This window comes from Flagellimonas beolgyonensis (assembly GCF_003992615.1).
In the GTDB taxonomy this organism is placed as follows: Bacteria; Bacteroidota; Bacteroidia; order Flavobacteriales; family Flavobacteriaceae; genus Flagellimonas; species Flagellimonas beolgyonensis.
Genome location: NZ_RZMY01000015.1, coordinates 1 through 57,671 on the forward strand (window position 1 = coordinate 1; position 57,671 = coordinate 57,671).

Annotated in this window: 59 protein-coding genes and 1 tRNA gene (1 of these 60 running past the window's edge); 31 read left to right on the forward strand and 29 right to left on the reverse strand. The window is 44.1% G+C overall.

The features are described from left to right. From EO131_RS17145 to EO131_RS17150, 5 genes are all read left to right on the forward strand, one after another. The coding region (locus EO131_RS17145; protein ID WP_164731666.1) for a hypothetical protein at positions 1 to 415 on the forward strand (415 nt) is incomplete at its 5' end. Between the two features lie 3 nt (positions 416 to 418). After that, positions 419 to 1,579, forward strand: a complete 1,161-nt coding sequence (locus EO131_RS10055; RefSeq protein WP_127021465.1) for a gliding motility-associated C-terminal domain-containing protein — start codon at positions 419 to 421, stop codon at positions 1,577 to 1,579. 65 nt (positions 1,580 to 1,644) lie between these two features. Continuing rightward, positions 1,645 to 2,376: a M15 family metallopeptidase gene (locus EO131_RS10060; protein WP_127021467.1), complete on the forward strand. Its 732-nt coding sequence runs from the start codon at positions 1,645 to 1,647 to the stop codon at positions 2,374 to 2,376. 41 nt (positions 2,377 to 2,417) lie between these two features. Further along, a complete protein-coding gene (locus EO131_RS10065; RefSeq protein WP_127021469.1) occupies positions 2,418 to 3,182 on the forward strand; it encodes a M48 family metalloprotease in 765 nt (254 codons plus the stop codon). Positions 3,183 to 3,298: 116 nt separating this feature from the next. Further along, the gene (locus tag EO131_RS17150) at positions 3,299 to 3,466 is read left to right on the forward strand and encodes a DUF6747 family protein (RefSeq protein WP_164731667.1); all 168 of its coding nucleotides are present in this window, start codon (positions 3,299 to 3,301) and stop codon (positions 3,464 to 3,466) included. A gap of 101 nt (positions 3,467 to 3,567) precedes the next feature. On the opposite strand, the gene EO131_RS10070 is transcribed toward EO131_RS17150, so the two are convergent. Further along, positions 3,568 to 3,957 carry an ankyrin repeat domain-containing protein gene (locus EO131_RS10070; RefSeq protein ID WP_127021471.1) on the reverse strand — a complete coding sequence of 130 codons (390 nt, stop codon included), beginning with the start codon at positions 3,955 to 3,957 and terminating at the stop codon, positions 3,568 to 3,570. 208 nt (positions 3,958 to 4,165) lie between these two features. On the opposite strand from EO131_RS10070, the gene gpmI reads away from it, so the two are divergent. From gpmI to EO131_RS10090, 4 genes are read left to right on the forward strand one after another with little or no spacing between them, the layout of a single operon-like run. Next, positions 4,166 to 5,683: a 2,3-bisphosphoglycerate-independent phosphoglycerate mutase gene (gpmI, locus tag EO131_RS10075; RefSeq protein ID WP_127021473.1), complete on the forward strand. Its 1,518-nt coding sequence runs from the start codon at positions 4,166 to 4,168 to the stop codon at positions 5,681 to 5,683. Positions 5,684 to 5,727: 44 nt separating this feature from the next. Continuing rightward, positions 5,728 to 6,546 carry a type I methionyl aminopeptidase gene (gene map, locus EO131_RS10080; RefSeq protein WP_127021475.1) on the forward strand — a complete coding sequence of 273 codons (819 nt, stop codon included), beginning with the start codon at positions 5,728 to 5,730 and terminating at the stop codon, positions 6,544 to 6,546. A 46-nt stretch (positions 6,547 to 6,592) separates the two neighbouring features. Next, positions 6,593 to 6,967, forward strand: a complete 375-nt coding sequence (locus EO131_RS10085; RefSeq protein ID WP_127021477.1) for a GxxExxY protein — start codon at positions 6,593 to 6,595, stop codon at positions 6,965 to 6,967. 27 nt (positions 6,968 to 6,994) lie between these two features. Further along, positions 6,995 to 7,759: a class I SAM-dependent methyltransferase gene (locus EO131_RS10090; protein WP_127021479.1), complete on the forward strand. Its 765-nt coding sequence runs from the start codon at positions 6,995 to 6,997 to the stop codon at positions 7,757 to 7,759. Here EO131_RS10090 and EO131_RS10095 read toward each other — a convergent pair whose 3' ends face one another. The 8 genes from EO131_RS10095 to EO131_RS10130 all read right to left on the reverse strand — a co-directional run bounded on the left by EO131_RS10095 (position 7,760) and on the right by EO131_RS10130 (position 15,295). After that, positions 7,760 to 8,761 (reverse strand): FAD:protein FMN transferase, encoded by a 1,002-nt coding sequence (locus EO131_RS10095; protein ID WP_127021481.1) that lies wholly within the window; start codon positions 8,759 to 8,761, stop codon positions 7,760 to 7,762. After that, positions 8,761 to 9,123, reverse strand: coding sequence for a Na(+)-translocating NADH-quinone reductase subunit F (locus EO131_RS10100; RefSeq protein WP_127021483.1), 363 nt, complete (start codon positions 9,121 to 9,123; stop codon positions 8,761 to 8,763). Before EO131_RS10100 ends, EO131_RS10095 begins: the two co-directional genes overlap by 1 nt. Positions 9,124 to 9,212: 89 nt before the next feature. Then, positions 9,213 to 10,523, reverse strand: coding sequence for an NADH:ubiquinone reductase (Na(+)-transporting) subunit F (gene nqrF, locus EO131_RS10105; RefSeq protein WP_127021485.1), 1,311 nt, complete (start codon positions 10,521 to 10,523; stop codon positions 9,213 to 9,215). 2 nt (positions 10,524 to 10,525) lie between these two features. After that, positions 10,526 to 11,275 (reverse strand): NADH:ubiquinone reductase (Na(+)-transporting) subunit E, encoded by a 750-nt coding sequence (gene nqrE, locus EO131_RS10110; protein ID WP_127021487.1) that lies wholly within the window; start codon positions 11,273 to 11,275, stop codon positions 10,526 to 10,528. An 11-nt stretch (positions 11,276 to 11,286) separates the two neighbouring features. Continuing rightward, on the reverse strand, positions 11,287 to 11,934 hold the full coding sequence (locus EO131_RS10115) for an NADH:ubiquinone reductase (Na(+)-transporting) subunit D (protein ID WP_127021489.1): 648 nt from the start codon (positions 11,932 to 11,934) through the stop codon (positions 11,287 to 11,289). A 1-nt stretch (position 11,935) separates the two neighbouring features. Then, positions 11,936 to 12,685, reverse strand: coding sequence for a Na(+)-translocating NADH-quinone reductase subunit C (locus EO131_RS10120; RefSeq protein WP_127021491.1), 750 nt, complete (start codon positions 12,683 to 12,685; stop codon positions 11,936 to 11,938). A 5-nt stretch (positions 12,686 to 12,690) separates the two neighbouring features. Next, complete coding sequence (locus EO131_RS10125; RefSeq protein WP_127021493.1) at positions 12,691 to 13,941, reverse strand: NADH:ubiquinone reductase (Na(+)-transporting) subunit B; 1,251 nt, start codon at positions 13,939 to 13,941, stop codon at positions 12,691 to 12,693. A gap of 1 nt (position 13,942) precedes the next feature. Beyond that, the gene (locus tag EO131_RS10130) at positions 13,943 to 15,295 is read right to left on the reverse strand and encodes a Na(+)-translocating NADH-quinone reductase subunit A (protein WP_127021495.1); all 1,353 of its coding nucleotides are present in this window, start codon (positions 15,293 to 15,295) and stop codon (positions 13,943 to 13,945) included. 151 nt (positions 15,296 to 15,446) lie between these two features. On the opposite strand from EO131_RS10130, the gene EO131_RS10135 reads away from it, so the two are divergent. The 6 genes from EO131_RS10135 (at position 15,447) to EO131_RS17400 (ending at position 21,177) form a co-directional block, all read left to right on the forward strand. After that, positions 15,447 to 16,691, forward strand: a complete 1,245-nt coding sequence (locus EO131_RS10135; protein ID WP_127021497.1) for a type IX secretion system plug protein — start codon at positions 15,447 to 15,449, stop codon at positions 16,689 to 16,691. Positions 16,692 to 16,719: 28 nt separating this feature from the next. Then, positions 16,720 to 17,970, forward strand: coding sequence for a DUF3667 domain-containing protein (locus tag EO131_RS10140; RefSeq protein WP_127021499.1), 1,251 nt, complete (start codon positions 16,720 to 16,722; stop codon positions 17,968 to 17,970). A 3-nt stretch (positions 17,971 to 17,973) separates the two neighbouring features. Next, positions 17,974 to 18,360 (forward strand): Co2+/Mg2+ efflux protein ApaG, encoded by a 387-nt coding sequence (gene apaG / locus EO131_RS10145; RefSeq protein WP_127021502.1) that lies wholly within the window; start codon positions 17,974 to 17,976, stop codon positions 18,358 to 18,360. Positions 18,361 to 18,433: 73 nt separating this feature from the next. Beyond that, positions 18,434 to 20,062 carry an L-glutamate gamma-semialdehyde dehydrogenase gene (gene pruA, locus EO131_RS10150; RefSeq protein ID WP_127021504.1) on the forward strand — a complete coding sequence of 543 codons (1,629 nt, stop codon included), beginning with the start codon at positions 18,434 to 18,436 and terminating at the stop codon, positions 20,060 to 20,062. A gap of 73 nt (positions 20,063 to 20,135) precedes the next feature. Next, on the forward strand, positions 20,136 to 20,900 hold the full coding sequence (locus EO131_RS10155) for a creatininase family protein (protein ID WP_127021506.1): 765 nt from the start codon (positions 20,136 to 20,138) through the stop codon (positions 20,898 to 20,900). 154 nt (positions 20,901 to 21,054) lie between these two features. Then, the gene (locus EO131_RS17400; protein WP_262707786.1) at positions 21,055 to 21,177 is read left to right on the forward strand and encodes a hypothetical protein; all 123 of its coding nucleotides are present in this window, start codon (positions 21,055 to 21,057) and stop codon (positions 21,175 to 21,177) included. Here EO131_RS17400 and rsmG read toward each other — a convergent pair. Next, the gene (gene rsmG, locus EO131_RS10160) at positions 21,174 to 21,815 is read right to left on the reverse strand and encodes a 16S rRNA (guanine(527)-N(7))-methyltransferase RsmG (protein WP_127021508.1); all 642 of its coding nucleotides are present in this window, start codon (positions 21,813 to 21,815) and stop codon (positions 21,174 to 21,176) included. The genes EO131_RS17400 and rsmG overlap by 4 nt on opposite strands. Before the next feature lie 116 nt (positions 21,816 to 21,931). Between rsmG and EO131_RS10165 the strand changes: the two genes are divergently transcribed. Continuing rightward, positions 21,932 to 23,035, forward strand: coding sequence for a fatty acid desaturase family protein (locus tag EO131_RS10165; RefSeq protein WP_127021510.1), 1,104 nt, complete (start codon positions 21,932 to 21,934; stop codon positions 23,033 to 23,035). Between the two features lie 13 nt (positions 23,036 to 23,048). After that, on the forward strand, positions 23,049 to 24,233 hold the full coding sequence (locus tag EO131_RS10170; RefSeq protein ID WP_127021512.1) for a pyridoxal phosphate-dependent aminotransferase: 1,185 nt from the start codon (positions 23,049 to 23,051) through the stop codon (positions 24,231 to 24,233). Between the two features lie 153 nt (positions 24,234 to 24,386). Here EO131_RS10170 and EO131_RS10175 read toward each other — a convergent pair whose 3' ends face one another. Continuing rightward, entirely contained in the window at positions 24,387 to 25,877 is a 1,491-nt protein-coding gene (locus EO131_RS10175; RefSeq protein WP_127021514.1) for a TrkH family potassium uptake protein, read from the reverse strand. Then, the gene (gene trkA, locus EO131_RS10180; protein WP_127021516.1) at positions 25,877 to 27,226 is read right to left on the reverse strand and encodes a Trk system potassium transporter TrkA; all 1,350 of its coding nucleotides are present in this window, start codon (positions 27,224 to 27,226) and stop codon (positions 25,877 to 25,879) included. Before trkA ends, EO131_RS10175 begins: the two co-directional genes overlap by 1 nt. 197 nt (positions 27,227 to 27,423) lie before the next feature. Between trkA and ubiE the strand changes: the two genes are divergently transcribed. Further along, entirely contained in the window at positions 27,424 to 28,152 is a 729-nt protein-coding gene (ubiE, locus tag EO131_RS10185; RefSeq protein WP_127021518.1) for a bifunctional demethylmenaquinone methyltransferase/2-methoxy-6-polyprenyl-1,4-benzoquinol methylase UbiE, read from the forward strand. Positions 28,153 to 28,156: 4 nt separating this feature from the next. Beyond that, positions 28,157 to 28,855 (forward strand): type IX secretion/gliding motility protein PorT/SprT, encoded by a 699-nt coding sequence (gene porT, locus EO131_RS10190; protein WP_127021520.1) that lies wholly within the window; start codon positions 28,157 to 28,159, stop codon positions 28,853 to 28,855. 76 nt (positions 28,856 to 28,931) lie between these two features. Here porT and EO131_RS10195 read toward each other — a convergent pair whose 3' ends face one another. Further along, positions 28,932 to 29,648 carry a TrmH family RNA methyltransferase gene (locus tag EO131_RS10195; protein WP_127021522.1) on the reverse strand — a complete coding sequence of 239 codons (717 nt, stop codon included), beginning with the start codon at positions 29,646 to 29,648 and terminating at the stop codon, positions 28,932 to 28,934. A 24-nt stretch (positions 29,649 to 29,672) separates the two neighbouring features. Between EO131_RS10195 and tamL the strand changes: the two genes are divergently transcribed. The 3 genes from tamL to accD are packed head-to-tail and all read left to right on the forward strand — an operon-like array spanning position 29,673 to position 34,268. Next, entirely contained in the window at positions 29,673 to 32,258 is a 2,586-nt protein-coding gene (gene tamL, locus EO131_RS10200) for a translocation and assembly module lipoprotein TamL (protein WP_127021811.1), read from the forward strand. A gap of 53 nt (positions 32,259 to 32,311) precedes the next feature. Further along, on the forward strand, positions 32,312 to 33,379 hold the full coding sequence (gene fbaA, locus EO131_RS10205; protein ID WP_127021524.1) for a class II fructose-bisphosphate aldolase: 1,068 nt from the start codon (positions 32,312 to 32,314) through the stop codon (positions 33,377 to 33,379). A 28-nt stretch (positions 33,380 to 33,407) separates the two neighbouring features. After that, positions 33,408 to 34,268 (forward strand): acetyl-CoA carboxylase, carboxyltransferase subunit beta, encoded by an 861-nt coding sequence (gene accD, locus EO131_RS10210; protein ID WP_127021526.1) that lies wholly within the window; start codon positions 33,408 to 33,410, stop codon positions 34,266 to 34,268. 43 nt (positions 34,269 to 34,311) lie between these two features. Here accD and EO131_RS10215 read toward each other — a convergent pair whose 3' ends face one another. Then, a complete protein-coding gene (locus EO131_RS10215; RefSeq protein WP_127021528.1) occupies positions 34,312 to 35,190 on the reverse strand; it encodes a hypothetical protein in 879 nt (292 codons plus the stop codon). 152 nt (positions 35,191 to 35,342) lie between these two features. On the opposite strand from EO131_RS10215, the gene rpsO reads away from it, so the two are divergent. The 8 genes from rpsO to EO131_RS10255 all read left to right on the forward strand — a co-directional run bounded on the left by rpsO (position 35,343) and on the right by EO131_RS10255 (position 42,601). Next, positions 35,343 to 35,612 carry a 30S ribosomal protein S15 gene (gene rpsO, locus EO131_RS10220; RefSeq protein WP_119641935.1) on the forward strand — a complete coding sequence of 90 codons (270 nt, stop codon included), beginning with the start codon at positions 35,343 to 35,345 and terminating at the stop codon, positions 35,610 to 35,612. Positions 35,613 to 35,830: 218 nt separating this feature from the next. After that, complete coding sequence (locus tag EO131_RS10225; protein ID WP_127021530.1) at positions 35,831 to 38,068, forward strand: polyribonucleotide nucleotidyltransferase; 2,238 nt, start codon at positions 35,831 to 35,833, stop codon at positions 38,066 to 38,068. Positions 38,069 to 38,218: 150 nt separating this feature from the next. After that, positions 38,219 to 39,082 carry a sigma-70 family RNA polymerase sigma factor gene (locus EO131_RS10230; RefSeq protein ID WP_072878578.1) on the forward strand — a complete coding sequence of 288 codons (864 nt, stop codon included), beginning with the start codon at positions 38,219 to 38,221 and terminating at the stop codon, positions 39,080 to 39,082. Positions 39,083 to 39,269: 187 nt separating this feature from the next. Further along, entirely contained in the window at positions 39,270 to 39,929 is a 660-nt protein-coding gene (gene rpe, locus EO131_RS10235) for a ribulose-phosphate 3-epimerase (RefSeq protein ID WP_127021532.1), read from the forward strand. Continuing rightward, positions 39,929 to 40,912, forward strand: a complete 984-nt coding sequence (locus tag EO131_RS10240) for a YpdA family putative bacillithiol disulfide reductase (protein ID WP_127021534.1) — start codon at positions 39,929 to 39,931, stop codon at positions 40,910 to 40,912. Before rpe ends, EO131_RS10240 begins: the two co-directional genes overlap by 1 nt. A 16-nt stretch (positions 40,913 to 40,928) precedes the next feature. Beyond that, complete coding sequence (locus tag EO131_RS10245) at positions 40,929 to 41,723, forward strand: cation efflux transmembrane domain-containing protein (protein WP_127021536.1); 795 nt, start codon at positions 40,929 to 40,931, stop codon at positions 41,721 to 41,723. 42 nt (positions 41,724 to 41,765) lie between these two features. Then, positions 41,766 to 42,110, forward strand: coding sequence for a hypothetical protein (locus tag EO131_RS10250; protein ID WP_241243826.1), 345 nt, complete (start codon positions 41,766 to 41,768; stop codon positions 42,108 to 42,110). A 17-nt stretch (positions 42,111 to 42,127) separates the two neighbouring features. Then, entirely contained in the window at positions 42,128 to 42,601 is a 474-nt protein-coding gene (locus EO131_RS10255) for a glutathione peroxidase (RefSeq protein ID WP_127021538.1), read from the forward strand. A gap of 8 nt (positions 42,602 to 42,609) precedes the next feature. On the opposite strand, the gene EO131_RS10260 is transcribed toward EO131_RS10255, so the two are convergent. The 5 genes from EO131_RS10260 to EO131_RS10280 all read right to left on the reverse strand — a co-directional run bounded on the left by EO131_RS10260 (position 42,610) and on the right by EO131_RS10280 (position 46,036). After that, positions 42,610 to 43,653: an ATP-grasp domain-containing protein gene (locus EO131_RS10260; RefSeq protein ID WP_127021540.1), complete on the reverse strand. Its 1,044-nt coding sequence runs from the start codon at positions 43,651 to 43,653 to the stop codon at positions 42,610 to 42,612. A 5-nt stretch (positions 43,654 to 43,658) separates the two neighbouring features. Then, the gene (locus tag EO131_RS10265; protein WP_127021542.1) at positions 43,659 to 44,375 is read right to left on the reverse strand and encodes an NRDE family protein; all 717 of its coding nucleotides are present in this window, start codon (positions 44,373 to 44,375) and stop codon (positions 43,659 to 43,661) included. Further along, positions 44,363 to 44,854, reverse strand: coding sequence for a DinB family protein (locus EO131_RS10270; protein WP_127021544.1), 492 nt, complete (start codon positions 44,852 to 44,854; stop codon positions 44,363 to 44,365). The genes EO131_RS10265 and EO131_RS10270 overlap by 13 nt, the downstream gene beginning before the upstream one ends. Beyond that, a complete protein-coding gene (locus EO131_RS10275) occupies positions 44,851 to 45,501 on the reverse strand; it encodes a LysE family transporter (RefSeq protein ID WP_164731668.1) in 651 nt (216 codons plus the stop codon). The genes EO131_RS10270 and EO131_RS10275 overlap by 4 nt, the downstream gene beginning before the upstream one ends. A gap of 91 nt (positions 45,502 to 45,592) precedes the next feature. Then, positions 45,593 to 46,036 carry a YHS domain-containing (seleno)protein gene (locus EO131_RS10280; RefSeq protein WP_127021547.1) on the reverse strand — a complete coding sequence of 148 codons (444 nt, stop codon included), beginning with the start codon at positions 46,034 to 46,036 and terminating at the stop codon, positions 45,593 to 45,595. A 342-nt stretch (positions 46,037 to 46,378) separates the two neighbouring features. Between EO131_RS10280 and EO131_RS10285 the strand changes: the two genes are divergently transcribed. Further along, a complete protein-coding gene (locus EO131_RS10285) occupies positions 46,379 to 48,769 on the forward strand; it encodes a 7TM diverse intracellular signaling domain-containing protein (protein WP_127021550.1) in 2,391 nt (796 codons plus the stop codon). A gap of 73 nt (positions 48,770 to 48,842) precedes the next feature. Here EO131_RS10285 and EO131_RS10290 read toward each other — a convergent pair. The 10 genes from EO131_RS10290 to murD form a co-directional block, all read right to left on the reverse strand. Then, positions 48,843 to 48,916: transfer RNA gene (locus EO131_RS10290), tRNA-Arg, on the reverse strand. Next, positions 48,917 to 49,243, reverse strand: coding sequence for a GIY-YIG nuclease family protein (locus tag EO131_RS10295; protein ID WP_313790034.1), 327 nt, complete (start codon positions 49,241 to 49,243; stop codon positions 48,917 to 48,919). Positions 49,244 to 49,251: 8 nt separating this feature from the next. Further along, positions 49,252 to 49,704, reverse strand: coding sequence for a GatB/YqeY domain-containing protein (locus EO131_RS10300; RefSeq protein WP_127021552.1), 453 nt, complete (start codon positions 49,702 to 49,704; stop codon positions 49,252 to 49,254). Between the two features lie 100 nt (positions 49,705 to 49,804). After that, complete coding sequence (gene ftsZ / locus EO131_RS10305; protein WP_127021554.1) at positions 49,805 to 51,769, reverse strand: cell division protein FtsZ; 1,965 nt, start codon at positions 51,767 to 51,769, stop codon at positions 49,805 to 49,807. A gap of 26 nt (positions 51,770 to 51,795) precedes the next feature. Further along, on the reverse strand, positions 51,796 to 53,124 hold the full coding sequence (gene ftsA / locus EO131_RS10310; RefSeq protein ID WP_127021556.1) for a cell division protein FtsA: 1,329 nt from the start codon (positions 53,122 to 53,124) through the stop codon (positions 51,796 to 51,798). Positions 53,125 to 53,127: 3 nt separating this feature from the next. Then, entirely contained in the window at positions 53,128 to 53,847 is a 720-nt protein-coding gene (locus EO131_RS10315; protein WP_127021558.1) for a cell division protein FtsQ/DivIB, read from the reverse strand. Beyond that, positions 53,837 to 55,186 carry a UDP-N-acetylmuramate--L-alanine ligase gene (gene murC, locus EO131_RS10320; RefSeq protein WP_127021560.1) on the reverse strand — a complete coding sequence of 450 codons (1,350 nt, stop codon included), beginning with the start codon at positions 55,184 to 55,186 and terminating at the stop codon, positions 53,837 to 53,839. Before murC ends, EO131_RS10315 begins: the two co-directional genes overlap by 11 nt. Beyond that, the gene (gene murG, locus EO131_RS10325) at positions 55,183 to 56,271 is read right to left on the reverse strand and encodes an undecaprenyldiphospho-muramoylpentapeptide beta-N-acetylglucosaminyltransferase (protein ID WP_127021562.1); all 1,089 of its coding nucleotides are present in this window, start codon (positions 56,269 to 56,271) and stop codon (positions 55,183 to 55,185) included. Before murG ends, murC begins: the two co-directional genes overlap by 4 nt. Then, complete coding sequence (locus tag EO131_RS10330) at positions 56,258 to 57,463, reverse strand: FtsW/RodA/SpoVE family cell cycle protein (protein WP_127021564.1); 1,206 nt, start codon at positions 57,461 to 57,463, stop codon at positions 56,258 to 56,260. The genes murG and EO131_RS10330 overlap by 14 nt, the downstream gene beginning before the upstream one ends. A gap of 2 nt (positions 57,464 to 57,465) precedes the next feature. Beyond that, positions 57,466 to 57,671, reverse strand: partial view of a UDP-N-acetylmuramoyl-L-alanine--D-glutamate ligase gene (gene murD, locus EO131_RS10335; protein ID WP_127021566.1) — the end only. The gene runs 1,129 nt beyond the window's last position; 206 of the gene's 1,335 nt are visible here — the last part of the coding sequence; the start codon falls outside the window, past its right edge — the gene reads right to left on this strand; it ends in the stop codon at positions 57,466 to 57,468.

Consider the following 57,671-nt stretch of genomic DNA (forward strand, 5'->3'; position numbering starts at 1 on the left):
ATTCACCCTTGACGTGGCAGCCAGCGGCATCACAACAAACGAACTGGCCGACAACGCGGTGACACCTACTAAAATCCAGCCTTCAGGAATTCCTGGTCAGGTTCTAACAACGGTTGGAGGCAATTCAATTTGGCAAAGCCCCTATCACGCAATTGGTAAAATGAATTCAAATATAATTACAAATGGAAATGGCATATTATCTGTTAACTATCTAGGTATTGGTAATTATCAAGTGTTATTTTCCAGTAATGCCAATTCCGCAAACTATGTCATACAATTAACGCTATTAGGTGCTGGCAGTGGTTCAACCATTGAAGTAACTGCTCAAAGTGTTACCGATTTTACAATTCAAATATCAGATTCGACTAGTTCACCCATTGATGCCGAATGGTATTTCACTGTAATTGATTTTTAGAGTTTGAAAAATCTACTGAACATACCCATCCTCCTCCTCTCCTGTTTTGCCACAGCCCAAACTGGGTTGTACAACAGTGGCAACTTGCAGGTGTATGGCAACCTTGGCCTGCATACCAATTTGATCAACGATGGTAATTTTGATCAGACCCAAGGCTTGGTCGGTTTTTACGGCAATGGAGTGATCCAGGTGAGCGGGAGCATTCCGGCCACTTTGTGGGATAGTGAAATTTTGATGGGTTCCAACCTGTTCCTTCAAAATGTGATGTACGTTCGGAATAATTTTAATTTTATTATTGGCAACGTAGCCACGGCCAAGAACAACCAAGCCATTTATCTCAGTTTCATGGACCAAGGCTTTTTTACAGGGGAAAGCAATGCTTCCAAGATTACTGGTTTTGCCGCAGCGACCAATCGGGATGTTTTTTCCTTCCCGGTAGGCGACCAACAGCAATTACGACCTTTGATTCTCAATTCTCAAAGTGTCAGTCCCTTCGCCATTTGCGCCTATTTCTTTGAGAGCCCCTCCAATCCGTCGTCCATAACCGATACGTTCGATGTGGATGCCAAGGTACAGGATATCGGCACCGTTTCTGACAAAGAATTTTGGATCGTTCAAAGCGATGTGCCTGCCCAAGTCACCATCAGTTGGAACCCCCGCAGTGCGCTTGGACTCATTCCCAACGCTACCCCAGAGTCCATCATCATAGTCGGTTGGAGCAAGGCTTCCAATCAATGGGTGATTTTGGGCAATTCCGCCTTTAGTGGCGACATTAATCAGGGTTTTGTTACCTCGGAAGTCTTTGTACCCAGCGAATTTGCGGCCATAACTTTCGGCACAACACCCCTACCTACAGATACCTTCGCGGTGAACAATCCCAGTTTGGGCAACTATTTTTTGAGTCCCAACGGCGACGGCACCAACGATGCCCTAATCATTGAGGGCTTGGAGGAGTCTCCCAACAACATTGTGACCATCTACAACCGACTCGGTCAAAAGGTGTTTGAGAAAACCAATTATGTGGATGATTTTAGGGGTGTTTCCAATACGGGTTCCCTTATCCTCAACCAAGAAAAAGGCTTGCCCGAAGGGGTCTATTACTACATTGCCACCCTTTTGGACCTCGAGTTGGAGTATACCGGTTTTCTGTTTTTAGATCGATAACAGCATCGCCCTACCCTTCCAATGAGTGAAAAATACTTCTTACCTTGGAGACCAAAATAGTTTCCATGAAAAGAAGGACATTCATTAAAACAGCTTCAACCTCCTCTTTAGCCTTTGCCGTTCCAACGATTTTCCCCCTTACCGACCCTTCACCTTATAGCACTGAGGAATTGATGGGCAAGGCCGATGTTGATTTGTTCGGGGAGGGCATCAATCTGCGGAAAGAAGCCTATGAATCCTTTTTGGACATGAAAAAGGCGGCGCAGGCCGATGGCATTGACATTAAAATCGTGTCCAGTTTTCGGGACTTTTACCGACAGGAAAGTATTTGGGAACGCAAATACCTCCAATTTACCGAAGACGGAATGTCTCCTTTGGACGCCATTGACAAAATCATTGAATATTCTACCATACCCGGCACCAGCAGGCACCATTGGGGCACCGATATCGACATTATTGATGGCCGACCTAAATCATCGGGCGACGTTTTGGTTACAGAAAAATTCGAAAACAATGGTCCGTACGTGGGGCTAAAGCAATGGATGGACAAAAACTCGGAAACCTTTGGTTTTTATTTGGTGTACACCGACAATCCGAGACGCAGGGGCTTTAAGTACGAACCCTGGCATTACAGTTACGCACCCATTTCCATTCCCATGCTTACGGCCTACCGCAAACTGAACGTGCTGAAATTGTTGCAACAAGAAGAGTTTTTGGGCAGTGAACACTTTACCACTGGCTTTGTAAAAACCTATGTACAGGACAACATTCTGGATATAAATCCAGCCTTGTTATGACCCATTTTTTTGTATCTTCCATTAGCTAAGAACACTACACCATGAGAAGAGGAAGTTGGAGAATTCGTATCCTGATCGGGCTTGCCATTGTGGCCTTTGCCTTTATCCGTCGATGCAGCAACCAGGAAGAAAACCCCTATACCGGTCGAGTTCAGAACATCGACATGACCACTGAGCAGGAAATTGCCATTGGGTTGCAAAGTGCTCCCGAAATGGCCCAACAACATGGGGGTCTTTACCCCGACCAACGTATGCAGGCACTGGTGGACGCGGTGGGCGACAAATTGGTTCAGCAAAGTATCGCCAGGGAAACACCATACCAATATGAATTTCATTTGTTGGCCGATGATCGGACCATCAATGCCTTTGCGCTCCCCGGCGGACAGATTTTTATCACCTATGCCCTATTTTCCCAATTGAACGAAGCCCAGCTTGCAGGGGTTTTGGGCCACGAGATTGGGCATGTGATCGGCAGACATTCGGCCGAACGTATTGCGGAAAGCGGTTTTTGGCAGACCTTGGCCACCGGTGCTTCCGTAGGGGGCGATATGGGAAATTTGGTGGCTGGAATAGGCCAGAACACCCTGTTGAAAAATGGCAGGGGCGATGAATTGGAGAGTGACGAGCTCGGGGTGCTGTTCATGATTCAATCGGGGTATGACCCAAACGAAATGATCAAGGTCATGCAAATTTTGAAAGCGGCGGCCGGGCCCAACCGTGTTCCCGAATTCCAAAGTACGCATCCCGATCCCGAAAACCGGATTGAAAAAATCAAGGAAGCCATTCGAAAATATTCAGGTCGATAGAATCGCTCTGTTCATCGATTAAACAATGTAAGTCATCAGAATTGGTTACCTTTGGAAATACCCAATCTTCATAACCTTTCTTACCCCATTTGTGCTATCCAAAACGAGAGAACACTATGGGAACACTATTACACTTTAAGCACCTCTATTTTGAGGCTTTTGACGATTTGAAACCAAGTTATGTAGTCCTTTTTTTGAAAGGATACTCGATTTTTTGTGCTGTAATGCTGGCCATGGCCGTATATGCATTTTTGTACAGGGCCTTTACCGGTTTTGAATTCTGATTGGAAAATTTTACTCTTTTGCAAGGACACTACATAGGTAAATGAGACAAAAAAACCCACCAAATGGTGGGCTTTTTGTTTTTGGACGAATAAACTCCTTTCTATTTTTTCATAGCAGCTTCCAAAACGGCCAGAGCATCATCGGCATGCGACCTTTTTGCATACCAAACAGCGTTCATGCCCTTATCACATCGAATTTTCAAGTCAGCTCCGTTGTCAATAAGCACTTGTAAAACTTCAGCCTTATTGTAACGTGCAGCATAGTGGATAGGTGCCCGACCCAAAGATTTTTGGTTGACATCCTCTCCTAGTTCAATTAATTTTTTCACGGTATCCACATCGCCCTGCATTACGGCCTTGCAAAAGGCACTGAGTTCTGGGGCAACGGTTATTGGGTTCAGGTTGTTGGAATGGGATTCCAGTTCGTTGGCAGAAATACCGCCAGTGGCCAGAAGACAAACTGCGGCCACGGTAAAAATTGCTTTTTTCATGATGATTTGTTTTTGATTAATGAATGATAGTCTTATAAAGGTAGACTCCATCTAAACCAAAATGTTACGGAATTAACAGTTATATAACTAAAGTTTAACAACATCTCAATATTAACATAAAATTATTAACAGATTCACAATAAGAAATCCAATCAATTGCTAGGGTGTACGCCAAGATCAAATTATTTTTGCAGTAGAATTTTATGTCATGAACAAAAAGGTAATCCTAATGATTTTGGACGGGTGGGGAAAGTCCCCAGACCCTAAAGTTTCTGCCATTGCACAGGCCGATACGCCCTTTGTAGACTCCCTATACAAGAAATACCCCAATGCCGACTTGCACACGGACGGCATGAATGTGGGGCTACCGGAAGGGCAAATGGGAAACAGTGAAGTAGGCCACATGAATTTGGGTGCAGGACGCATCGTTTATCAAGATTTGGCCAAGATCAACAAAGCGGTAAAGGAAGACACGTTAAAAAACGAACCTGTTTTAAAGGAAGCCCTTGACTTTGCAAAAGCAAACAACAAACCTGTTCATTTCTTGGGATTGGTCAGTGATGGAGGGGTACACAGTCATATCGACCATCTAAAGGCCTTGATCAAAGTAGCCGATGAAGCTGGAGTGGAAAAATCTTATGTTCATGCCTTTACCGACGGTCGGGATGTGGACCCCAAAAGTGGCAAAGGATTTTTGGTGGATCTAACCAATTACTGTGCTGATAGGAATACGAAATTGGCAACCGTTGTCGGTCGCTATTATGCCATGGACCGCGATAAACGCTGGGAACGGGTAAAACTGGCCTATGATGTGATGGTGAACTCAGAAGGAACCAAATCCCAGGATATTGGAGCGGCCATGCAACAAAGCTATGATGATGGGGTCACTGACGAATTTATAAAGCCATTGGTGATGACCGATGCCAATAACGAACCATTGGCCAAAATCCAGGAAGGCGATGTGGTGATTTTCTTCAACTTCAGGACCGACAGGGGCCGCGAGCTCACCCAAGCTTTGAGCCAACAGGATTTCCATGAGCAGAACATGCACAAAATGAATCTGTATTACGTGACCATGACCAATTATGATGAGTCTTTCAAAGGCATCAAGGTCATTTATGATAAAGACAACATTAAGGACACGCTGGGGGAAACCTTGGCCAAAAATGGCAAGAAACAGATTCGTATTGCCGAAACTGAAAAATATCCGCACGTCACTTTCTTTTTCAATGGAGGGCGCGAGGAACCCTTCGAGGGAGAACAACGCATTCTATGTCCATCTCCAAAAGTGGCCACCTATGACCTGCAACCGGAGATGAGTGCCTACGATATTCGTGATGCTATTGTTCCTGAGCTTCAAAAGGGAGAAACCGATTTTGTATGTCTTAACTTCGCCAACCCAGATATGGTAGGGCATACCGGAGTTATGGAAGCGGCCATCAAAGCGTGTGAAACTGTGGATGAATGCGCCAAGGATGTAATTACCGCGGGGCTGGCCAATGGGTATTCCACCATTGTTATCGCCGACCACGGCAATTGCGATACCATGGTGAACCCGGATGGCAGTCCGAATACAGCACATACCACCAATCCGGTCCCGTTGATCATCGTAGACAACGATATCAAGGAAGTCAAAAGCGGTGTGCTGGGCGATATAGCTCCTACCATTCTGAAAATGATGGGCGTGCCACAACCTGATTTGATGACCCAAAAACCGTTGGTATAACAATCATTCCTTAAAATCCATAGAATCAATTTATCTTTGCGCCTATGATTCACGTAAAGACAGCAGAGGAAATTGAATTGATGCGCGAAAGTGCGTTGGTAGTATCTCGAACTTTGGGTATGTTGGCCAAGGAAATCAAGCCCGGTGCCAACCCCTTGAAATTGGATAAAATGGCCGAAGAGTTCATCAGGGAACAAGGAGCCGTTCCTGGTTTCCTGGGTATGTACGATTTTCCAAACACCTTGAACTGGAGCCCCAATGCACAAGTGGTGCACGGTATTCCCAACAATGAACCCTTAAAGGAAGGAGACGTTGTTTCCGTGGATTGTGGAGCCATTAAAAATGGGTTCCATGGCGACCATGCGTATACTTTTCAAGTGGGCGAAGTAGCCGAAGAGACCAAAAAATTGCTTCGCGTAACCAAAGAGTCCCTGTATATCGGTATCCGTGAATTTAAGGAAGGGAACCGTGTGGGCGATGTGGGCTACGCCATCCAAAAATATTGTGAGGACCATGGTTATGGCGTGGTACGCGAATTGGTGGGCCACGGGTTGGGCAGGGAACTGCATGAAGATCCCCAAATGCCCAATTATGGCAAACGCGGGCGTGGTAAAAAATTCGTAAATGGCATGGTGGTGGCCATCGAGCCCATGATCAACATGGGTACCCGTCGCATCAAACAATTGAAGGACGGCTGGACCATTTTGACCGCAGATGGAAAACCAAGTGCCCATTTTGAGCACGACGTGGCCCTTGTGGACGGCAAGCCGGAATTACTTTCCACTTTCCAATACATTTACGAAGCGTTGGGCATCGAAAGCAACGAGGAAGATGAATTCCGCGCCCAGAAATTGGTATTGTAAAATACCTTAACTTGTCCGACACGGATTTCTCAAATTACTCGAATAAATGTCCCAAATCATTTATAAAAACGAGTCCTACTTTGTCATTGGATTATGTATGGATATCCACAATGAACTCGGTAAAGGATTCAGCGAAGCAGTTCGTAGCGATGCCCTTGAAATGGAACTAAAATCCAATGGTGTTCCTTTCCAAAGAGAAGTGAGATTCGATATCATCTATAAAGGAGAGAAATTAAAACACTATTATTATGCCGATTATTTAGTGGACGACAAATTCATTTTGGAACTCAAAGCCGTTGAAAAAATCAGCAACAGTCACATAAAACAAACCTTGAACTACTTGGCGGCTTCTAAAATGCAATTGGGATTAATTATAAACTTTGGTGAAGATAGTTTATCCTATAAAAGAGTAATATTGTAATCCAATTAGAGCAAATTCGGGTAATTCGTGTCAAAATTATTCAAGTACATTCTCAATTTAATCCCAAGACCCTTACTGATCAGATTAAGTTATTGGGTGCGCCCATTGATTGCGTGGTCATTGAAGGGAAAAAACTTTACCGACCCCATCGATGGAAAAAGTTTTCGAACGTTTTTACCCTACGGTTATGAAAATCCACGGGAAAATGTACTCTCCCCTTCTACCCTATCCTTGGAGCGGCATCGCTTGTTGTGGCTCTATCTGAAAAACGAGACCAATTTCTTCACCCAACCCCATATACTTTTACATTTTGCCCCAGAACAGGCTTTTTACAAACGATTTAAAAAGCTAAAGAACATCGATTACGCCACCACGGATTTGAACTCGCCGTTGGCCGATGTAAAAGCAGATATTTGCAACCTGCCGTTTGCAGACAATTCCTTTGATGTGATTCTTTGCAACCATGTTTTGGAACACATCCCTGATGACACCAAGGCCATGCAAGAACTCTACCGTATACTGAAACCTGGCGGATGGGGCATTTTTCAAATTCCGCAGGACCTAAAGAGGGAGAAAACCTTCGAGGACAATTCCATTACCGACAAAAGGGAACGCGCCCGAATTTTTGGCCAATATGACCATGTGCGTATTTATGGCAGGGACTATTTTGACAAGTTACGTTCCGTTGGCTTTACTGTGGAAGAAGTGGATTACACCCGTACGCTTCCAAAGGAAGATGTGGAAAGATATCGCTTGGCACAAGGGGAAATCATTCCCTTGGTTCGAAAATGATCATTGCTTCACCAAAGCGGCAAACCCATCCGTAAAAAATTCCTGTGTGTTTCCGTTTTCATCCAAATAGATGATGTAGGCTTCCAATTCATCATGTTTATTGAGCACTTCCTTGGATGCATCCAAATCCATCGCCATGAACGAGGTCGCAAAGGCATCGGCGACCGCACAAGTTTTTGCCACCACACTGGTCGCCATAATGGATGAATTTTTGGTATACCCCGTTTTGGGATTTATGGTATGCACGTACTTTTCACCGGTTTCGGGATCTACCCTAAACTTTCGGTAATTTCCGGATGAGGCCATGGCCCTATCCTTCAAAGTGACAATACGTTTCAATTGACGGCCTGTCTCCACTTGGGGGTCATCGATACCTACAGTCCATTCGTTTCCGGAGATCCGATTAGTGCCCTTGGCCAGCACCTCACCACCCACTTCCACCAGGTAGTTGGTTATTCCCTTTTGATCCAATAGGGCGCCCAATCGATCAATGGCATATCCTTTGGCCACCGCATTAAAATCGAATCGAATGGATGGACTGGTTCTGCTGATGGTATTATCAGCATTCATTTTAACCTTTTCCCACCCCACGTATTGCAATAGACTGTCAACCCTTAGGCTATCGAGCTCCAACTGTTCTCCTGGACCAAAGCCCCAAGCATTGGCCAAAACCCCCACAGTGGGGTCAAAATAGCCATTGGAAGCCTCATGCACCTTGGTGGAAACAGTAAACACTTCACGGAACATGTCATCCACCACAATGGTGGTATCCCCTTCATTGATCTTGGATATATCCGATGTTGGAATGTACGTGGACATGGATTGGTTCAATACCTGGAACACCGAATCGATTTCCTGTTGATAATCCAACGTCTCATCTGCAATATAGATGATGGAATAGGTAGTTCCGAGGGCATTGCCCCAATTTTGATTTTTAACCAAATCCCGGGGACCGCAGCCCAAAACCAAGACCAAAAACGCAATTGATACTATCTTTTTCATTAGGAAATCTCTATTAATCCTTGATAATCCACGATATATTCCTCATCCAAAAACACGGGTAATTTTTGATTGGCCGCATTGGACAATCCGACGCCTGCAAAAAAGGTACGTGCCTCGAACTTTTCGGCATGGTTCTTTACTTTCTCCATCAATTCGATGTCAAACTCCCTTGGATCTTGAGGGAATTCGATATTGCGAACCACAATAAAATGCAATGTTTTTTCCTTCAAACATACGTATTGCGGGTTTTTCTTGAGCTTGCTGTTGATGGCCATAAATTCAAAGCCATTCGCCTCCAGTTCCCGGCCCACGATGTTCATGGCCAAATTGTGCAGTTCCTGTTCCGTTAGTGGTCGTCCCATAAAATTTGAACAAAAAAACCGATGACTAGGCATCGGTTGGTTGTTATGTGTACCTCTCGGCAATGCCCGAGGTGAAAAATCAATACAAATTATCCTCCAAAGTCATCGAATCGGATATTCTCATCCGGAATACCAAAATCCTCACCCATTTTTTGAACCGCTTTGTTCATCAATGGGGGACCACAAAAATACAATTCGATATCTTCAGGGGTTTCGTGGTGGTTCAAATAGTTATCGATCACACAATTGTGGATGAACCCAACAAAACCGTCACCCTCTTTGTCATCAATGTCCTTTTTCACCTTCCAGTTGTCCTCTTCCAAAGGCTCAGACAATGCCATGAAGAATCGGAAGTTTGGAAACTCCTTCTCCAATTGCTTGAAGTGGTCGATGTAGAACAACTCCCTTTTGGAACGTCCACCGTACCAGTAGGTTACTTTTCGGTTGGTCTTCAAGGTTTTGAACAAGTGGTACAAATGCGAACGCATCGGTGCCATACCTGCTCCACCACCCACATACAGCATTTCCGCTTCCGATTCGTTGATGAAGAATTCACCGAATGGACCGGAAATGGTCACAGGATCCCCCTCTTTAAGGCTGAAAATGTAGGATGACGCCACACCTGGGTTCACATCCATCCATCCATTTTTAGATCGGTCCCATGGTGGTGTTGCAATTCGTACGTTCAACATGATCTCACGCCCTTCTGCAGGGTAAGAGGCCATGGAATAGGCACGCTCCACGGTTTCTGGATTCTTCATCACCAACGGCCACAAATTGAACTTGTCCCATTCCGCTTGGAATTTATCCGGCGTCTCATGCTCTTCTGGGTGTGCGGTAATATCTATGTCCGAATACTTGATTTCGCAAGGTGGAATCTCGATTTGGATGTACCCACCGGCTTTGTAGTTCATGTCTTCAGGAATCTCCACCACAAACTCCTTAATGAAAGAAGCCACGTTGTAGTTACGCACCACCTTGGCGTTCCATTTTTTGATACCGAACACCTCTTCGGGAATGGTGATCTCCATATCCTGCTTTACCTTCACCTGACAGGCCAAACGGGCTCCTTCTTCCAATTCCTTTTTGGAAAAGTGTGGTGTTTCGGTCGGTAGGGCCTCCCCACCTCCTGAAAGCACGTGACACTCGCATTGGATGCAGGTTCCACCTCCACCACAGGCAGATGGTAAAAATATTTTTTGGTTACCCAAGGTCGACAACAAGGATCCTCCCGATGCCACCTCTACTTTTTTCTCACCGTTGATCGTAATGGTCACCGGACCAGATGGGGATAGCTTTTCTTTGGTGAACAGCAATAGGGCCACCAACATCAACAATAGAACAAGAAATGCTACTACGGTAATTAAGATAGTACCTCCGGTACTTGCGGCTAATATCATCTTTATTTGTTTATGGCTTCGTTATAAGAGACTGCTTTTTCCTCGTCCTCAATCTCCTTCTTTATTTCCTTTTCCTTCTCAACCTTTTCGGTCTTCACAGTGGTTATGTTGGCATCCTCTGGTGGCTCATTGTCACCGGTCAACATACCTCCAAAACTTTGGAAACCGATTCCCATCAATCCAGTGATGATGAAGGTGATTCCCAAACCACGCAATGGCGCGGGCACATTGGAATATCTGATTTTCTCTCGAATGGCAGCAATGGCCAAAATGGCCAAGAACCAACCAATTCCAGAGCTAATACCGTAATTGAAAGCTAGACCGATATTGGGAATCTCACGGGTCTGCATAAATAGCGACCCACCCAAAATGGCACAGTTTACAGCAATCAAGGGCAAAAAGATACCCAATGAGTTATATAGGGATGGGGAAAACTTCTCTACCACTATCTCTACCAATTGCACCATGGTTGCAATGGTTGCAATAAACAGAATGAACGAAAGGAACCCAAGGTCATAATCGGCATACTCTGGGCCTAACCAAACCAAGGCACCGTCTTGCAACAGGTATTTGTCCAACAACCAGTTCAAAGGAACGGTAACCCCCAATACGAAGATTACGGCAGCCCCCAGTCCGACGGCGGTGGAAACTTTTTTGGATACGGCCAAATAGGAACACATCCCCAAAAAGACCGCAAACACCATATTGTCTACGAAGATCGACTTAAAAAACAGTTCTAAATGCTCTAACATATTGCCTCAGTTTATGCTTCTTCAATTAATACCCTATTTCTGGAGCGTTGTACCCAAATAATGATGCCCACAACAATCAATGCTGCTGGTGGAATAATCATGAACCCGTTGTTTTCATATCCCAGGGAATACAAACCGGTCTTGGTAACGGGATCACCCAATACCTTGAAACCGAACAGGGTTCCTGAACCCAACAATTCCCTGAAGAATCCAACAATGACCAAAATGATACCATATCCCAATGCATTCCCGATACCATCGAAAAATGCTTTTTTGGGACCGTTACCCAGGGCAAATGCCTCAAAACGTCCCATGATGATACAGTTGGTGATGATCAATCCCACGAAAACCGATAGGGTCTTGCTCAACTCGTAGGCAAATGCCTTCAACACCTGATCCACGATGATTACCAAAGCGGCCACTACCACCAATTGTACGATGATTCGGATTTTGGATGGGATGATGTTACGTAGCAAAGAAATAACCACGTTACCCACACTTAGTACGAACAATACTGAAAGGGCCATTACCACAGATGCCTTTAGCTCTGCAGTGATCGCTAAGGCAGAACAGATACCCAATACCTGAATGGTGATGGGGTTGTTGTCCGCCAAAGGGTCCAATATCAGTTTGGAATCCTTTTTGTTTAGTAGTGCCATATTAATTTTTTCTTATGGTTTGTAAATACGGTTTGTACAACTTGACGCTTTCCTTGATCATGGCAGACACCCCATTTCCTGTAATGGTTGCCCCTGCCAAGGCATCAACTTCATTATCTTCCTTGTCGTTGTTCAACGGATCGTTGTTTCCTTTGGCCACGGAGATACCCACATAATTGTTGCCATCCATAATGGATTCCCCTTTAAAGTCGTCCATAAAGAAGCGTTGCTTGATGTTGGCCCCTAGACCTGGCGTTTCACCCCTGTGATCAAAATATACCCCTTGTACCACCATTTGGTCGTCCAAAGAGATGTAGCCCCAGATGGCATCCCACAATCCTTTTCCGAACATGGGGATAATATAAAAGGTCTTTCCATCCTTCTCACCGATCAACAATGGAAGTTCGGCGTCTTCTCCACTTTTGGCCTTGGCCAATGCTTTTTGCACATCGATCAAATAGGCGTTGTCCTTTTCGGTGGCCGTGGAACCCGTTACTACCATTTGTTTGGTAATGTACTGGGAGAACTCGCCTTCCACTTGGGTGGTTGGAATGAAGGTTACATCACCTTCGCCCGTATTTTCGTCCACACCCATTGCATAAAGGATGTTCTGTTGCTTTTCGAAGCGTTCGTTTTCCACAATCTTTGGTTTGAGTCCCGATGCCACAAAGGCCAACAAGGAACCCACCACAATCACCATTAGGACTGCAAAGATTACGGTATAGCTATTTTTCTCTGTATTGATTGCCATAATTACTAAGCTGTTTCCGTTTTTAATGAATCAACCTCATCCGAAGCTTTGGGATAAATAGTGGCTGTCTTCAATCGTTTCAATCTCTTTTTGATATTGCCACGCACCACGTAGTGATCGATGGTCGGTGCAAATACGTTCATCAACAAAATGGCCAAGAAAACGCCTTCGGGATAACCTGGGTTGAACACCCTGATCATTACGGAAAGGAATCCGATCAAGAAACCGTAGATCCATTTTCCTTTGTTGGTCTGTGAACCTGTAACCGGATCGGTGGCCATAAATACAATACCAAAGGCCAAACCACCCACCAACAGATGCTGCCAGTAAGGAAAGCTCATCAAGGTATGGAACTTGCTATATTCGGGAAGCCAACCAGCATCCACAATGCCATTGAAGATCAATCCCATCGCCATGGAACCGATTACGGCACTTACCATAATTCGCCAAGAAGCGATTTTGGAGAATATCAGGAACAATCCGCCCAACAAAATCAAAAAGGTTGATGTTTCCCCCACTGAACCTGGAATAAACCCATAGAACATATCGGAAAGGGAATAGCTATAATCGGAGCCTTGTGCCAAGGACCCCAAAATGGTTTCCCCAGAAATGGCATCTGCCGTTCCCGCACGCTCCACTGCGCCGTGTACCCAAACCTTATCGCCACTCATCCAAGTCGGGTACGCGAAGAACAAGAAGGCACGTATGGTCAATGCTGGGTTCAAAATGTTCATCCCGGTACCACCGAATACTTCCTTGCCGATCACCACACCAAAGGCTACGGCAATGGCCAACATCCAAAGCGGGGTATCCACAGGTACGATCAATGGCACCAACATACCGGTTACCAGGTACCCTTCCTCTACTTCGTGACCTTTGATCACTGCAAACAGGAACTCGATACCCAAACCAATACCATAGGAAACAATGACCAAAGGCAATACGGTAGTAATCCCGATCAAAAAGTTATCCCAGGTCAAGAAATCGTTGACCAGTGAAAAGTTTTCAGGAAAACCATTGATGGCTGAATAATGTTGGTACCCTGCGTTGAACATTCCGAACAACAAACAGGGAATCAAGGCCATAATGACCGTGTTCATGGTACGCTTCAAATCGTCGGCTCCACGCACATGTGCACCTGAGTGGGTCGTTTCGTTCGGCGTATATAAAAAGGTATGCAGTGCATTGAAGGCAGGAGCCATCTTTTTGCCCTGATACTTAAGTTTTAACTGATGTAATTTATCTTTCATGCCCATATTATCCTAGTTCTTTTTGCAACAAATCCAATCCTTCCCTGATAATTTGTTGGTGTGGTTGTTTAGATATGCATATGAATTCTGTCAATGAGAAATCCTCTGGAGCCACCTCATAAAGGCCCAATTGCTCCATTTCATCCAAATCTTTTACCATACAGGCCTTAAGCAGCTGTAATGGGTAGATGTCCATCGGAAATACTTCCTCATACTGGCCCGTTACCACAAAAGCACGGTGTTCCCCATTGGTATTGGTGTCCAAATCGTATTTTTTATTGGGCTGCAACCAAGAAAAGGTCAATGCCCTGGTATTGGATATCTTATTGAAGACAGGCTTGTTCCATCCAAAGAATTCGTAATCGTTCCCTTCTGGAATGGCGGTCACTGTATTGTTATAGAAGCCCAAATGTCCTTCCGTGTGGGTTTTGGTACCGGTAAGCACATCCCCATTGATCAATCGGAACCTTTCCTCGTTCACACCGCTGGCATATAGGAAAGTAGCGATTTCCGCTCCTATTTTGGTGGTATAGTATTTGGGTGCCTTGATTACCGACCCAGCCAAAGCTACGGTTCGTTCTGCATTGAATTTCCCGGTCATCAACAACTCACCCAAAATCACCATATCTTGGGGAGAAATGGTCCAAACGGTTTCACCCTTGTTCACCGGGTCGATCATATTGATCTGCGTACCCACCAAACCAGCTGGGTGCGGTCCGGAAATTTTGTGCAATTCGATGCCCTTAAGATCTGCAAATGCAGATCGACTATTTTTTCCAATGGAAACATGGATCTTTCCAGGTGTCATTTTTGACAAAGCCGTGATGGCCACCTGCAATTCCTGCTCCTTGCCTTTCAACACATAATCGGCATCTGCTGCCAAGGGCGCAGTGGTGTATGCGGAAACAAAAATTGCTTTTGGTGTTGCCTCTGGATTGGCGATTACGTCGTACGGACGTTGTTTGATGAATGGCCAACCCCCGCATTGCAACAGGTAGTTTTTAATGGCCGCCCCATCCGCCGTGTCCAAATCGGGCACTTTGTTGATTACGTAATCCTGTGTTTTGTCGGCAAGAATCTTTAGGCTCAAAATCCTTCTTCTTGCTCCCCTTACAATTTCCACCAATTCACCGCTCACAGGGGACACGAAGTGCATTTCTTCGTAGTTTTTGTTGTAGAAGAGGGGTTCGCCCGCTTTTACTTCTTCCCCTTGTTTTACCAACATTTTTGGAGTGATTCCGTGGAAATCATCTAGGTTTAGGGCATATACGTTACTAGTAACGGCTTTGGAGGTAGTCTGCTCTGCTGCCCCGACGAGGTTGATATTCAACCCCTTTCTAATCCGGATGTCTTTAGACATATTGTTGTAGACCTTTTGTTATCAAAATCGCTCGCAAATTTAGTACTTAAAGGATTGTTTTCATAATTATTATCCATAAAATTGGGATTATATCGAGGTAAATTCACTAGGCACACTTTTTGTTTACCTTTACCCAAAATAAATGCCCCAAATGCGTTATTTGATCAAACAATTTTTACTCTTTTGCTGCACTTCAGTGGCGCTGGCCCAGGTGCAAGAGGAAGTAAATCCACCGGAAAACATCAAAACGATCAATTTTCGGGGGCCTACAGAAGATCAGTTTCCCGTTATACAATTGGGTGAAACCATTACTTTGGAGTTTGATGACCTTTTGGCCAACGAACAGGACTATTATTACAAAATCGCTCACTTTGATTACGATTGGACACCTTCCCAATTATTGAAATCGCAGTTTTTGGACGGCGTGGACAACCAACGGATCATTGATTACGAGAACAGCTATACCACCCTACAGCCCTATTCCAACTATCGCCTTACCATTCCCAACGAAAATGTTCGATTAAAGGTGAGTGGCAACTACGCCCTGGAAATCTATAACAGTTATGGGGACCTGCAGTTTTCCCGACGTTTTGTGGTCTATCAGGATAGAGTGGTGGTTCGGGGATTGATCAAACGTTCCCGGGATTTCAACTATCTGAACGAAAAACAAGTGGTACAGTTCACCATAAACACCGCTCGTTTTCCCGTAATTAACCCGAAGCAAGAGATCAAGGTGGCCATCCTTCAAAATCATTTTTGGCCCACGGCCTTGTTCAACATCAAGCCACAATTTACCATTGGCACCGAATTGGTCTATAAATATGATCAAGAAACCAGCTTTTTTGGCGGCAACGAATATTTGAATTTTGACACCAAGGACCTTCGCTCGCCGACCTTCGCCATATCGCGGGTTGAATTTGGCCCAGTGTACAACCACTATTTGTTCACCAACGAATATCGGTTCGACAAGCCCTACACCTATTTCCCCGACATCAATGGTGATTTTGTGATTCGCACCATGCAAGGTGATGATGTTTCAAGGGAAGCCGAATATTCCCGTGTGCATTTTAGCCTGCCCTACTCCAACGTCATTGGACTTGGCCAGGTCTACGTTACCGGCAAGTTCAACAATTATGCCCTTACCGATGAAAACAGAATGACCTTTAATGAGGAAACCGGAAAGTTTGAAGTTTCCCTCCTCATGAAACAGGGCTTTTACAATTATAAATATGTTATGGAACACGGCGATGGCACCGTAGAACCCAATTTAGTGAGCGGCAATTTCCATTTTACAGAGAATAACTACCTGATCCTGGTTTACTATCGCAATTTTGGCGACATGTATGATAGTATTATAGGTATTGGCTCGACCAATTCCAGAACAATCAGTAATTGATTATATTTAGCTACAAAACCAACCAATCATGTCAAAGAAGGGCGGGCTGATCACCAAAGGCAGGTATGAGCTTCAGTTCAGGGGTGTCAAATGTCTCAACTGTGGACATCCACTGGACATCAGTGATAGATATTGCCCTAATTGCTCCCAGGCCAACAGCACCAAAAAATTAACATTGAAGGATTTCTTCGATGAATTTTTTTCCAGTCTCATCAACTACGACTCCAAGTTGCTGAAGACCCTTTCGGCCCTTTTATTGCGACCGGGATCGATTACCAGGGACTACATTGAAGGCAAGCGCATAGCCTACACCAATCCGTTCCGCTTTTTGTTGAGTTTGGCCTTTATCTACTTTCTTATTTTCACCTTCAACAACCGCTTTGCAGACCTCGACAAGGCTGCCCAAAAGTTTGATGGCACCATTTCGGGAGGTGGACCTGTTTCGTACGATATCAATTCCGGCGATGTTATTGTGGACAGCTTGCGCATGAAGGAACAGGCAGAGAATGTACTCCAGTCCTTGGATTCCATTGAACGGTCGCACCCTAGTATTTCCTTTGGACTCAAAAAATTTGACTCCATTAAAAATTCCGACCCTGAGGTGGCCAAACAACTGGGTGTTTTGGATTCTATTTCCAAAGTGAAGAATTCCAAGAAGAAAATCAACAAGGATTCGTTGATGGCTGCCAATCCCAAGGGATACTTTGACAGCATCAGCAAGGAAACGGGTATGGGGGCCTTTTCCAACAAAGTTGAATTCTTTATCCATATGATAAAACAGGACACTTTGTTCAATTTTGAACAGGCGAGCGAAAAATATAACATCAAAAGCAGCCTGTCCAACAAGATGGCCTTCAACACCTCCAACAACATTTTGACCATCATCCAACGGCCCAGCAGCTTTTTGAACTCTACCATTTCCAAGCTGCCCTTTGTGATATTTTTCTTTATGCCGTTGTTCACCATCTTTATTTGGTTGGTGTACATCAGAAATAAATATACCTACACCGATCATCTTATTTTTAGTTTTCACAATCAATCCCTGTTATTTATATTGCTCATCCTTAGCTTACTGTTGGATACCATTTTCAATACCAGCACAGCGGGATTGTTTGTGACCCTTTTCAGTATTTATCTGTTTATGGCCATGAAACGGTTCTATGGCCAAGGTTTTTTTAAAACGATTGTGAAATACATTTTTTTGAACACCATCTTTACCATTTTGGCTTTCTTTATGGTACTGTTATTGTTCACGGGAAGTGTCTTTATATACAACTAACATATGTTCACACAGGTTACAAAAGGAATAAAGGTTTCGGTCCAGACCACGTTCGAGGGTACATTTTTTAAGAACTATAAAATGCACTATGCCTTTGGCTATACCATCACCATTGAAAACCAAAGCAAGGACACTGTTCAGCTTATAGCAAGGCACTGGGATATATTTGATGCCCTCAAAGAGATGGAGACCATAGATGGTGAAGGGGTAATCGGAAGAAAACCTGTGATCAAACCCGGAAAATCGCACACCTACAGTTCGGGCTGCCTGTTGGCATCACCGATTGGTGCCATGAACGGGCATTACGAAATGGTAAACTTTACCACCTCCGAAGAATTTGAAGTGGACATACCCACATTCAAGTTTGCTGCTCCTTTTGCCATAAACTAGTACCGATCATTTTCTATTCGATATAGGTTTCCTTACCTTTGGTGGAATTTTAAAACACATAAAAAACTTCACCATGGGAAAAGGATTTTTTCAAGTTCCAACCGCATATAACGAACCCGTAAAAAGCTACGCACCCGGCTCGCCTGAGCGCGAGGAAGTGTTGAAGGCCTACAAGGCTTATTACGAGGGTCAAGTAGAGGTTCCCCTTTACATCGGCAGCGAAGAGATTAAAACAGGCAACACCAAACCGATGTCGCCTCCCCACGAACACAAACATGTGGTGGGACACTACCATACCGCCGATAAAAAACATGTGGAAATGGCCATTGCCAATTGCTTGGATGCCCGTAAACAATGGGCCAACCTGCCATGGGAACAACGTGCCGCCGTGTTCTTGAAAGCTGCCGAATTGATTGCAGGTCCTTACCGCGCCAAGATCAACGCAGCCACCATGATGGCACAATCCAAAACCATACACCAAGCCGAAATCGATGCAGCTTGTGAGTTGATCGACTTCTTGAGGTTCAATGTGGAATTCATGTCCCAGATCTATGGGGAACAACCAGAATCTTCAGAAGGTATTTGGAACCGGGTGGAATACCGTCCCCTTGAAGGATTTATTTATGCCATTACCCCATTTAACTTTACTGCCATCGCCGGAAATCTTCCTGCCAGTGCAGCCATGATGGGCAATGTGGTGGTTTGGAAACCCAGTGATAGCCAAGTGTTCTCTGCGAAAGTGATCATGGATATCTTCAAAGAAGCCGGATTGCCCGATGGTGTGATCAATATGGTTATGGGAGATCCGGTAATGATTTCCGAAACCCTACTTTCCAGCCCTGATTTTTCCGGGTTGCACTTCACAGGATCCACTTTCGTGTTCAAGGAACTTTGGAAACAGATTGGAAACAACATCCATAATTATAAAACCTACCCAAGAATCGTTGGGGAAACAGGAGGAAAGGATTTTATCATCGCCCATCCATCGGCAAAACCAAAACAAGTGGCCACGGCCATTGTTCGGGGTGCTTTTGAACTGCAAGGCCAAAAATGTAGTGCCGCTTCCCGGGTGTATCTTCCAAAATCGACCGCCGATGAGATTCTGGAGTTGGTAAAAGCAGATGTCACTTCCTTCAATAAACCCGGTTCACCGGAGGATATGAGCAACTTTATCACTGCGGTGATCCACGAGGGCTCGTTCGATAAGTTGGCAAAATACATCGATCAAGCCAAGGCCGACAAAGATGCTGAAATCATTGTTGGGGGCGGTTACGATAAATCTGTGGGCTACTTTGTGGAACCTACCGTGATTTTGACCAGCAACCCAAAATACGAGACCATGTGTACCGAATTGTTCGGTCCAGTGGTCACCGTTTATATTTATGAGGACAAGGATTGGAGCGAGACTTTGAAATTGGTGGATGGCACTTCGGAATATGCCTTAACCGGTGCAGTACTTTCAACCGATCGCTATGCCATTGAAGAAGCCACCAAAGCACTACAGGATTGTGCAGGTAACTTCTACATCAACGACAAACCTACGGGAGCAGTCGTGGGCCAACAACCTTTTGGTGGTGCCAGGGCCTCAGGAACCAATGATAAAGCCGGTTCTGCCCAAAACCTATTGCGATGGGTTTCACCAAGGTTGATCAAAGAAACGTTTGTTACCCCTGAAGATTATCGTTATCCATTTTTGGGATAATCGGGAAATACCTAATTTAAAGGCCATCAATAAAATTGATGGCCTTTTTTATTTCCTTTAAACTTGATCGATTATGCCCAGACCTTATATTTTGGCCGAAACCAATTGGAAACATTTAAAAGATGAATCGTTTGATCTGGCCGTACTGCCCTGGGGGGCCACGGAGGCCCACAACTACCACTTGCCCTATGCCACGGATAACATAGAAGCAACAGCAATTGCAACGGAATCGGCTCGTTTGGCCTGGGAAAAAGGATGTAAGGTGGTGGTTCTGCCGACCATTCCATTTGGGGTCAACACCGGGCAATCCGATATTTATTTGGACATGAACCTGAACCCCAGCACCCAATTTGCCATTTTAAAAGATTTGATAACCGTTTTGGACCGACAGGGCATTCATAAATTCATGATCCTGAACAGTCATGGGGGCAATAATTGGCAACCTATTGTTCGGGAATTGGGACTATTGTTCCCGAATATGTTCCTGTGTGCCACGAATTGGTTTAAAATGGTTGAAAAGCAAACGATTTTCGAAAATCCCGGTGATCATGCCGATGAAATGGAAACCAGTATGATTTTACATTTGGCTCCCGAATTGGTTTTGCCCAGAAGCGAATGGGGCGCAGGCAAGGAACTCAAAAATAAAATCAAGGCCTTTTCGGAAGGTTGGGCCTGGACCGAAAGACCCTGGTCCAAAATAAGTACCGACACTGGAGTTGGCGATCCCAGTAAAGCATCCGAAGAAAAGGGCAAAGCCTTTTTTAATGTGATTTGCAACAACATGGCACAATTGTTCCGCGAGCTGGCCAGCACTGATGTGAACAATCTGTACGAATAGATTCTTTGGTCACAAAAACACCATCCAAATGGCATTTTAATTGGGATTTCCAATGCAAAATGTACACTCCAACACAATTTATATGTAAATTTAACGTTAAGTAATTGTAAATTATATGTAATCTGATTATCTTTAACATATAAAATGTCCCGTTATGAAAGATAGAATATATGCTTGGTGGAAAAAATTGGTACAATCCTACGATCGTGCATGGCTGTATGCCAAAGACTATGCTCGAAAATGCCGATTGGTCTATAAAAGAATGTACAGTATTTAGGAATTGGCCCTAGATTTCTGGGGCAGGTACACTACTTTTTTGGTCTCGAAAAAATCCTCTTCAAAATAATCCTTGAGATCAAAAATCTGTACAGAGGCATAATCCTTTAGTTCCTCGGTAAGATCGCCCCCTTTTAAATAAAGAATCCCATTTTTACGCGCATGCGCTGAGTCCCGTTTGATCTTGCCCTTGGTCCAATGTACAAATGTCGGCATGGCCGCTACCGCCCTGCTCACAATAAAATCGAACTGACCGGGAATATCCTCCACTCTTGAATGAATGGCTGTTATATTTTCCAATTTCAGGCCTTCCACCACTTCTTCAACCACCTTGATCTTTTTACCAATGGCATCCACCAAAGTAAAATGCACATTGGGGAACAAAATGGCCAGCGGAATCCCTGGAAAACCACCACCCGTTCCCACATCCAAAATAGACGCGCCCTCATTAAATGTCTGAATCTTGGCTATGCCCAGTGAATGAAGCACATGACGGAGATAGAGCTCATCAATATCCTTTCTGGAAACCACATTGATCTTCTTGTTCCAATCCTGATATAGCCCCTCCAAAGCCCTAAAATGTGACTTTTGTTCCTCGGTGAGCGTCGTAAAATATTTTTGGATCAGATCGGCAGTCATTCCGGTAATGCTATTTTTAGCAAAATTAATACTTTTAGTAACCTTAACACCGTTCTAACAGTACCCTTTTGATCTCATCGGATTAAAAAGGCTATTTTTGTAAAAACAATTATTATATGAATACGAGTACCATCCGGTTTTCAAGAAAGGATTCAGCACAATTTTTCAGGACACTGAACAAGCGTGTAAACGATTACTTCAACGAGAACAATCTCAAAAAAACCGGGAACTGGAAACTTCACTTGAAAACCATAGTGATGTTCGCCATTTTTTTGACCCCTTATTTTTTAATCTTAACCCTTAACCTGCCCTTTTGGGCCTATTTGCTATTGTCCGTAACCATGGGCATCGGTATGGCCGGAGTGGGCATGAACGTAATGCACGATGGCAACCACGGCGCTTATTCCAACAAAAAATGGGTAAACAAGCTCATGGGAAGCAGCATCTACATTTTGGCCGGAAACGTGTACAACTGGCAAGTACAGCACAATGTGCTGCACCATACCTACACCAATATCCATGAGCACGATGAGGATATGGAAGCAGGTAGGATCCTACGGTTTTCCAAACATGCCGAATGGCGCAAACACCATAAGTTCCAGCATTATTATTCCATTTTTCTATATGGATTGCTGACTTTTAACTGGGCCATTACCACCGATTTTCAGCAAATGTACCGCTACATGAAACGAAAATTGAGCTACGGTAAACTTCCTAATCCTGTTATCAATTGGAGTACGTTGGTGATTACGAAAATCCTTTATCTCACCATTTGGATCGTATTGCCCTTGATTTTTGCCGACATTGCATGGTGGCAGGTATTACTTGGATTCTTTATAATGCACTACGTTGCAGGCGTGATTTTGAGCGTTGTGTTCCAATTGGCGCACATTGTGGACCATGCCGATCAGCCACTTCCCGATGAGGAAGGCAATATGAAGAACACCTGGGCCATTCACCAACTGTTCACAACCGTAAACTTTGGCACCAAAAACAAAATTGTCAACTGGTTTACCGGCGGTTTAAATCATCAGGTAGAACACCATATCTTCCCGAACATCAGTCACATCCATTACACAAAAATTTCAAAAATTGTGAAACAGACTGCGAGGGAGTTCAATTTGCCCTACCACGAATATAAAACTACCCGAAAAGCTATAATTTCGCACTTCAAACATTTGAAGGAGTTGGGTAAGGAACCCACGTTTCAATACCAGTAAAATAGCATAACCGATGAGCAACCATTTATCTGACAGGATCAAGAACATGTCCACGTCAGCAACGTTGGCCATGGCTGCCAAAGCCAGGGAACTGAAGAGCGAAGGAAAGGATATAATTGGATTGAGTCTGGGTGAACCCGACTTCAACATTCCCGATTTTATAAAGGAGGCCGCCAAACAGGCCATCGATGAAAATTACAGCAGCTATACCCCTGTGGACGGCTACGCCGAACTCAAAAAGGCCATTGCCCTTAAATTCAAAAGGGATAACGGTTTGGAGTACGGATTGAACCAAATCGTAGTATCGACAGGTGCAAAACAATCCTTGTTCAATGTGGCCATGGTGGTGCTGAATCCGGGTGACGAGGTTATTTTACCTGCACCGTATTGGGTAAGCTATAGCGATATCGTAAAATTGGCCGAGGGTGTTCCGGTGGAAGTTCCAACCGGAATCGACACCGATTTCAAAATGACACCTGCCCAATTGGAGGCCGCCATTTCGCCAAAGACTAGAATGATTTGGTTCAGCTCACCTTGTAACCCCAGCGGTTCGGTGTACAGCAAAGAAGAACTGGAAGGTCTTGCGGCTGTTTTGAGAAAACATCCAGACATTTATGTGGTATCCGATGAAATCTATGAGCACATCAATTTTGCAGGTGGCCATGTGAGTATCGCCGGAATCGATGGCATGTACGACAGAACAGTGACCGTAAATGGTGTTTCCAAAGCCTTTGCGATGACAGGTTGGCGAATTGGATACATCGGGGCACCGGAATGGATTGCCAAAGGATGTACCAAATTACAGGGTCAAGTTACCAGTGGCGCAAATTCCATAGCCCAACGTGCTGTGATCACCGCTCTGGAAGCACCCGTGAGTAAAATCCAATTCATGATTGACGAATTCCACAAAAGAAGGGATATCGTTCTAGATCTTTTGGGTGAAATAGAAGGCTTCAACCTTAATGTTCCTGAAGGGGCATTTTATGTTTTCCCTGATATCTCAGCTTACTTTGGAAAAACCTTGAACGGCGTTACCATCAACAATGCGTCTGATTTCGCTTTGTATCTTTTGGAACACGCAAATGTGGCCACGGTAACAGGCGAAGCGTTTGGAAACCCAAATTGCATCCGAATTTCCTATGCCGCATCGGAAAAGGAACTTCGGGAGGCGATTGCCAGGATCAAGGCAGCGGTTTAACATTGGTGTGTCATGCTGAACTCGATTCAGCATCCCATCAAACTAGTTAAAATACTAGTGGGCCCCTGAAACTAGTTCAGGGTGACACGCAAACCTCAACAATAATCTATGAATACTTTATAAACCTCTTGGAGAAAACTTCAGGAGGTTTTTTTATATCTTTTTCCAGAAATACGGGGTAAGCACAATGAGTACGGTAAAAAGTTCCAAACGACCCAATAACATGAGAAAACCGCACCACCATTTACCGGCAGCTGGCAAACTGTTGTAATTGCTCACCGGATTCAAACTACCAAAGGCTGGCCCAACATTTCCCAAAGAGGATGCCGATCCACCGACGGCCGATTCAAAATCCAAGCCAAGGAAACCAAGGACCAAAGCCCCAATAATAAACAGCAACATGTACAGCACAAAGAAAGCGATAACGTTGTACACAATATGTTCCGTTACTGTTTTCTGGTTATATCGCACTGGGATAACGGCGTTTGGATGCAGGGTTCTCATAAATTCCAGAATTCCATTCTTTATAATCAGGATGTGCCGCATCACCTTAATACCCCCTGCAGTGGAACCGGCAGAACCACCAAGAAACATGAGTCCAAAGAAGAAAACCGTTAAAAATGGGGTCCAAGAGGTAAAATCTGCTGTTACAAAGCCTGTGGTCGTAATGACTGTGAGTACTTGAAAAAGTGAATGCCGAAAGGCACTTTCCGCCTCTCCCCAAACCATGGGATGAAAATCGGAAACAGGTACATTGGCCTCAAAATAAACGACCAGGGCAGCGACAATGGTAAAAATGAAAATGAAAAAGAAATAGTATTTGAACTCTTCATCCTTGATAATGCGCTGTACCTTTCCGGTCAATGCGAAATAGCTCAATACAAAATTGCTCCCTGCCAAAAACATGAACACAATCACAATGTATTGAATCACAGGTTGATTGTTCCAATAGGCCAAACTTGCATTTTTCGTGGAGAAACCACCTGTGGACATCGTTGCGAGTGAGTGGTTGATGGCATCAAAAAAGGTCATGCCTGCCAAGTTCAACAAAATGGTTTCCAAAATGGTATAACCCACATAGATCAACCAAAGTCGTTTAGCGGTATCCGTAATCCTCGGATGGAGTTTGTCACCGCCAGGTCCGGGTGCTTCAGCAGCAAACAACTGCATTCCCCCAATCCCCAAAAGTGGTAAAATGGCGATAGCCAAGACAATAATTCCCATCCCTCCTATCCAATGGGTGAGGCTGCGCCAAAGCAATACCCCCTTGGGCAACGACTCAATATCGTCCAAAATGGATGCACCTGTTGTGGTATATCCTGAAATAGTCTCAAAAAAAGCATCGGTAATGGAAGGTATCGCTCCAGAAAACAAATAGGGCAACATACCTGAAAGGGACATCACGATCCACCCGAAGGTCACTACAATGTAACCTTCCTTTCGTTTTACTTCTTTTTTATGGCCACGGGTATAGAACATGGCCATGATTCCAAATAACATGGTAACAATGGCAGCCAATGTAATATCCAATGTAGCACCATCCTTATAAATGCCACTGGCAAAAGCGGCCAACAACATAAATGAACCATTGCAAAGCAACAACAGTCCCATAATGTGGATAATGATGCGGGTATTCAGTCTCATTACAGGAACAGCTTTTCAATCCTAGGAATGGCCTTGGGCAGGCAACAGACCACCACGCGGTCACCTTCCTTGATCCTGAAATCACCCAATGCAATAATGCCTTCCCCGTTACGGATCACACCACCAATACTGGCTTCCCTTGGAAAATTCAATTCCCGGATGATCTCCCCGTTCACCAAAGAAGTGGCCTTTACCTCAAACTCAAGGATTTCGGCATTCAAGTTGTTCAATCGGGTAAGAGCCAACACTTCCCCTTTTCGAATGTAACGGAAGATGCTGTTGGCCGCCAACAATTTTTTATTGATCAATGTATCCACGCCAATGGAATGGGATAACTGGAAGTAATCCATATTCTCTACCAAGGCAATTGTTTTCTTGATACGTTTGTTCTTGGCCACCAGGCAAGACATGATATTGGTTTCGGAATTTCCGGTCACGGCAATAAAGGCATCCATGGAATCCAAGCTTTCTTCTTCCAAGAGTTCCACATTTCTACCATCACCATTGATTACAAGGGCGTGGGGCAGTTCATCCGCAATATCGAAGGCCTTTTCCTTGTCCTTCTCAATAAGTTTAACATTGAATTTTTTGGCACATAGATCCCTCGCGGTCTTGAAACCTACCTTACTTCCGCCCAAGATCATCACATTCTTGATCTCTTGCTTTTGCATGCCGGTGAGTTTGTACAACTCCTCCACCCCTTTGTCCGAGGTAATGAAATAGACTTGGTCCCCTTCCTTAAAAATGGTATCCCCTCTGGGTATCAAGGTAAATTGGGTACCGGTTCGTTGAAGGGCTATGGGCATAAAGTGCAGCTCGGGGAAAATACGAGCGGCCTCTTTCACCATTTTGCCCACAAAAGGGGCTGTTTTGGGAAGAATGACACCGAACATAGTAAGGACCCCTCCCTCAAATTCATACGTATCGTTAAATGCGGACTGGTTCAACATCAGCTGAATTTCCATGGCCGCCAATCGTTCAGGAGAAATCAATTCATCGATACCGAGTTCTTCAAACTTGATGAGTTCGCGATTATCCATGAATTCCGTATTGGATATACGGGCCATGGTTCGTTTGCACCCCAATTGCTTGGCCAATACACAAAGTGTAAGGTTGGTGGTCTCGGAAGCCGTAACCCCGATTACCAGATCGGAACTGTCGACCCGGGCATCCTGCAACACCTGAATGGAAGTTGCATCCCCACGCAGCACTCGAATATCCAGATGATTATCCGCATAGGACAACCGTTCCTTATCCGTATCGATCAACGTAATATCTTGCGCCTCATAGGACAATAGTTTTGCCAAATGAAACCCTACCTCACCAGCTCCAGCAATAATGATCTTCATTGATAATAAAAAGATGTGTTTCCAAAAAATACCAATTTGTTCGGTATAAACGAAAAATAGAAATGCAAACGTAGTCTAATTGACATACAATTAAGTAAATAAGGAAAAGTTTTTCCCATTTAAAGGGCAAAATTACACAAATATTTTTGTCCACCTGCCATATGGGTAAGTTGTATATTTGCCAGCAAAAGTTAGAGATGTCTAAGAAAGTAATGCCCTATAAGGAATCGGAGCTTGGCAAAAAGGAGCAGGTAAAACAAATGTTCGACAATATTTCGGGCAGTTATGATGGACTCAATAGGGTCATATCATTTGGCACGGATGTAAAATGGCGAAAAAAAATTGTTGCCTTCCTTGCCGATAAAAACCCTGAATCCATTCTGGACATTGCAACAGGAACTGGCGATCTTGCCATCGCCATGATTGGCACAGGAGCCAAAAAAATTGTAGGACTGGACCTTTCGCCCGGCATGCTGGAAGTGGGCAAGCAAAAAGTAGCCAAAAAAAAGTTTCAGGATACCATTGAAATGGTAGTGGGCGATAGTGAAAACCTCCCTTTTGAAGACGACACTTTTGATGCGGTTACCGTGGCATTCGGTGTCCGTAATTTTGAAAACCTAGAAAAAGGCCTCCAAGAAATCTATCGGGTATTGAAGCCAAGTGGCCATTTTCTGGTTTTGGAAACTTCGGTGCCGACCAAAACACCTTTCAAACAAGGGTATCGTGTCTATACCCGGCATATAATGCCTGCCATTGGAAAACTCCTTTCAAAAGATCGTTCCGCCTATTCGTATTTGAGTGAATCTGCCTCTGTTTTTCCACATGGAGAGGCTTTCAACAATATTTTGGACAAAATTGGGTTTATAGGAGTAGAGAACAAACCCCAGACCATGGGTGTAGCCACCATTTATGTCGCCACAAAATAGTTTAATGAAAAATGCCCTGATCCTATTTGGACTGCTTGTTATGGCATGTCCACAAGTCGATGCCCAATTTGGCAGAGAACCCATTCTCAACCTTCAGAATGAAGATAAAAAGTTTTTGAATTGGGGGTATTATCTGGGTTTCAACCAATACGATTTCCAATTTGAATACAAAAACGACATTGGCCGCGATATTTTGGTCGACAAGTCTATTGGTTTTAATGTGGGGTTGATCGGGGAACTTCGCATCAATGAATTTTTGGATGCCCGTTTCGAACCGGGATTGCTGTATACTTCCCGTACATTGGGCTTTCCAGGTTTTACAACACCACAGGATGCCATAAGGGAAGTACGTTCCACCTATATCCGTTTCCCCCTTTTATTGAAAGCCAGTACACGAAGAATTGGCAACTGGAAACCTTTTATCGTGGGCGGCTTGTACACCTCCATGAACCTGGGAAGCAATGAAGATAGTTTGGACGACAATAGCAGTGGCCAATTTCGGATGAAGAAAAATGTGTATGGTTATGAATTGGGCTTCGGCATCGATTTTTATACCGAATACTTTAAGTTCACCCCTTCCATTAGAGGTGTTTTTGCGTTAACCGACGAATTGGTACCTGACAACAACCCCAATAGTCCCTGGACCGGAAACATCAATGCCATGCGCACACGAGGCATCTTCATCAATTTTACGTTTGAATAAACTAGATTATTGCATTTTTGACTTCTGGATGTCTTCGAGGCAGACTATCAAAAAATCCAACTGACGAAACGTCCGATCACCTCTTTATTTCACTCAAGAGTATAGCCGTTGCAGTGGCCACATTCAAACTTTCGGTGGATTGATTGCCGAATTGCGGAATGGCAATGCGTTTCGTGATCAAGGCTTCCACAGCTTCGGAAATACCGTTGGCTTCATTGCCCATGACCAAAATGCCATTTTTGGGCAGCTTTTCTGTATAAACAGAAGTACCATCCATGAACGCCCCAAAAATGGGTCGCTCGCTATCCGCCAAATAGGTTTTCAAATCGGTATACAAAATCTGCACCCTTGCAATGGAACCCATGGTGGCCTGCAACACTTTGGGATTATAGCAGTCCACAGTGTCCGGAGAACAAACCAATTGTTTGATATTGAACCAATCGCACAATCGGATAATCGTACCCAAGTTTCCAGGATCGCGTACCGCATCCAGCACCAAAACCCAATCCGATTCGGTTTGCATTTCGGCAGTGGGCATTCGAAAAACGCCCAAAACACCATTGGGCTGTTTTAAACTGCTCATCTGTTTCAACTGGGACGCCCCTACCACCTCGGCCTCCGGAAAAATTTCAATTTTTTCGGGTGAGTCCACATACAACCTCTGGACCTTCAACTTTGCCGCCAACAACTCCCTCACCACTTTTTCCCCTTCTACAACAAACAATCCATGTTGAGATCGGTACTTTTTTTGCTTTAGGTTTACAACTAGTTTAATTTGGTTTTTTGTAACCATCTAAATCGTTTATTTTTGGCGTCTATGAGGGGTTTTTCACGTCCAATGTGCAACAGGGCAAAAATAGGATTATTGTTGCTTATGTTCAGCATGGCAGGATGCAATACGCTTAAAAAGGTAGGCGATGATGAATTACTGCTTACCAAAAACTCCATTTACATTGATGACGAAAAGGTAACCGACGGCGAAATCAAGGGACTTATCGATCAAAAGCCCAACAGCAGTGTGCTAGGGTATCCTCTACGTTTGAACCTTTATAACATGGCCAAGGAGAATCCAGATTCCTCCTTTCAGGATTGGTTGCACCGAAAAGAGAAACGGGAAAAACGCCTCAACAATCTCCTTTCAAAAAAACAGGTGAACCGGCTTCAAGAATCTTTTATTGTTAAAGGCGCCAGTGCCTTTTTAGAACGAATCGGGGAACCTCCGGTGATCATTGACACTTCACTGACCCACAAATCCCTAAATCGGATGAAGGCCTATTACAACAGCAAGGGCTATTTCAACAACAGAGGGTCTTTTGAAATCGTGGAAAGCAATCGTAAAAAGAGGGCCAAGGTCGATTATAACCTTACCCTAAATGAACCGTATATTATTGATACGGTACAAAAGAACATTTCCTCACCAGAGTTGGATTCCATTTACGATGTGTCCGCCAAGCAGAGCTATGTGCAGAAAGGTGAAACGTTCGATCTTCAAAAATTCACCCAGGAGCGGGAAAGACTGACCACTCTTTTCCGAAATTCCGGGGTCTACAATTTTCAGGAGAGTTCCATTTATTTTGACATTGAAGGAGATACGACCATCACCTCATCCGAAAAATTGTTGGATGCCATATTGAACATCAAAAAATTCCGAAGTGCCACCGATAGTACCGACACCAACAATCCCTACCGGGTCGCTCGCTTGAAGGAAATCAATATTTATGCGGATTACGACATTTCAGGAGATTCGGACTCCCTAAAGACATTGGTGCATGACAATTACATCATTCACTACGCCAATGAACTGCGTTATCGGCCAAAAGCATTGACCGATGCCATATTTTTTGAGAAAGACAGTGTGTACCGTGACATTGACCGAATCCGAACGTACCGACAGATCACCAACCTCAACACCTTTAAATATCCCAACATCGAGTTTATTCCGGATTCTACGCAAACGCAACTGGTCTCCAATATTTATTTGGCAGCCAAAAAGAAGTTTTCGCTGAACCTGAACTTTGATGTGACCCATTCCAACATCCAACAGGTGGGAACGGCCTTTAGTGCCTCGGTAATTACCAGAAACGTATTTGGAGGAGCGGAAACCTTGAACGTTTCTGCACGGGGATCTGTAGGTTTGTTGAGCGATGCCACCATCTCCAATGAAACGTTTACCTCTGAACTCGGGGGGGATATCAACATTACCTTTCCTAGAATTTGGTTGCCTTTCAACACCGAGAAGATCATTCCCTACTACATGTTACCGCAAAGTCGGCTTTTGGTGGGGACCAATTTTCAAAAGAACATTGGATTGGACAAGCAATCGCTCAATACCATATTATCCTATAACTGGTCCCCATCTGAACGTTTGAAAAACAATATCGAGCTGTTGAACGTGGAGTTTGTACGCAATGTAAACCCAAACAATTTTTATAACGTTTACCGCAATACATTTTCCAACCTCGATGGTATTGCCGACCAATTTCAGGACGATCCCCAATACGCTTCCTATTTTAATCCAGTGGAGGATGGCGAAGAACCTACTTTGAATATTCCTGATGGTGCCAATGAGTTTGTACAGGCCGTACGCAATGGATCTATTCCCGTAACTTCGGATGAATTGGACGAGGTAAACAGCATTGAAGAACGCAGGATCCGCTTGACCGAGAACAACCTCATTTTTGCCACCAATTTCACCCACACCAAAAACAGCAAGGCCGGCATCAACGACAACGACTTTTACCAATACCGCATCAAATTGGAAAGTGCGGGAGGCATGCTAGCACTTATTGCCAATGCGGTTCCTTACAATAAAAATGATAACGGCCAATCGTTGGTGTTTGGAGTGCCTTTCTCCCAATATGTAAAATCCGAATTTGATTTTATCCGCCATTGGGATATTGGCGGTTCGCAAGTGCTGGCTTTCCGCAGCTTTTTGGGACTGGCCGTACCCTATGGCAACTCCAACAGTATTCCGTTTGTGCGCAGTTACTTTGCCGGTGGTTCCAACGACAACCGGGCTTGGAACGCCTATGAATTGGGTCCTGGAAGAACGGACAACATCAATGACTTTAACGAAGCCAATTTAAAAATGTCCTTTAACCTGGAATACCGTTTTCCCATTGCAGGGGATGTAAAAGGGGCACTCTTTGCCGATGCAGGCAACATTTGGAACGTTTTCGACAACGAAAATAACCCAGATGCCATTTTTACCGGATTTTCATCCCTTTCCGATATTGCTTTGGGAACCGGGCTTGGACTACGATACGATTTCACCTATTTTGTGTTCCGATTGGATGTCGGCTTCAAAACCTACAATCCCGCCAAAGTGGGTTCCGATCGCTGGTTTGATGGCTATAGCTTTAAGAACGCTGTATTTAACATCGGGATCAATTATCCATTCTAGAGCAAATATTTTATTACTTTTGTTTCCTATTTTAACTCGAAACCAACATAACTATGTCCCACAATATTAAGCCAGGTGTCGCCACCGGTGACGAAGTACAGGCAATTTTTAAACATGCCAAAGAAAATGGTTATGCATTGCCAGCAGTCAATGTGATCGGATCGGATAGCATCAATGCGGTAATGGAAACCGCAGCTAACTTGAACTCACCCGTTATCATTCAATTTTCCAACGGAGGTGCACAGTTCAACGCAGGTAAAGGGTTATCCAACGACGGACAAAAAGCAGCCATTTTAGGTGGAATCGCAGGAGCCAAACACGTGCACCAATTGGCCGAGGCCTATGGCGCTACCGTAATTTTGCACACCGACCACTGCGCCAAAAAATTGTTGCCATGGATCGATGGCTTGTTGGATGCCAGTGAAGCCCATTTCAAAGCCACGGGAAAACCGTTGTTCAGCTCCCACATGATCGATCTTTCCGAGGAACCTTTGGAAGAGAACATCGAAATTTGCAAAGGCTATTTGGAGCGCATGAGCAAAATGGGCATGACCCTCGAGATTGAATTGGGAATAACCGGAGGTGAGGAAGATGGTGTGGACAACTCCGATGTGGACGACTCCAAATTGTATACCCAACCAGAAGAAGTTGCCTATGCTTATGAGGAACTTTCCAAAGTAAGCCACAGGTTTACCATTGCAGCTGCATTTGGTAACGTACATGGGGTTTACAAACCAGGTAACGTAAAATTGACCCCGAAAATCCTAAAAAATTCACAGGAATATATTTCTGAAAAATACGGTGTGGAGCACAACCATATCGATTTTGTATTCCATGGTGGTTCTGGTTCTACAGTAGAAGAAATTAGGGAGGCTATTGGCTATGGTGTGATCAAAATGAACATCGACACCGATTTGCAATACGCATTTTTGGAAGGAGTAAGGGATTACATCCAAGGAAAATCCGCTTATTTGCAAGCCCAGATTGGAAATCCAGAAGGCGACGACCAGCCGAACAAAAAATACTACGATCCAAGGGTTTGGCTACGAGAAGGTGAAAAAACCTTTATCGCTCGCTTGAAGCAAGCTTTTGAAGACCTTAATAACGTGAATACACTGTAACCCTTCGTTTAACTAAATTATTGATTGCATGTCGTCTTGGTTTAAAAGAAAGGAAAAAGGAATACAGACCTTAACGGAAGAAAAAAAGGACACCCCGAAGGGCCTTTGGTATAAATCTCCCACAGGAAAAATCGTAGAGGCCGAGGATTTGGCCAAAAACTTTTACGTAAGTCCCGAGGATGATTACCACGTTCGAATCGGAAGCAAGGAATATTTTGAGATCTTATTTGATGACAACAAGTTCAAGGAACTTGATGCCAATATGACGTCTAAAGACCCGTTGAAGTTTGTAGATACCAAAAAGTATTCGGACAGACTTAAGGCCGCCGAGCAAAAAACCGGGTTGAAAGATGCGGTAAGAACGGCTGTGGGTAAATCCATGGGCAAGGAAATTGTTGTTGCCTGTATGGATTTTGCCTTTATCGGGGGATCTATGGGAAGTGTGGTCGGTGAAAAAATCGCCCGTGCCATAGACGTGGCCAAAAAGAAAAAGTTGCCCTTTTTGATGATTTCCAAATCGGGGGGTGCCCGTATGATGGAAGCGGCTCTGTCATTGATGCAATTGGCTAAAACATCGGCTAAATTGGCACAATTGGCCGAAGCACAAATCCCCTACATTTCTTTATGTACCGATCCCACCACTGGGGGAACCACAGCATCGTATGCCATGTTGGGCGACATCAATATTGCCGAACCAGGTGCTTTAATCGGATTTGCGGGACCTAGAGTGGTAAAGGATACTACGGGAAAAGATTTACCTGAAGGTTTCCAAACCGCAGAATTTCTAAAAGAGCACGGCTTTTTGGATTTCATCGCGCACCGAAGCGAACTGAAAAAGAAGGTCAATCAATATATTGACCTGATTACCAATCAGCCTTTAAGAACATAAAAAAAGCCCCGGTTGTCGGGGCTTTTTTCTTTCCAATCCATAACTAATTCATAAATCTTCGAAGAAAAATTTCTTCTTGGGTTCCATCTGGATAGGTCAAGGTGCCTTTTGCATCACAGGTGCCGTCCCCAAAATCCAAACTAACCGTATTGCCCAGTCTAGAGATTTCAAGAACACCGCTAACAATAAATCGACACGACATCTCCCTGCGCAATGGTGTAGTTACTTCTTTCACAAATTCATTGCCCGCTCGGCTCACATAGGTACGCTTACCGGTAATCAAGAATACATTGTCGCCCCAAAAGCCGGTGCCGAAGCCTTCTATCCATTCACGGGTTCGGGTTCCCGAAAAGGAAGCGGTAGCCCCATCAGGCCAAGTGGCCGTAAAGTTGGCGTTTGCCGTTCCCTGCGGATTCCCATTTTCATTGCTGCGCACGCGAACAATGCTGGACGACCCTTCCACGGCAACGCCATTGAACATAAAACCCTCAAGATTAAGTTCAATGGTATTGGTTGCTGCTTCAAAATCCTTGGCATAACTCAGGTGTACCAAACCCGCAACAAGGTTTCCATTTCGCAATTCACAACCTTCACCAAAATCAAGGGTCACTTCTTTGGTGGTATCCGTTAGAACTACGGTGACGGTAACGCAATCCGGTAAATAATCGGAGTGGTAATCGGATTTGGCAGTACTGGAAATCTCATCGGATGCAAATACATCTTCAGCCAAGGTGGAAATTTCCTCTGAAATCATTTCAGTCTCATCACTGTACTTTAACTCAGTTGCCGATATGACTTCGGTAGCAGTAAGTTCTTCCGTTTCGGTTGAGGTATCCTTGTTACAGGAAACAATAGTCAATAGCAAGCTTCCAGCCATGATGATGGCCATGTTTTGAAACAAAGGTCTAAGATTCTTTTTCATATTGATTGAATTTAAAGGGTTTGCCTCTATGACCATGGCTTTGTGAAAAGGTTTAATTTCTTCTTAAAATTCGTAGTTTCAAAAAAAGAGATTATCTTTGCACGCTGATTGAAGGTCAATCAATACATAAAAATCATTTAAATAATATTGGAATGTATTTAACCAAAGAAGTAAAGGCCGAGATTTTCAAGAAACACGGCGGCTCAGAAGGCAACACCGGTTCTACGGAAGGACAGATCGCTTTGTTCACACACCGTATCAACCACTTGACAGAACACCTTAAAAGAAACCACAAGGACTACAACACAGAGCGTTCTTTGGTTCGATTGGTAGGTAAAAGACGTAGTCTTTTGGATTACCTTAAAAACAAGGATATTGAAAAATACCGTTCTTTGATCAAAGAATTGGGTATCAGAAAATAAAGACAACGGGGAGGCATCAGCTTCCCCTTTGTTTTAGTTGGACGGGCTCCAACGAAAAGTCCCGACCCTAAAGTTGGGCAAACACAAAAAGCTACATATAGTTTTTCATTGGTCAGTGCCCCAGGCACACACAACAACAACACAACCCGACCGCCCGGAAGGCGGTAGACCAAATGTTTAACGACCCGTGTCCGTTTGGACAGGGTAAGATTATTTTTATGATTCCAAAAACTTTTAAAGAGGTCATTGACCTCGGTGACGGTAGGGAGATTTCCATCGAAACCGGAAAATTGGCAAAGCAGGCCCATGGTGCTGTGGTTGTCCAATCAGGCAAATGTATGTTGCTATGTACAGTTGTCTCCAATTATCAAGCATCGGATGTGGACTTTTTGCCACTTACCGTTGATTATCGCGAAAAATTTGCCGCTGCTGGGCGTTACCCAGGCGGATTCTTCAAACGTGAGGCCCGACCCAGTGATGGTGAGGTTTTGACCATGCGTTTGGTGGACAGGGTACTTCGCCCCTTGTTCCCAAAGGATTACCACTCTGAAACCCAGGTGATGATCCAATTGATGTCACACGACGAAAACGTAATGCCAGATGCCATGGCAGGTTTGGCCGCCTCTGCAGCCATTCAATTGTCCGATATTCCTTTTGAATGTCCAATTTCTGAAGTGCGTGTCGGTAGGGTAAACGGTGAATTGATCATCAACCCGACCATGTCACAATTGAAAGAATCGGACATCGATATGGTAATCGGTGCTTCTGAGGATTCTGTGATGATGGTGGAAGGTGAAATGGGTGAAATTTCCGAAGAGGAAATGGTGGAAGCCATCAAATTTGCCCACGAAGCCATTAAAGTCCAATGTGCCGCACAGGTGAAATTGGCCGAAGCTTTCGGTAAAAAAGAAACCAGGGAATACGAGGCTGAGACCGAAGATGAAGACTTGAAGAAAAAGATCCACGACATGGCCTACGACAAGGTATATGCCGTGGCAAAAGCCGGTTCTTCCAAAAAAGAGCGCAGTGAAGCATTTGCTGCCATCAAGGAAGAAATCAAAGCATCTTTCTCTGAAGAAGAGTTGGAAGAAATCGGAGGTTTGGTTTCCAAATATTACCACAAAGCCGAAAAAGAAGCTGTTCGTAACCTGACTTTGGAAGAAGGGCTTCGTTTGGACGGTCGTAAAACAACCGATATTCGCCCCATCTGGTGCGAAATCGATTATTTGCCATCCGTTCACGGTTCCTCCATTTTTACACGTGGTGAGACCCAAGCTTTGGCAACCGTAACGTTGGGAACGTCCAGAGAGGCCAACCAAATTGATATGCCATCGTACGAAGGTGAAGAAACTTTCTATTTGCATTACAACTTCCCTCCTTTCTCAACTGGTGAGGCGCGACCTATTCGCGGTACTTCACGTAGAGAGGTTGGTCACGGTAACTTGGCACAACGTGCACTAAAAGGTATGATTCCTGTGGATTGTCCTTATACCGTTCGTGTGGTTTCCGAAGTATTGGAATCCAACGGTTCCTCTTCCATGGCAACGGTTTGTGCCGGTACTATGGCCTTGATGGATGCCGGGGTACAATTGAAAAAACCAGTTTCCGGTATAGCCATGGGCTTGATCACCGATACAGAAACCGGCAAATATGCCGTTCTTTCGGATATTTTGGGTGATGAAGATCACTTGGGCGATATGGACTTTAAAGTAACCGGTACCGCCGATGGTATCACTGCTTGTCAGATGGACATCAAGGTAAAAGGGCTTTCCTACGAAATTCTGGTAAATGCCTTGAAGCAGGCCAGGGACGGAAGAATGCACATTTTAGGAAAATTGACCGATGCTATTGCCGAACCAAGACCAGAAGTGAAATCCTATGCACCAAAAATCATTACCAAAATCATTCCTGGTGAATTCATCGGAGCCTTGATCGGTAAAGGTGGTGAGGTGATCCAAGATCTTCAGAAAAAATCGAAGACCACGATTGTGATCAACGAAGACCCAGAGACCGAAGAAGGTATCGTGGAAATCTTGGGCACCGATCAAGATGGTATCGACATGGTATTGAAGAAAATCGATTCGTTGATGTTCAAGCCGGAAGTGGGTAGTATATATGAGGTAAAAGTGATCAAAGTCTTGGATTTTGGCGCCGTAGTCGAATATATGGAAGCTCCCGGAAATGAAGTATTGCTTCACGTGTCCGAATTGGCATGGGAACGTACCGAAAATGTAACCGACGTGGTGAACTTGGGAGACGTTATTGATGTGAAATACTTCGGTATCGATCCAAAGACCAAAAAGGAAAAAGTTTCCAGAAAGGCTTTGCTGCCTAAACCAGAAGGTTACAAGGAGAGACCTCCCAGAGATGACAGAGGTGGCGACCGAAGAGGTGGCGACCGACGAGGTGGCGACCGACGAGGTGGCGATCGCGACAGAAAACCAAGAAGGGATTAATCAAATCCTTAATATAGAATAGAAGGCCCCGGGAATTCCCCGGGGTCTTTGTTTTTAAAAAAAGTGTACCAAAATGTAACTTTTCACTTTTTTCTACGTATAACCTAATGAGCTTCGGTTCACAAACATAAAAATGAAGGGAAAATTTAGATGAGACAATTAAAGATTACAAAACAGGTTACCAACAGGGAAACCGCATCGCTGGACAAATATTTGCAGGAAATCGGCAAGGTGGATTTGATCACCGCTGATGAGGAAGTGGAGTTGGCACAGCGAATTAAAGCGGGAGACCAGGTAGCTTTGGAAAAATTGACTAAAGCCAACCTAAGGTTCGTCGTTTCGGTGGCAAAACAATACCAAAACCAAGGTTTAACCCTCCCCGATTTGATCAATGAAGGGAACTTGGGATTGATCAAGGCCGCCCAACGTTTTGACGAAACCCGTGGTTTTAAATTTATTTCATACGCCGTTTGGTGGATTCGTCAGTCCATTCTTCAGGCATTGGCTGAGCAATCCCGTATTGTGCGTTTGCCTTTGAACAAGATCGGTTCCATCAACAAAATCAACAAAACGTTTGCTTTCTTGGAGCAAGCACACGAAAGAACCCCATCTGCCGAGGAAATTGCCAAAGAATTGGACATGACCGTGGAAGATGTAAAACAATCCTTGAAAAACTCCGGTCGCCACGTATCCATGGATGCGCCGTTGATCGATGGTGAAGATTCCAACCTGTACGATGTATTGCGCAGTGGGGAATCCCCTAACCCGGACAAGGAATTGTTGCACGAATCCTTGCGCACCGAGATCGAGCGTGCTTTGGAGACCCTTACCCCTCGTGAAGCCGATGTTATCCGACTTTATTTTGGTTTGGCAGGTCAACATTCCATGACCTTGGAAGAAATTGGGGAAACCTTCGACCTTACCAGGGAACGTGTTCGTCAGATCAAGGAAAAAGCAATCCGACGTTTGAAACACACCTCTCGAAGCAAGATTTTAAAGACGTATTTGGGATAATTTGTGAATTTTAACCAAATTAATTACAGTTAAACTATCCTTAAATTTGATTTTTGGCAGGAAAGTTGTAATTTAGTAAGATATAACAGTTTATCATGACTGTTCGTTTTTTGATTGATGAATAAACTCCGGCTGATTACCGGAGTTTTTTCATTTTAGGAAAGTGGTAATTGGCTAACTTTGTAATATGAACAACAAGATTATCGCTCCTTCGCTCCTGGCATCCGATTTTGCCAATCTTCAACGGGATATTGAAATGGTCAACCAAAGTGATGCCGATTGGTTTCACCTGGATATAATGGATGGGGTTTTTGTCCCCAATATTTCCTTTGGAATGCCCGTGGTGAAAGCCATTGCCAAGCATGCCAAAAAACCGCTCGATGCCCATTTGATGATCGTGGATCCAGATCGCTATATCAAAACCTTTGCCGATTTGGGTGTGGACCATCTTAGTGTGCATTATGAGGCATGTCCACACCTGCACAGAACCCTTCAGGCCATCAAGACCGAAGGTATGTTGGCCGGCGTGGCCATAACGCCCCATACCTCTGTCCGCTTATTGGAAGATACCATTCAGGACATCGATATTGTGATCGTGATGAGCGTGAACCCCGGTTTTGGAGGGCAATCCTTTATTGAAAACACCTACAATAAAGTATCCGACCTTAAAAATTTGATCATCCAAAAAAAATCCAAAGCACTGATTGAAATTGATGGCGGGGTAAACGCCGGAAACGCCAAAAAATTGGTGGAGAAAGGCGCTGATGCTTTGGTAGCAGGCAGTTTTGTGTTCAAGAGCGATAACCCTACTGAAACGATTAAAAACCTTAAAGCGGAAATAGCATAATGCAGGAATTTGATGTTGTAATCATTGGAGGAGGACCCATTGGAATTGCCTGTGGGCTGGAAGCCAAAAAACAAGGATTGAGCTACATCATCATCGAAAAAGGGACGATTGTAAATTCATTGTTCAACTACCCGGTGAACATGCAGTTTTTTTCCTCTTCGGAGAAACTGGAAATCGATGAAATTCCCTTTATCAGTAAAGAGGCCAAACCCAAACGAAATGAGGCCTTGGAATACTACCGTAGGATCGTGACCTCCAACCAATTGAACATTCATCTGTTCGAAACGGTGACCCATGTGAAAAAGCAAGAGGATGGGTTCATCATTACCACAAACAAAGCACAGTACAAAGGGAACAATGTAGTGGTTGCCACAGGGTTCTACGACTTGCCCAACCGCATTAATGTTACTGGTGAGGATTTGCCAAAAGTGTCCCATTATTATAACGACCCTCATTTTTATGCCAGTCAGAAACTGGCGGTGATAGGAGCCAGTAATTCCGCAATTGATGCGGCATTGGAATGTTGGCGAAAGGGTGCAGAGGTTACGTTGATCATCCGAGGTCCAGAAGTGGGCCAACGGGTAAAATATTGGGTACGTCCTGATATCATTAACCGAATTGAGGAAGGCAGTATCAAAGCCTATTACAACTCCGAAGTAAAGGAAATAACCCCAACTGCCATCATTGTTACCACTCCCAATGGCGATGTAACCCTCGAAAATGACTTTGTGCTGGCCCTAACCGGTTACATGCCTAATTTTGAGTTTTTGGAAAAACTGGGGATTGCACTTTCCGAAGACGAAAAACGATTGCCATCCTATGATCCTGAAACCATGGAAACCAACATTGAAGGGCTCTTTTTGGCAGGCGTGATCTGTGGTGGTATGGAAACCAATAAATGGTTTATCGAAAATTCCAGGATACACGCACCGATCATCATGAACACCATAAAAAAGAAGACTCAATCGGGCGTTGCACATTAAACCAAAGTGCCGATAAATGGAAAAAACAACATTTAGGATTCCCAAAATGGACTGTCCTTCGGAGGAAAATCTTATCCGAATGAAATTGGACGGTACTGCCAGCATCAAAAATCTTGACTTTGACATACCAAATCGAGAATTGACCGTATTTCATGAAGGTTCCCTAGCCCAAATTGAAAAATCAATCGGTGAATTGAATCTTGGTAGTCAGATGATATCCACTGAGTTTACCGAACAGACCCTTTTTGAAGAAAATAGCAACCAGAAAAAATTACTTTGGACGGTCCTTGCCATCAATTTTGCCTTTTTCGGCATTGAAATGACCACCGGGTTGGTTTCCCGGTCCATGGGCTTGGTGGCCGATAGCCTGGACATGTTGGCAGATGCCTTTGTGTATGGCATCAGTTTATTTGCAGTTGGGGGAACTTTGATCCGCAAAAAAAGGATTGCCAAATTGGCCGGAGTTTTTCAACTGGTGTTGGCCATGCTGGGATTCGTAGAAGTGTTACGCCGTTTCTTGGGAAAAGAAGCCATGCCTAATTTTGAGACCATGATTGTGGTATCCGTATTGGCCTTGATTGCCAATGGCATATGCCTTTACCTACTGCAAAAATCCAAAAGCAAGGAAGAAGCCCATATGAAAGCGAGTATGATCTTCACTTCCAACGATGTAATCATCAACATTGGGGTCATATGTGCGGGAGTTTTAGTAAATTGGTTACAATCGAACAAGCCCGACCTTATTATCGGAAGCATTGTTTTTGTATTGGTCGTCCAAGGCGCTATTCGCATTTTAAGACTCGGAAAATGAAAATTGCCTATAGAAAAAGGCATTTGAACTTTAATCTGATTTTTGGTCTCGTTTGGGGCATCGTTTTTTTTTGTTGCTTACATTACCGAGGATAAATTAAGATGGAATGACTACACTTGGTTGGTACTTTCGGTGATTTATTTGGGAATGTACGGTTACCAAAAGCATTACAGATATCTAAGTATTGAGAATGGAGTAATCAAAGAAAATGGGCTCTTTGGTAAGCTAATTGAGTTGGCCAAGGTGTTACGGTTCAAAAAATTTGCGGGGGATTATATTCTTAAGACCGAAGACAAGGAGTTCATCATCAACACCCAGATTATTGACCCGAATTCCATGAACGATTTGGAAAACGCTCTTCAACCTTTATTTGGGGAACAATCATAACAAAAAAAGAATGCATTATGGGATTTTATGATATTGAAGCAGAACGTTTGGATGGAACCGTCGAATCCATGTCAACCTATAAGGGAAAAACCGTTATTGTGGTGAACACGGCCAGCAAATGTGGCCTTACCCCGCAGTATGAAGGATTGGAAAAGTTGTACGACATCTACAAAAACCAAGGCTTGGTGATTCTAGGGTTTCCTTGCAACCAATTCGGGAACCAAGAACCAGGAAATGCCGAAGAAATCGAGGAATTCTGCCAATTAAACTACGGCGTAAGTTTTCCCATGTTCGCCAAGATAGAGGTCAACGGTAAAAACACCCACCCTATCTTTAAATACCTCAAATCGGAATTGGGCGGATTTTTGGGGAGCGACATCAAATGGAACTTCACCAAGTTTATAATCGATAAAACTGGAAAACCGGTAAAGCGATTTGCCCCCATTACCACCCCTGAGTCGATGGAGGATTATATTGTGGAGCTGTTATAATTAAAGAATCAAACAATCCGTAGTTGGGCTTGCAAAGCGCCATTTTCCCGCAACATGGCCCGGCCATCCTTAAAGCTTAAGTACGCATGTCCGTTTTGGTGATTTCGGATACTTACCTCACACATTAAGCCCCAATGCCTTGACACCTCACGCCAGGCCCAAAACAAGGAATGTTTGGGATCGTAAATGTGGGTGGCTTCGCCTCCAGCGCCGTTGATCTCGATCACACTGAAATTTTTCCCCTCACAAAGTTCTTCAAAGGATTGGTACAATACATCCAACCTTCCATAATGAAACCCCTCTATCTGAGAACAGACCCCATCAATGGTCGCAATCAATTTTTCATTGATTTTATGACTGATATCCACAAACATGGCACCTCGGGTATGGCTTCCATAAGGCACCAATATTTTAACTTCCCCTGCTTTCAGCACATTGTTAAGTTGATCACCCCACTTTTTTCGAAGTGATTTTAACTGCAAATGACTTCGCGGGTTTTTCTTGATCAAAGTCAGCAAAGTGCTCTCCCCATCCCCAACAACCGATAAAAATTGCTTGGATACGACCCCCGTGATGCACCCCTTTTCTTCACCTGGTTTTCGTACATAAAAAATCCCAACCTCCTTCTGGTAGGGAATAAGCTCCTGAACCAAAAAGTCGGATGGGCTCCACAGTACATAATCCTTAAGTTCTTCCTTATTGTGGATTTTTTCCACACCAAAAGACTTCATGCCAATATCGGGCTTGGCGATAAAGGGAAACCCTATATCAGATGCCAAAATCCGTTCCAGGGCCACTTCTGGGGATTGATCTTTTGGGATAAATACCGTTTTGGGAATCCATTGCTTCGGAATCAAATGATAGATGGCCATTTTCGATTCCATGGCCATACCCCCATTTTTCATGGCCGGGTTGGCCGCATTGAAAAAGAACAGCGAACGTGCTTTTAGGGCATAATACAGCCAAACAGGAAACATAGGATAATAGATCAGCCAAAAAGGCCAATATTCCCAATGTGTTGCCCGGTGCCACCATAATTTTAAAGCATCCATTGCACCTAATAAGTTAGTTGGTTGGCGTTGAACGGAACTTCATAGGAAGCATTGTTCATCAGGTCGAAATGGCGCATCAGAAGAGCCTCATCCCCAAGAACTGCTTGGGTAACACTAAAGGTCTTCAGACCGGATTCCCTATTGATGATAAAACCATTCTCAAAATCGTCATAATTATTGGAATGAAAATCCACCACATCGTCAGGTGCCGCTTTCGGGTTATTGCACATAAACCGATCGAACAATTGGGCCCGTTGTGCTATGACTTCATCCTTGTACAGGGTGGCCGAAGACCAAATATGATTTTTGGTCGGATCCAATGGCCTGAAATATTTTTGGCTACCATCCCATCTAAACTCCAACAGTTCGTTGTCGAACACCACCAAGGTAAAGGGTTCAATCCCAACTAAGTCCATTTTCCAAAGCAAGTCCTTAGGTTCATTGGAATAGGCCACATCCAAAACCACCAATCCCCGACTCTTGGCATACGAGCCATTGGAGATGTGTCGCGTAAATGCCCCATTGAGCAAGACCACGGACACCCCATTTTCATTCAATGCAAACCATGTCCCCCCAGCTTTGGGGTCTTTTGGAAAAAGCACACGGGAACCACCTCTCGTCTCAAACTGTGGCCGATAGGCCACAGGTCGGGAAACGTGCTCATCCCTATTGGAAGTGATAAAATAACGATTGCCCGAAGGAATAAAACTTACTGTGCACATGTTTCCCGATATTGCATGGTTGATGGAGCAACCCCAAAGGAGGCAGGCAGTTCCAACGCCGTAAAATGTTCAATGCCCACTTTTATCAAGGCTTGGTGATGAATGGTGTGTTCCAGGTTGTACATTACTTCACGGTAGTAATTGGAATCCATAAAAGTTTCCTCACCTGCCAATTCATAACTGATCTTGATGGTTTTGTTGGGCCGTTCCAATTGTTGTTGGATATGTTCCAATTGGGCAATGGCAAATGAAAGCTCACGTTCTATACGCACATTGCGCTCTCTTCGATCGTAGGATACATCGGCAGCATCGTACCCATTGATCAAACATTGGTACAACTCTATGATATGACGGGTGTGTTGGCCTATTGTGGAATCGGAAAGCACCTTGCATTGCTGCGCATAGCAATCCTTTGGCAGGGTAAGTAACACCTGTTTGAATTGCTCCAAAGTATCCAAGGAAGTTTTAAACATTGTCATTGATTATTGGTTTTTAGTCGTTTTTTGATAAGTAGAAACAAAAGATAGAAAGAAAATCCAAGGTAAACAGACCCTATAAGGATATTCGTTATTGCGTTATAGTCGTTGTATCGGTCGAAAAAATAGGCGCCAATCACAATGAACGTTGCCAAGGCTATAATGGTTCCCAACCCGATCCCGATCAAATAGAAAACATAGTGCCTCTTGCTTGATTGAAGAATGCCCCTGCTTTGCAGTACCTTGTTCCATGTCATCCAAAAAGGCACCTGTAGTGGGTTTACAGCACTTAAAAGTAGGCCCAACACAAAAGGTGATGGCATTTGTACCAAAATTCCCGCTTTGGCGATGGTTTCCCCATTGGAAATGGGCCCCGTAAAACTGGAATAGGCCAAATACCACAGGAACAAAATAGCTAGTGGAAAAAGATAGTTCTCAAGCTGATGGCTGACTTTGATCCGCTCACTACCAAATAGTGCCAATCGAACCACACAGAGTTCCACGAAAACAACGGCAAACGCAAACCAAAGGGCCGGTACAATTCCTTGGGAGGCAGAAATATCGAAAGCGGTCAGGTTGAGCGTGCCAAATGGCAAAGCACCTATAAAACTGATGGCCAAACCTGATAAACAAACTTTGATTCCGTTCACTGCCTTGGGATTTTCTATGGAAATTGGCTCCCTGTCCCTTAAAACAGGATGACCATATACCTTGTTTGACGTAAAACTTCCCAAAAAGTTACTAATTCTTTATTTTCTCCCAATTTTTGTCAGCCTTAACCTTTAAGGTGTTTGGAGACTCGTTTAGCCATAACTCCAAAGTGTTCGTTTTTCCGGCATTGTAAAAGAGATACAATTTGCCGTCCCGAATTTCGTAGGTTTCAGGATTTACATTTACCTTTTTCCCGTTCACCGCAACTGCATAGGCGCAGTATCCACCGTATTCGGGTAAAAAAGCTGTTGGGTTGTTCTTGAATTTTTCGAGATTCGCCTTATTGGCGAATTTGTATTTTATCCCATCATAGGTAAAGGTCAACTCCTTCACCCCTTCCTTTGGTGTACCATCAAAATAGGAAACTACATCGTACCCGTGAGCTGCATAGCCTTTTTTGGTATTGTAATCGATACTTTGTGCTTGTGCTTTAACGGCGAATACCAAAATCAAAAGCATCACTATTTTTCTCATAGGATTTCCCTTTTACAGATGTTTAACATTGTTCCTGCCAAGATCTTACTCATTGGATGGATTTGGAACAATTAGTCACAAAAGGTTGGTATTCCTTTCAAAAGTCTTCAAAATATTTACTTTACCTCTACAGATTCTCAAGCGCTAAAATGGCATTGATCTCCCATTTGCCGCTCAAAAGAATTACTCCGAACATCGAGATATTCTGCAGAACATCCTTAATACTTCTTAATTCACTCTTCTTTTTATTGCTTTGAATGTATTTTCCATAGGAGAGTATTTTAAAAAACCAACAAACTGAAACTTGCCTTCCCAAAGGGCAGTATCAACAAAGCCTACTTTATGCGCCTTAACAGAACTATGACGGCGAATGTGCTGTCACTGGCCTTTTTTTTGACCACGTCCATTGCCGCTTTTGCGCAATCCGTTGCAGACTTGGATTCAAATTCACTTTCGCTTCGCCCCAAAACCTCCATTTTTATGGCAGGGACAAAGCAATATGGGTTTGATCAAATACTACAGGATGAAGGTCTGACCTTTGTTCCCCTAACGAGCATTAAAGAAAATATTGGTTTTTCCAATGAAAACTACTGGTTAAAGTTTGACATTGAAAATACTACTGCGGAGTATGCAGAGTACTACATAGAAACGGCAAGGCCCATAACAGATGTGGTCAACCTATATCTTGTTGATCGGAACGGACATGTGGAACAACAATTAAGTGGCGATAAAATACCCTTTTCACAAAAGTCGGTCCAACATCGTAAATCCATTTTCGATGTTCAATTGGAACCTTTTCAAAAAGTATCGGCCTACATTCATATTCAAAGTGATGGTGAAGTGGTCATGTTCCCCTTGGATGTTTATAAAAAAGACCAGTTTTTCAATTTGACCTACAAGGAGCAAGTGTTTTATGGATTCTTTTATGGCATTTTGATTTTGGCCTGTATCATTTACCTGTTCTTCTTTTTTGCCCTAAAGGACAAGGCCTTTATTTATTATGGCCTCTACGTGCTTTTTATCGCTTTGATGCAATTTTCCCTGGATGGATTTTTTCATCAATACATTGCCCCACAAGGCGGTTGGGTATCAGACAAGGCAGTTTTGTTGACCGCATTTATTTCCCTGTTCTTTTTCAGCAAGTACGGGGACACCTTCTTGGATCTTAAAAAGAACAGCCCTTTTTTACATCGAAGCAGTCAGATATTGACTATGGCGATACTGGCAGGTTTGGGAATAATGGCATTAATACCCGGTCTTTTTGCATATTGTTACCCTCTTGCCAACGGCATTGGTATTTTGGTTTTGGCCCATATGATTGCTTCCATTGTGACCTTGAAGTGGAAAAAAGTACCCATAGATCCCTATTTCATTGTAGGTATTTCCTTTTTGGTAGGTGGGTTTATCGTTTTCATTCTCAACAATTTCAACACTATTGAAAACTCTTTCTTTACCAACAATGGGGCAAAATTTGGCATCGGGCTGGAAATCATCTTTCTGTCCATTTCGATGAGCAATCGGATTCGTGACCTTCGCAGGGAAAACGAAAAAAACCAATTATTGGCCCTGCAGCGGGCCGAGGATATGAATGAAATCAAATCCTCATTCTTGTCTAACATCAGTCACGAACTTAGAACCCCTCTGAACCTGATCATGGGTGTGGCCTCTGCCCTACAACAAAACAATGAAGAGGAGGATTTGCAGGAAAAATGCCGATTGATCTTGAGCTCTTCCAAAAACTTATTGGGCAACATAGAGGATATCCTGGATTTTACTGTAATCGAAAAAGGCGACCAGGAACTGAAAGAGGTTTCCTTTGATCTTCAAGATACCCTTAATAAGGTTATTGCAGTCCAAAGAAAGAAGGCTGAAGCCAAAGATCTCGATTTTAGGACATCACTTCCGGGAAACTTGCCCACCCGAATTGTTGGGGATAAAGGAAAATTGGTGCAGATATTGAATCATTTATTGGACAACGCCATCAAGTTTACCAACAAAGGGAGCGTGAAACTAGCCGTAGCCGGCAAAACAAATGGGGACGGACGTATTTCATTGACCATTAACATTACGGACACCGGTATTGGAATCACCAAAGAAAAAATGAGCACTGTTTTTGAATCCTTTACCAAAAAATCCTTTACCGATAAACGGGAGTACAGTGGATTGGGTCTTGGACTGTTCATTGTTAAAAACTATGTGGACCTTCAGGGTGGCACCATTCGTATCGACAACAACGACCTCAACGGAACCACTTGTGAATTGAACCTAAACTTTGAGGTGGATGAAGATGCCATGGTACTAGAGCAGGTGGATATGGAAGAGCAATCTACCAATGGACTGCACGGGTCCCATATTCTTTTGGTGGAAGACAATAAAATGAATCAAACGGTGGTCAAATTACTGTTCAAGAAATGGCAAAACGCCAACCTGACCATTGCCAATCATGGGAAAGAGGCCTTGGAGCTTATGAAAAACAACACCTTCGACCTTATTCTGATGGATCTTCAAATGCCTGAAATGGATGGATTTGAAACCACGGCAATCATTAGGGAAGGTAAGGCACCGTGTAATCCCCAAATACCTATTTTGGTACTGACGGCGGACAATACCAGCACAACCAGAAAAGAAATCTTAAGATTGGGAGCGAATGATTTGGTCACCAAACCCGTAAACGGTGCATTGGTATATTCCAAAATGATCAAACACATTTCGGCTAAAAATAGTGTAGCTTAAAATTTAAGGGATATCCAAAAAACAGAAAAACCTGAAAATACATGATTTTCAGGTTTTTCATTTGAAATGGTAGTGACCCAGGGAGGATTCGAACCCCCAACCCTCAGAGCCGAAATCTGATATTCTATCCAGTTGAACTACTGGGCCTTATTTCAATTTTATTTTTATAAATTCCCTACCTATTCCCGTTTTAAAATATTGTTCCCTTTTTCTCGCTTCTGCACTCGTTTCAAACTCTTCAAAATACACCAATTCCCAAGGCATGAATCCTTTAGTGGATTTGGTTTTTCCTGAATTGTGTTCCAATAGTCTCTTCTGAACGTCCTTTGTATGGCCTTTGTAAAGTCTGCCGTCCATCAAACTTCTTAAAACATATGCAAAATATGCCATTTTAATTCTGATATTCCCTGCCTGCCGGCAGGCAGGTATCCAGTTGAACCCCGCCTGCCGGACGGGCAGGTACTGGGCCTTCACTTCTTGTATTATGAACTCAATTTAGCCTTTACTATGGCAGAAATGGTCTTGCCATCGGCTTGGCCTGCCAATTCCTTGGACACGATGCCCATTACTTTCCCCATATCCTGCATACCGGTTGCACCAATGGAATCGATGGTCATGACCACCACTTTTTCAATTTCCTCCTCGGTCAATTGCTCCGGTAGGAATTGTTCAATGATGGCTGCCTGTGCCAATTCCGGTTCGGCCAAATCTTCCCGACCTTGTTCGGTATAAATAGCAGCACTGTCCTTACGTTGCTTCACCAACTTTTGAACAAGTTTAATTTCCTCGTCCTCGGTTAGCTCGGCACCTGCCCCTTTATCGGTTTTAGCCAACAAAATGGCGGATTTTATGGCACGCAATGATTCCAAGGCAATGGTATCCTTTGCCTTCATGGCGGCCTTCATTTCTGTCATTACCTTATCCTGCAAACCCATTTCCATCTATTTTGGGCTGCGAAGATAAAAAATAAACCCGAAAGTTTATCACTTCCGGGTTCATGCTTTCCATTAAAAATGGATGTTAATTTAAACACTACTAATCAACATTATCGTGTAGGAAAGAATTATTGGATCGCAATTGTAAATCATCGTTGCTATCCTCGCTCAAAGTGGTCCTGGAAACTTTTTGCTCCTTGGGAACATCGTTCAGGTCCACCCCTTGTCTTTTGTAGGCAGGTTGCTTTTCAATTTCATCAATACTGCTCCTGTTGTTCTGGAACTTGTAATTGAAATTTTTAAGCTTTCTCCTTCTTTCATCGGCCCTATCTTTGAGGATTTCGCTAATGGAACTGTTCATTGGGTCCAAATTCCCGTTATCCTCTTCTTCCTTGACCTCGGTTTCCACCTTTATGGTTTTCTTTTCGAATACCAACTCATTTTCCACCATTTTGGGCTCGTGGGTCTCTGCCAAGGACTTGGCACCGGTCAACTTGTTCTCCAATTCCATGTATTCCTCCAAGTTGTATCTAGTCTCACCTTCCTTTTTGTATTCAAGTACCGGTTTTACCTCCACGTACTCATTTACTTTTACATCGCCGATACCATCATCCAAATTGAAGGTAATGGTATGTTCTTTCTCCTCCTCTTCTTCCTCAACCTCATTCAATGGCAAATCAAAGCTCAAGGTGAATTGGTCCTCATTCGCTTTTGGTGATACGACCTCTGGTTCCACCACCTCAATATTATTGATGATGTTCTTCGCTTCTATGATGATGAAATCATCTTCCACATATTCGGGTACCACTTCCTCATAGAACACATTGAAATTTCTGATATAGCTCGATGTGGGTATCAAGTCAGAATCCATTGGCTTGGGCTGTGGCTTTGGTTCCTCCACTTCCTCAATTTCCAAGGTATGTTTTACAATGGATGGTTCTGGTTCTTCAACTGGCTGTCGCTCCACCCTTACCTCTTGGACCGAAGTTGCCTCTGGGGTAAGATCTTGCTCCGCAATCTGCTCATCCTCCAAGGTGTAGAACACTTTTTTGGATTCGGTATTCACGATAGTGTCCTGTTGGTCCACATTGAACCCAGTGGCAATAACGGTAACCGCAATCGCTTCACCCAAGGTCTCATCCTCACCCACACCCATAATGATGTTGGCACCATGTCCGGCCTCGATTTGGATATGGTCGTTGATCTCCCCGATTTCATCAATGGTGATTTCCTGACTGCCCGAAACTATCAGTAACAATACATTTTTGGCCCCGTTGATTTTGTTATCGTTCAATAATGGGGAATCCAATGCCTTCATGATGGCCTCAGTTGCCCTTGCCGAACCGGATGCCGTGGCTGAACCCATGATGGCCGTGCCGCTGTTGGACAATACCGTTTTGGCATCCCTAAGGTCAATGTTCTGTGTATAGTGATGCGTAATTACCTCTGCGATACCCCTTGCCGCAGTGGCCAATACCTCATCTGCTTTTGAGAAACCGGCCTTAAACCCAAGATTGCCGTATACCTCACGCAGTTTATTGTTGTTGATGACAATGAGGGAATCCACATTGGCACGCAATTTTTCTATGCCCAACTGTGCCTGTTTGTTACGCATGGCGCCTTCAAACTGGAAAGGCATGGTAACAATCCCCACAGTAAGGATGTCCATTTCCTTGGCCAATTTGGCAATGACAGGGGCGGCACCAGTACCGGTTCCTCCACCCATACCTGCCGTGATGAACGCCATTTTGGTATTCTGTTCCAACATGGCTTTGATATCTTCCATACTTTCCAATGCTGCCTGTTCCCCAACGTCAGGATTGGCACCGGCCCCCAATCCTTCTGTTAAGGAAACCCCTAACTGGATTTTATTGGGAACGGAACTGTTTTGGAGTGCCTGGGCATCGGTATTACAGATTACAAAATCAACACCATTGATACCGGCCTGGAACATGTGGTTGATAGCGTTGCTACCTCCTCCACCTACTCCAACAACCTTTATTACGTTGCTCTTGTTCTTGGGCAAATCAAAAGCGATGTTATCAAATTCTGTGTTCTTACTCATAACGGTCGTGTTTCTTTATGGGGTTATTATTCTGCGTTGTCCAAAAAATCCTTCAACTTCTCGGACCATTTGTCAAATATGGATTTTCGCTCTCCATGGGTGGCAACGCTTGGCTGTCCCACCACATGGTCTTGTTCCACCAACACTTTTTCATCTTGGGGCATGTCCCCTTGCTCCAGTATATGGTGCCTTTTGGTCGTTTCAAGGGCTTTCATCAATAGTCCAACTGCAGTGGCATAGAGCGGGCTTGCGATTTCTTCATCGGAATCACCTGCCAAATGTTCGTTCGGATATCCGATACGGGTATCCATGCCCGTAATGTATTCCACCAACTGCTTCAAATGCTTCAATTGGCTTCCACCACCGGTTAAAACAATACCGGCGATCAATTTTTTCTTTTGCTCTTCGTGACCATAATTCTTGATCTCCACATACACCTGCTCAATGATCTCCACCACGCGTGCATGGATGATCTTGGAAAGGTTTTTCAGGGTGATTTCCTTTGGCTCACGACCTCGTAATCCGGGAATGGAAACAATCTCATTGTCCTTGTTTTCCCCGGGCCAAGCCGATCCGAACTTTATTTTTAGCAATTCAGCCTGTTTCTCAATAATGGAACAGCCTTCCTTGATATCTTCCGTGATCACATTGCCTCCAAAAGGAATTACGGAAGTATGACGGATAATACCATCCTTGAAAATGGCCAAGTCCGTGGTTCCACCTCCTATATCTATCAAGGCCACACCCGCCTCCTTTTCTTCCTGACTTAATACAGCATCGGAAGATGCCAAGGGCTCCAGGGTAATACTTCCCAAATCCAGTCCTGCACTTTTAATGCAACGACCTATGTTTTTGATGGATGAAACCTGTCCGACCACCACATGGAAATTGGCTTCCAAACGACCTCCGTACATGCCTTTAGGCTCTTTGATCTCGGATTGACCGTCCACTTTGTATTCCTGTGGCAATACATGAATGATTTCTTCCCCTGGAAGCATTACCAATTTGTACACTTGGTTGCACAATTTGTCCAGATCCTCGTCTTGGATGACTTCCTCAGAATTTGGCCTTGTGATATAATCACTGTGCTGCAAGCTTCGGATGTGTTGTCCGGCAATACCGACCACCACGGATCCAATTTTGAGGCCCGAATTCAACTCAGCCTGCTCCACAGCTTGCTGAATGGAGGAAATGGTCTGCGTAATGTTGTTGACCACTCCACGGTGCACCCCTAAACTCTTGGATTTACCGGTGCCCAGTATCTCAATTTTTCCATACTCATTTTCCCTACCGATGATCGCAACGATCTTGGTAGTTCCAATATCCAATCCAACTGAATAATTACCTTGTTCCATACATTATATTTTGGTGCAAACCACTTGGTTGTTGAATTCCAGACTTACTGTAACATACTCCTCCAAGGAATTGTCCTTGGAAGCTTTGGCGTAAAACGCCATAAAATTTTTAAACTTCGCGTTAAGGTTGTCTACCCCGCCCAGGTTCACCACAAAGTTTTCCATGCGGAACCGAAGCTGATAGTTTCCTTCTTCCTTAATGTGTATGCCGATGACATTTTTCCGTAGAAAATCGTCCTCATTTATATAGTTCAATATGACATAGGCATCCTCCAAGGATTTCCCGGTTATTTCACCTGTAATAATCGGTACGCGTGCCGAATGGTGCTTAGACAATGGCATGCGTTTTCCCGTATCATCCAAATAAAATTTAGAGATTCCCTCAACTCTCCCTATTGGTTTTCGCTGAACAATCTTAGAGATAAGCTCCCCGTTTACAGTAAGATAGACTTGGGCGTTTTTCACCATATCGTTGGACAGAATTACCTCCTCTATGGTATTCAAAACTAACTGTTCTTTGGCCCTATTTTTTAGGGGTCCGTATTTTTGTATTAACAATTTATTAACCGCATCTTCGGTAATGTAGAGATTTTCGTCGCCTACAAATTTGACGGTTACCGTGTTCACTTTTTGTTGTTTGCTCCTGTGATCGGCAAAGCCATACAATGTGACCACAGCTACCGATAAGCATGCCAGTTTGATATGGTTCCAATTAACCCGCATATGCCAATTCTTTTTTGATTTTTGGTACTTCCATTCCAATATCACCTGCCCCAAGGGCCACCAAAACCCCGGTTGTGCAGTTTGTAAGTGCTGTCAACAAATCCGATTTGGCCACAAGCTTTTTGTTCGGATTGTTGATTTTATCCAATAGCCATTGCGAGGTTACCCCTTCCATGGGCTCCTCCCGCGCTGGGTATATTTCCAAAAGGATGATTTCATCGAACTGGGCCAGACTCGCGGCAAAATCATCAGCAAAATCCTTGGTTCGGGAAAACAGATGGGGCTGAAAAACAACCGTGATCTTTTTGCCGGGATGCATCTCCCGAATGGCCTGATACACCGCATCGATTTCCGTGGGATGATGGGCATAATCGTCGATGAAAACAAAGTTTTCGTTCTTGATCTGATAGGAAAACCTACGCTGTACGCCTTTGAAGGTCCCCAAAGCTTCGGCAAGGCGGTGTGGTGGGCAACCAGTTTGCACCGCCATCGCGAAAGCAGCTAATCCATTGAGCAAATTGTGCCTTCCCGGTTTATTGAAACGAACGTTGGCAATAACCTCGGAAGGCGTTACGAGATTAAAAATGTAGGTTCCATGTTCAATGTTGATGTTTTCTATTCGATAATCTGACCCGTCAGCTATGCCAAAAGTGATGCCCTCCATGGGCAATCCCTTGCGGACAAATAGCTTTCCACCCGGTTTGATCCTATTGGCAAAATCCCCAAAGGCTATCTCGAGTTCTTTTTTACTTCCATAAATGTCCAAATGGTCCGCATCCATACTGGTAATGCAGGCCACTGTGGGGGTCAATCGCAAAAACGAGCGATCGAACTCATCAGCTTCCACAACGGAGTAATCGGTACCATCCAGCACAAAATTACTATTGAAATCTTCCGAAACCCCTCCCAGAAATGCAGTGAACGGTAAGCCACATTCCTTTAACAAATGGGCCAAGATGCACGAAGTGGTAGTCTTACCATGGGTTCCGGCCACAGCCATGCAAAAGGAATCCTTGGTGATAATACCCAATACCTCTGACCGCTTTTTGATATCGAAGTCGTTTGATCGGAAATAGTTCAACTCTTGATGAGAAGCAGGAACGGCCGGAGTAAACACCACCAATGTACCTGGCTGTTTGAAAGTATCATCAATCAAATCCACATTATCTTCGAAATGAATGGAGATACCCAACTCGGCCAGTCCGTCGGTAATGGGTGTCGGGGTTTTGTCGTACCCTGCCACGGGCTTACCGATAAAATTGAAATACCGGGCCAAAGCGGACATACCAATGCCTCCGATACCAATAAAATAGACGCTATGTATGTCCTTCACATTCACTTCAACAACTTTTCAATTTCATCCACAATATGTTCGGTTGCCTTTGGCATGGCCAATTTTTTAATGTTTTGGGCGAGCTCCAATTGCCTTTCCTTAGACCCCATCAACTGTGCAAACATATCTTCAAAATGTCCATCCAATTCGGATTCCCGCAGCATTAAGGCTGCATTCTCACTGACCAAGGCCTGGGCATTTTTGGTTTGATGGTCTTCGGCCACATTGGGCGATGGGATAAAAACCACTGGTTTGCCCACCAAACACAATTCGGAAACCGAACCGGCACCTGCCCGCGAAATGATAATATCCGCCGCTGCGTACGCCAAGTCCATTTTATTGATGAAGGCCAAAACCTTCACCGAACCCGAATCGTACTTTTTATATTCCTCATGATAGAGTTTGCCGCATTGCCACAGGACATGTAGACCCATCTTTTCAAAAAAATCCAATTCCTTTTCTATCAATTGGTTAATGCGACGCGCACCCAAGCTGCCGCCCAAAACCAACACTGTCTTTTTACTTCCGTTCAGGCCAAAGAATTCCAAGGCTTCCTTTTTGTTGACCTGGATATCTTCAAGGTTCATGCGAATGGGATTTCCCGTCTTCACAATCTTTTCCTTTGGAAAAAACTTTTCCATGCCATCATAGGCCACACAAATCTTCTCAGCCTTACCAGCCAATAGTTTGTTGGTAATCCCAGCAAAGGAATTCTGTTCCTGCAACACACAAGGAATACCTGAGCTTGCAGCCATTTTTAATAAAGGGCCACTTGCGAAACCACCTGTGCCAATGGCCACATGAGGTTTGAATTGCTTCAGTATTTTCCTTGCTTCCATCAAACTGCTTATCACTTTAAAGGGAAACATGAGATTTTTCAAAGTCAGTTTCCGTTGTATGCCACTTATCCACAAACCCTTTATTTCATATCCGGCCTGCGGCACTTTTTCCATTTCCATTTTATCCTTGGCCCCTACGAACAAAAACTGGGCATTGGGATGCCGCTTTTTCAATTCGTTGGCGATGGCCACTGCAGGATAAATATGTCCTCCCGTACCCCCTCCAGAAAGTATAAACCTATAATTGTCCACTCAATACTTCTAAAGGGTTCGTCTCATCGATATCATAGGATTGCTCCTCCAAATTCTCCTTCTTGTTGCTCGCGCTCAATACGATTCCAATCGCCATACAGGTCATCCAAATGGAGGTACCTCCCATACTGATCAAAGGCAACGGTTGTCCTGTAACCGGAAACAGCTGCACCACTACCGCCATATTGATGAACGCTTGAAAAACTATGGGCAAACCTACCCCGATCACCAACAGTTTGGAAAACACCGTTTTGGCCGAATGGGCCACCACGACTATCCGAAACAATAGCAGCAAATAGAAAAAGAGCAAAGCTCCACCCCCCAGCAAGCCATATTCTTCTATGATGATCGCAAAAATGAAATCCGAGGTACTTTGGGACAATAGGTTCTTCATCACACTCTTCCCAGCTCCTTTACCAAACACCCCGCCTTCGGCCACTGCAATTTGGGCCAAAGTCAACTGATGAAGGTCGTCCTTATCGGCATTCTCCGGATGCCAGAAAGTCTCGATCCTGGACTTCCAGGTTCCCGCACGCTGCGGCAATATTTCGGGCGCCTTGAACAGTACAAAAAGGAACATGCCGCCCAAAACGATACCCGTGGCCAGCATCACAAACAAATATTTCAGAGGATATCCACCCAAAAAACACAACACCAAAACCATGAAACAGATAATGGCTGCTGTGGAAAAGTTTTCGGGCAAAATCAACAGGACCACCAAGGCTACGGGCAACCAAAGTGGCAATATGCTTTCCTTGAACGTGATCTTAATATCCTTGATCTTGGTGAGGTAACGTGCGATCCAAATCATCAACACCACCGATGCCAACGTAGAGGTCTGGAAATTTACCCCTACAAAAGGAATCTTGATCCAACGATTGGCCGTTACTCCCCCGATTCGCGTTTCCACGGTAAGGGTATAGGCCAGCAACAGTAAAACAATGGGCAGCGCAATAATCGAAAGTCCCTTAAAGTAATGGGTGGGAATCCGATGTATGGCGTAAATGATACCGAAGCCCAAAAAGAGCAACACGGCATGTTTTATCAAATGCCCAAAGGTGGTACCGTCACCATTCACGTACACCAAATTGGTACTGGCGCTGTATACCGGCAAAAATGAGAAAAGCGCCAAAAGGGCCACTACGCCCCAGATGGCTTTATCACCTTTCAGATTTTTGAAAATTGCAAACACGTTTACAGGTTTTTTACGGCATTTTTAAATTGGTTACCCCGGTCTTCATAGTTTTCGAACAGGTCGAAACTCGCACAGGCTGGTGACAACAAAACGGCATCGCCACGCTCGGCAATCTTATAGGCCACCTTTACTGCTTCCTCCATGGAATAGGTCTCCACCATGAGGTCGATCACATTTCCAAAAGCATCCTTCAATTTGGTATTGT

Bases quoted from the DNA above. Each gene is read 5' to 3' on its own strand.
- EO131_RS10060 (WP_127021467.1), top strand. From the start codon at position 1,645: ATGAAAAGAAGGACATTCATTAAAACAGCTTCAACCTCCTCTTTAGCC.
- EO131_RS10065 (WP_127021469.1), top strand. From the start codon at position 2,418: ATGAGAAGAGGAAGTTGGAGAATTCGTATCCTGATCGGGCTTGCCATT.
- EO131_RS17150 (WP_164731667.1), top strand. From the start codon at position 3,299: ATGGGAACACTATTACACTTTAAGCACCTCTATTTTGAGGCTTTTGAC.
- EO131_RS10070 (WP_127021471.1), bottom strand. From the start codon at position 3,957: ATGAAAAAAGCAATTTTTACCGTGGCCGCAGTTTGTCTTCTGGCCACT.
- gpmI (WP_127021473.1), top strand. From the start codon at position 4,166: ATGAACAAAAAGGTAATCCTAATGATTTTGGACGGGTGGGGAAAGTCC.
- map (WP_127021475.1), top strand. From the start codon at position 5,728: ATGATTCACGTAAAGACAGCAGAGGAAATTGAATTGATGCGCGAAAGT.
- EO131_RS10085 (WP_127021477.1), top strand. From the start codon at position 6,593: ATGTCCCAAATCATTTATAAAAACGAGTCCTACTTTGTCATTGGATTA.
- EO131_RS10095 (WP_127021481.1), bottom strand. From the start codon at position 8,761: ATGAAAAAGATAGTATCAATTGCGTTTTTGGTCTTGGTTTTGGGCTGC.
- EO131_RS10100 (WP_127021483.1), bottom strand. From the start codon at position 9,123: ATGGGACGACCACTAACGGAACAGGAACTGCACAATTTGGCCATGAAC.
- nqrF (WP_127021485.1), bottom strand. From the start codon at position 10,523: ATGATATTAGCCGCAAGTACCGGAGGTACTATCTTAATTACCGTAGTA.
- nqrE (WP_127021487.1), bottom strand. From the start codon at position 11,275: ATGTTAGAGCATTTAGAACTGTTTTTTAAGTCGATCTTCGTAGACAAT.
- EO131_RS10115 (WP_127021489.1), bottom strand. From the start codon at position 11,934: ATGGCACTACTAAACAAAAAGGATTCCAAACTGATATTGGACCCTTTG.
- EO131_RS10120 (WP_127021491.1), bottom strand. From the start codon at position 12,685: ATGGCAATCAATACAGAGAAAAATAGCTATACCGTAATCTTTGCAGTC.
- EO131_RS10125 (WP_127021493.1), bottom strand. From the start codon at position 13,941: ATGGGCATGAAAGATAAATTACATCAGTTAAAACTTAAGTATCAGGGC.
- EO131_RS10130 (WP_127021495.1), bottom strand. From the start codon at position 15,295: ATGTCTAAAGACATCCGGATTAGAAAGGGGTTGAATATCAACCTCGTC.
- EO131_RS10135 (WP_127021497.1), top strand. From the start codon at position 15,447: ATGCGTTATTTGATCAAACAATTTTTACTCTTTTGCTGCACTTCAGTG.
- EO131_RS10140 (WP_127021499.1), top strand. From the start codon at position 16,720: ATGTCAAAGAAGGGCGGGCTGATCACCAAAGGCAGGTATGAGCTTCAG.
- apaG (WP_127021502.1), top strand. From the start codon at position 17,974: ATGTTCACACAGGTTACAAAAGGAATAAAGGTTTCGGTCCAGACCACG.
- pruA (WP_127021504.1), top strand. From the start codon at position 18,434: ATGGGAAAAGGATTTTTTCAAGTTCCAACCGCATATAACGAACCCGTA.
- EO131_RS10155 (WP_127021506.1), top strand. From the start codon at position 20,136: ATGCCCAGACCTTATATTTTGGCCGAAACCAATTGGAAACATTTAAAA.
- EO131_RS17400 (WP_262707786.1), top strand. From the start codon at position 21,055: ATGAAAGATAGAATATATGCTTGGTGGAAAAAATTGGTACAATCCTAC.
- rsmG (WP_127021508.1), bottom strand. From the start codon at position 21,815: ATGACTGCCGATCTGATCCAAAAATATTTTACGACGCTCACCGAGGAA.
- EO131_RS10165 (WP_127021510.1), top strand. From the start codon at position 21,932: ATGAATACGAGTACCATCCGGTTTTCAAGAAAGGATTCAGCACAATTT.
- EO131_RS10170 (WP_127021512.1), top strand. From the start codon at position 23,049: ATGAGCAACCATTTATCTGACAGGATCAAGAACATGTCCACGTCAGCA.
- EO131_RS10175 (WP_127021514.1), bottom strand. From the start codon at position 25,877: ATGAGACTGAATACCCGCATCATTATCCACATTATGGGACTGTTGTTG.
- trkA (WP_127021516.1), bottom strand. From the start codon at position 27,226: ATGAAGATCATTATTGCTGGAGCTGGTGAGGTAGGGTTTCATTTGGCA.
- ubiE (WP_127021518.1), top strand. From the start codon at position 27,424: ATGTCTAAGAAAGTAATGCCCTATAAGGAATCGGAGCTTGGCAAAAAG.
- porT (WP_127021520.1), top strand. From the start codon at position 28,157: ATGAAAAATGCCCTGATCCTATTTGGACTGCTTGTTATGGCATGTCCA.
- EO131_RS10195 (WP_127021522.1), bottom strand. From the start codon at position 29,648: ATGGTTACAAAAAACCAAATTAAACTAGTTGTAAACCTAAAGCAAAAA.
- tamL (WP_127021811.1), top strand. From the start codon at position 29,673: ATGAGGGGTTTTTCACGTCCAATGTGCAACAGGGCAAAAATAGGATTA.
- fbaA (WP_127021524.1), top strand. From the start codon at position 32,312: ATGTCCCACAATATTAAGCCAGGTGTCGCCACCGGTGACGAAGTACAG.
- accD (WP_127021526.1), top strand. From the start codon at position 33,408: ATGTCGTCTTGGTTTAAAAGAAAGGAAAAAGGAATACAGACCTTAACG.
- EO131_RS10215 (WP_127021528.1), bottom strand. From the start codon at position 35,190: ATGAAAAAGAATCTTAGACCTTTGTTTCAAAACATGGCCATCATCATG.
- rpsO (WP_119641935.1), top strand. From the start codon at position 35,343: ATGTATTTAACCAAAGAAGTAAAGGCCGAGATTTTCAAGAAACACGGC.
- EO131_RS10225 (WP_127021530.1), top strand. From the start codon at position 35,831: ATGATTCCAAAAACTTTTAAAGAGGTCATTGACCTCGGTGACGGTAGG.
- EO131_RS10230 (WP_072878578.1), top strand. From the start codon at position 38,219: ATGAGACAATTAAAGATTACAAAACAGGTTACCAACAGGGAAACCGCA.
- rpe (WP_127021532.1), top strand. From the start codon at position 39,270: ATGAACAACAAGATTATCGCTCCTTCGCTCCTGGCATCCGATTTTGCC.
- EO131_RS10240 (WP_127021534.1), top strand. From the start codon at position 39,929: ATGCAGGAATTTGATGTTGTAATCATTGGAGGAGGACCCATTGGAATT.
- EO131_RS10245 (WP_127021536.1), top strand. From the start codon at position 40,929: ATGGAAAAAACAACATTTAGGATTCCCAAAATGGACTGTCCTTCGGAG.
- EO131_RS10255 (WP_127021538.1), top strand. From the start codon at position 42,128: ATGGGATTTTATGATATTGAAGCAGAACGTTTGGATGGAACCGTCGAA.
- EO131_RS10260 (WP_127021540.1), bottom strand. From the start codon at position 43,653: ATGGATGCTTTAAAATTATGGTGGCACCGGGCAACACATTGGGAATAT.
- EO131_RS10265 (WP_127021542.1), bottom strand. From the start codon at position 44,375: ATGTGCACAGTAAGTTTTATTCCTTCGGGCAATCGTTATTTTATCACT.
- EO131_RS10270 (WP_127021544.1), bottom strand. From the start codon at position 44,854: ATGACAATGTTTAAAACTTCCTTGGATACTTTGGAGCAATTCAAACAG.
- EO131_RS10280 (WP_127021547.1), bottom strand. From the start codon at position 46,036: ATGAGAAAAATAGTGATGCTTTTGATTTTGGTATTCGCCGTTAAAGCA.
- EO131_RS10285 (WP_127021550.1), top strand. From the start codon at position 46,379: ATGCGCCTTAACAGAACTATGACGGCGAATGTGCTGTCACTGGCCTTT.
- EO131_RS10300 (WP_127021552.1), bottom strand. From the start codon at position 49,704: ATGGGTTTGCAGGATAAGGTAATGACAGAAATGAAGGCCGCCATGAAG.
- ftsZ (WP_127021554.1), bottom strand. From the start codon at position 51,769: ATGAGTAAGAACACAGAATTTGATAACATCGCTTTTGATTTGCCCAAG.
- ftsA (WP_127021556.1), bottom strand. From the start codon at position 53,124: ATGGAACAAGGTAATTATTCAGTTGGATTGGATATTGGAACTACCAAG.
- EO131_RS10315 (WP_127021558.1), bottom strand. From the start codon at position 53,847: ATGCGGGTTAATTGGAACCATATCAAACTGGCATGCTTATCGGTAGCT.